This window comes from Kitasatospora sp. NEAU-69 (genome assembly GCF_057158765.1).
The window spans coordinates 200898-248934 of record NZ_JBWXUE010000002.1; the positions used below are offsets into that span (position 1 = coordinate 200898).

Annotated in this window: 44 protein-coding genes and 1 pseudogene (1 of these 45 running past the window's edge); 14 read left to right on the forward strand and 31 right to left on the reverse strand. The window is 73.1% G+C overall.

The window, feature by feature from the left end; all coding sequences use genetic code 11:
- Positions 1 to 150: the start of a GntR family transcriptional regulator gene (locus AC060L_RS02995; protein ID WP_483796799.1), read on the reverse strand. 624 nt of this gene lie to the left of the window's left edge; the window shows 150 of its 774 coding nt (coding positions 1–150); its start codon is at positions 148 to 150; its stop codon lies beyond the left edge, outside the window.
- A gap of 100 nt (positions 151 to 250) precedes the next feature.
- Positions 251 to 1048, reverse strand: coding sequence for a carbon-nitrogen family hydrolase (locus tag AC060L_RS03000; protein WP_483796800.1), 798 nt, complete (start codon positions 1046 to 1048; stop codon positions 251 to 253).
- Between the two features lie 171 nt (positions 1049 to 1219).
- Between AC060L_RS03000 and AC060L_RS03005 the strand changes: the two genes are divergently transcribed.
- Positions 1220 to 2056, forward strand: a complete 837-nt coding sequence (locus AC060L_RS03005; RefSeq protein WP_483796801.1) for a maleylpyruvate isomerase family mycothiol-dependent enzyme — start codon at positions 1220 to 1222, stop codon at positions 2054 to 2056.
- Here AC060L_RS03005 and AC060L_RS03010 read toward each other — a convergent pair.
- From AC060L_RS03010 to pdhA, 6 genes are all read right to left on the reverse strand, one after another.
- Positions 2046 to 3416, reverse strand: a complete 1371-nt coding sequence (locus AC060L_RS03010) for an MFS transporter (RefSeq protein WP_483796802.1) — start codon at positions 3414 to 3416, stop codon at positions 2046 to 2048. The two genes, AC060L_RS03005 and AC060L_RS03010, sit on opposite strands and share 11 nt — an antisense overlap.
- Positions 3417 to 3440: 24 nt before the next feature.
- Positions 3441 to 4685, reverse strand: coding sequence for a M64 family metallopeptidase (locus AC060L_RS03015; RefSeq protein WP_483796803.1), 1245 nt, complete (start codon positions 4683 to 4685; stop codon positions 3441 to 3443).
- 162 nt (positions 4686 to 4847) lie between these two features.
- Positions 4848 to 6092: a benzoate/H(+) symporter BenE family transporter gene (locus tag AC060L_RS03020; RefSeq protein WP_483796804.1), complete on the reverse strand. Its 1245-nt coding sequence runs from the start codon at positions 6090 to 6092 to the stop codon at positions 4848 to 4850.
- A gap of 77 nt (positions 6093 to 6169) precedes the next feature.
- On the reverse strand, positions 6170 to 7639 hold the full coding sequence (locus AC060L_RS03025) for a dihydrolipoamide acetyltransferase family protein (protein ID WP_483796805.1): 1470 nt from the start codon (positions 7637 to 7639) through the stop codon (positions 6170 to 6172).
- Between the two features lie 12 nt (positions 7640 to 7651).
- Positions 7652 to 8623, reverse strand: coding sequence for an alpha-ketoacid dehydrogenase subunit beta (locus AC060L_RS03030; RefSeq protein ID WP_483796806.1), 972 nt, complete (start codon positions 8621 to 8623; stop codon positions 7652 to 7654).
- A 7-nt stretch (positions 8624 to 8630) separates the two neighbouring features.
- On the reverse strand, positions 8631 to 9776 hold the full coding sequence (gene pdhA, locus AC060L_RS03035; protein WP_483796807.1) for a pyruvate dehydrogenase (acetyl-transferring) E1 component subunit alpha: 1146 nt from the start codon (positions 9774 to 9776) through the stop codon (positions 8631 to 8633).
- Between the two features lie 361 nt (positions 9777 to 10137).
- Here pdhA and AC060L_RS03040 point away from each other — a divergent pair, with 361 nt between their 5' ends.
- Both AC060L_RS03040 and AC060L_RS03045 read left to right on the forward strand, forming a co-directional pair.
- Entirely contained in the window at positions 10138 to 10791 is a 654-nt protein-coding gene (locus tag AC060L_RS03040; RefSeq protein WP_483796808.1) for a response regulator, read from the forward strand.
- Positions 10792 to 11023: 232 nt separating this feature from the next.
- Positions 11024 to 12049 carry a phosphotransferase enzyme family protein gene (locus AC060L_RS03045; protein WP_483797054.1) on the forward strand — a complete coding sequence of 342 codons (1026 nt, stop codon included), beginning with the start codon at positions 11024 to 11026 and terminating at the stop codon, positions 12047 to 12049.
- A gap of 125 nt (positions 12050 to 12174) precedes the next feature.
- Here the strand turns inward: AC060L_RS03045 and AC060L_RS03050 are convergent, their stop codons facing one another.
- The 6 genes from AC060L_RS03050 to AC060L_RS03075 form a co-directional block, all read right to left on the reverse strand.
- Positions 12175 to 14055, reverse strand: coding sequence for a protein kinase domain-containing protein (locus tag AC060L_RS03050; protein ID WP_483796809.1), 1881 nt, complete (start codon positions 14053 to 14055; stop codon positions 12175 to 12177).
- 147 nt (positions 14056 to 14202) lie between these two features.
- Positions 14203 to 15717 carry a protein kinase domain-containing protein gene (locus tag AC060L_RS03055; protein ID WP_483796810.1) on the reverse strand — a complete coding sequence of 505 codons (1515 nt, stop codon included), beginning with the start codon at positions 15715 to 15717 and terminating at the stop codon, positions 14203 to 14205.
- Positions 15718 to 15980: 263 nt separating this feature from the next.
- A complete protein-coding gene (locus tag AC060L_RS03060) occupies positions 15981 to 16613 on the reverse strand; it encodes a bacterial proteasome activator family protein (RefSeq protein WP_483796811.1) in 633 nt (210 codons plus the stop codon).
- A gap of 61 nt (positions 16614 to 16674) precedes the next feature.
- Positions 16675 to 17763: a hypothetical protein gene (locus AC060L_RS03065; RefSeq protein ID WP_483796812.1), complete on the reverse strand. Its 1089-nt coding sequence runs from the start codon at positions 17761 to 17763 to the stop codon at positions 16675 to 16677.
- A 151-nt stretch (positions 17764 to 17914) separates the two neighbouring features.
- On the reverse strand, positions 17915 to 18583 hold the full coding sequence (locus AC060L_RS03070; protein ID WP_483796813.1) for a GNAT family N-acetyltransferase: 669 nt from the start codon (positions 18581 to 18583) through the stop codon (positions 17915 to 17917).
- A gap of 205 nt (positions 18584 to 18788) precedes the next feature.
- Positions 18789 to 19307, reverse strand: a complete 519-nt coding sequence (locus tag AC060L_RS03075) for a MarR family transcriptional regulator (protein ID WP_483796814.1) — start codon at positions 19305 to 19307, stop codon at positions 18789 to 18791.
- Between the two features lie 100 nt (positions 19308 to 19407).
- Between AC060L_RS03075 and AC060L_RS03080 the strand changes: the two genes are divergently transcribed.
- Together AC060L_RS03080 and AC060L_RS03085 are read left to right on the forward strand one after the other, a co-directional pair.
- On the forward strand, positions 19408 to 20658 hold the full coding sequence (locus tag AC060L_RS03080; RefSeq protein ID WP_483796815.1) for an alpha/beta hydrolase: 1251 nt from the start codon (positions 19408 to 19410) through the stop codon (positions 20656 to 20658).
- 90 nt (positions 20659 to 20748) lie between these two features.
- On the forward strand, positions 20749 to 21120 hold the full coding sequence (locus tag AC060L_RS03085; protein ID WP_483796816.1) for a hypothetical protein: 372 nt from the start codon (positions 20749 to 20751) through the stop codon (positions 21118 to 21120).
- A gap of 44 nt (positions 21121 to 21164) precedes the next feature.
- Here the strand turns inward: AC060L_RS03085 and AC060L_RS03090 are convergent, their stop codons facing one another.
- From AC060L_RS03090 to AC060L_RS03100, 3 genes are all read right to left on the reverse strand, one after another.
- Entirely contained in the window at positions 21165 to 24011 is a 2847-nt protein-coding gene (locus AC060L_RS03090) for a type 2 lanthipeptide synthetase LanM family protein (RefSeq protein ID WP_483796817.1), read from the reverse strand.
- 74 nt (positions 24012 to 24085) lie between these two features.
- Positions 24086 to 24289, reverse strand: a complete 204-nt coding sequence (locus AC060L_RS03095) for a DUF6229 family protein (protein WP_483796818.1) — start codon at positions 24287 to 24289, stop codon at positions 24086 to 24088.
- 616 nt (positions 24290 to 24905) lie between these two features.
- The gene (locus AC060L_RS03100) at positions 24906 to 25883 is read right to left on the reverse strand and encodes an NAD(P)H-quinone oxidoreductase (RefSeq protein ID WP_483796819.1); all 978 of its coding nucleotides are present in this window, start codon (positions 25881 to 25883) and stop codon (positions 24906 to 24908) included.
- A gap of 243 nt (positions 25884 to 26126) precedes the next feature.
- Here AC060L_RS03100 and AC060L_RS03105 point away from each other — a divergent pair, with 243 nt between their 5' ends.
- Together AC060L_RS03105 and AC060L_RS03110 are read left to right on the forward strand one after the other, a co-directional pair.
- Positions 26127 to 26747, forward strand: coding sequence for a cyclodeaminase/cyclohydrolase family protein (locus tag AC060L_RS03105; protein ID WP_483796820.1), 621 nt, complete (start codon positions 26127 to 26129; stop codon positions 26745 to 26747).
- The gene (locus tag AC060L_RS03110; RefSeq protein ID WP_483796821.1) at positions 26744 to 27622 is read left to right on the forward strand and encodes a bifunctional 5,10-methylenetetrahydrofolate dehydrogenase/5,10-methenyltetrahydrofolate cyclohydrolase; all 879 of its coding nucleotides are present in this window, start codon (positions 26744 to 26746) and stop codon (positions 27620 to 27622) included. The genes AC060L_RS03105 and AC060L_RS03110 overlap by 4 nt, the downstream gene beginning before the upstream one ends.
- A 36-nt stretch (positions 27623 to 27658) precedes the next feature.
- On the opposite strand, the gene AC060L_RS03115 is transcribed toward AC060L_RS03110, so the two are convergent.
- The 6 genes and pseudogenes from AC060L_RS03115 to AC060L_RS03140 all read right to left on the reverse strand — a co-directional run bounded on the left by AC060L_RS03115 (position 27659) and on the right by AC060L_RS03140 (position 33070).
- A complete protein-coding gene (locus AC060L_RS03115) occupies positions 27659 to 28738 on the reverse strand; it encodes a potassium channel family protein (RefSeq protein ID WP_483796822.1) in 1080 nt (359 codons plus the stop codon).
- 52 nt (positions 28739 to 28790) lie between these two features.
- Complete coding sequence (locus tag AC060L_RS03120) at positions 28791 to 30047, reverse strand: molybdopterin molybdotransferase MoeA (protein WP_483796823.1); 1257 nt, start codon at positions 30045 to 30047, stop codon at positions 28791 to 28793.
- Positions 30044 to 30376 (reverse strand): annotated as a pseudogene (locus tag AC060L_RS03125) (DUF6457 domain-containing protein); the annotation flags it as partial. The pseudogene AC060L_RS03125 and the gene AC060L_RS03120, both read right to left, overlap by 4 nt.
- A 98-nt stretch (positions 30377 to 30474) precedes the next feature.
- On the reverse strand, positions 30475 to 31122 hold the full coding sequence (mobA, locus tag AC060L_RS03130; RefSeq protein WP_483796824.1) for a molybdenum cofactor guanylyltransferase: 648 nt from the start codon (positions 31120 to 31122) through the stop codon (positions 30475 to 30477).
- 12 nt (positions 31123 to 31134) lie between these two features.
- The gene (locus tag AC060L_RS03135) at positions 31135 to 32313 is read right to left on the reverse strand and encodes an MBL fold metallo-hydrolase (RefSeq protein WP_483796825.1); all 1179 of its coding nucleotides are present in this window, start codon (positions 32311 to 32313) and stop codon (positions 31135 to 31137) included.
- Between the two features lie 100 nt (positions 32314 to 32413).
- Positions 32414 to 33070 carry an FMN-dependent NADH-azoreductase gene (locus AC060L_RS03140; RefSeq protein WP_483796826.1) on the reverse strand — a complete coding sequence of 219 codons (657 nt, stop codon included), beginning with the start codon at positions 33068 to 33070 and terminating at the stop codon, positions 32414 to 32416.
- A 106-nt stretch (positions 33071 to 33176) separates the two neighbouring features.
- On the opposite strand from AC060L_RS03140, the gene AC060L_RS03145 reads away from it, so the two are divergent.
- Positions 33177 to 33602 carry a winged helix-turn-helix transcriptional regulator gene (locus tag AC060L_RS03145; protein WP_483796827.1) on the forward strand — a complete coding sequence of 142 codons (426 nt, stop codon included), beginning with the start codon at positions 33177 to 33179 and terminating at the stop codon, positions 33600 to 33602.
- 105 nt (positions 33603 to 33707) lie between these two features.
- On the opposite strand, the gene AC060L_RS03150 is transcribed toward AC060L_RS03145, so the two are convergent.
- Complete coding sequence (locus AC060L_RS03150; protein WP_483796828.1) at positions 33708 to 35072, reverse strand: HAD-IA family hydrolase; 1365 nt, start codon at positions 35070 to 35072, stop codon at positions 33708 to 33710.
- Between the two features lie 222 nt (positions 35073 to 35294).
- Here AC060L_RS03150 and AC060L_RS03155 point away from each other — a divergent pair, with 222 nt between their 5' ends.
- Both AC060L_RS03155 and AC060L_RS03160 read left to right on the forward strand, forming a co-directional pair.
- On the forward strand, positions 35295 to 35624 hold the full coding sequence (locus tag AC060L_RS03155) for a DUF1330 domain-containing protein (RefSeq protein ID WP_483796829.1): 330 nt from the start codon (positions 35295 to 35297) through the stop codon (positions 35622 to 35624).
- Positions 35625 to 35906: 282 nt separating this feature from the next.
- Positions 35907 to 37163 (forward strand): TolB family protein, encoded by a 1257-nt coding sequence (locus AC060L_RS03160; protein ID WP_483796830.1) that lies wholly within the window; start codon positions 35907 to 35909, stop codon positions 37161 to 37163.
- Between the two features lie 68 nt (positions 37164 to 37231).
- On the opposite strand, the gene AC060L_RS03165 is transcribed toward AC060L_RS03160, so the two are convergent.
- Entirely contained in the window at positions 37232 to 37819 is a 588-nt protein-coding gene (locus AC060L_RS03165; RefSeq protein WP_483796831.1) for a hypothetical protein, read from the reverse strand.
- Positions 37820 to 37856: 37 nt separating this feature from the next.
- Entirely contained in the window at positions 37857 to 39431 is a 1575-nt protein-coding gene (gene dnaB, locus AC060L_RS03170) for a replicative DNA helicase (RefSeq protein WP_483796832.1), read from the reverse strand.
- Between the two features lie 432 nt (positions 39432 to 39863).
- On the opposite strand from dnaB, the gene AC060L_RS03175 reads away from it, so the two are divergent.
- A complete protein-coding gene (locus AC060L_RS03175) occupies positions 39864 to 41192 on the forward strand; it encodes an MATE family efflux transporter (protein WP_483796833.1) in 1329 nt (442 codons plus the stop codon).
- Between the two features lie 86 nt (positions 41193 to 41278).
- On the opposite strand, the gene rplI is transcribed toward AC060L_RS03175, so the two are convergent.
- From rplI to rpsF, 4 genes are all read right to left on the reverse strand, one after another.
- Positions 41279 to 41725 (reverse strand): 50S ribosomal protein L9, encoded by a 447-nt coding sequence (gene rplI, locus AC060L_RS03180; protein WP_483796834.1) that lies wholly within the window; start codon positions 41723 to 41725, stop codon positions 41279 to 41281.
- A 17-nt stretch (positions 41726 to 41742) separates the two neighbouring features.
- Entirely contained in the window at positions 41743 to 41979 is a 237-nt protein-coding gene (gene rpsR, locus AC060L_RS03185; protein WP_030304537.1) for a 30S ribosomal protein S18, read from the reverse strand.
- Positions 41980 to 42055: 76 nt separating this feature from the next.
- Positions 42056 to 42673, reverse strand: coding sequence for a single-stranded DNA-binding protein (locus tag AC060L_RS03190; protein WP_483796835.1), 618 nt, complete (start codon positions 42671 to 42673; stop codon positions 42056 to 42058).
- A gap of 100 nt (positions 42674 to 42773) precedes the next feature.
- Complete coding sequence (gene rpsF, locus AC060L_RS03195; protein ID WP_483796836.1) at positions 42774 to 43064, reverse strand: 30S ribosomal protein S6; 291 nt, start codon at positions 43062 to 43064, stop codon at positions 42774 to 42776.
- Between the two features lie 322 nt (positions 43065 to 43386).
- Here rpsF and AC060L_RS03200 point away from each other — a divergent pair, with 322 nt between their 5' ends.
- The 3 genes from AC060L_RS03200 to AC060L_RS03210 all read left to right on the forward strand — a co-directional run bounded on the left by AC060L_RS03200 (position 43387) and on the right by AC060L_RS03210 (position 46276).
- A complete protein-coding gene (locus AC060L_RS03200) occupies positions 43387 to 43695 on the forward strand; it encodes a hypothetical protein (protein ID WP_483796837.1) in 309 nt (102 codons plus the stop codon).
- A gap of 281 nt (positions 43696 to 43976) precedes the next feature.
- Complete coding sequence (locus tag AC060L_RS03205) at positions 43977 to 45095, forward strand: lipid II:glycine glycyltransferase FemX (protein ID WP_483796838.1); 1119 nt, start codon at positions 43977 to 43979, stop codon at positions 45093 to 45095.
- Positions 45096 to 45187: 92 nt separating this feature from the next.
- Entirely contained in the window at positions 45188 to 46276 is a 1089-nt protein-coding gene (locus AC060L_RS03210; RefSeq protein ID WP_483796839.1) for an alanine racemase, read from the forward strand.
- Between the two features lie 30 nt (positions 46277 to 46306).
- Here the strand turns inward: AC060L_RS03210 and AC060L_RS03215 are convergent, their stop codons facing one another.
- Complete coding sequence (locus AC060L_RS03215) at positions 46307 to 47917, reverse strand: glycosyltransferase family 87 protein (protein WP_483796840.1); 1611 nt, start codon at positions 47915 to 47917, stop codon at positions 46307 to 46309.
- Between the last annotated feature and the right edge of the window lie 120 nt (positions 47918 to 48037).

The following is a 48037-nucleotide window of genomic DNA, read 5'->3' on the forward strand; positions in this document are numbered from 1 at the left end:
GACCCCGTACAGCTCGGCGATCTCCTTGACGGTGAAGTTGCTGCCGGCCGCCAGGCGGCCGGCCATCAGCTCCTCCCGCAGCGCCCCGGCGATCTGCTCCCGCAGGCTGTTGCGCTGGATCGGCAGCCGCCCCTGACCGTGGAGCACCACGGGCACACCCTCCTCTGACGCAATACCGGCACGGACCGAGGGGTCATCCTCTCAAAATCCACGCACCCCGCGCACAAACGGACGGGTCGGCTCCCGGAAGTCAGCGCTGCACGGGCGCCGGGATCCCGAGCAGCCGGTCGCGCAGCACCGGGAACTCGGTGCGGGTGCGGGCCACCTCGGCCGGGTCGAAGTCCACCGTCAGCACCTCCTCGCCGCTGCCCGCCTCGGCCAGCACCTTGCCCCACGGATCGACGACCAGGCTGTGCCCGGCCTGCTCGACGCCGCCGTGCGTACCCCCCGTGTTGCAGGCCAGCACGAACGCCTGCTCCTCCACCGCCCTGGCCCGGGCCAGCAGCGTCCAGTGCTCGCGCCGGCCCGCGGGCCAGGCCGCCGGGACCACCAGCAGCTCGGCGCCGGCGTCCAGCAGCGCCCGGAACAGCTCCGGGAACCGCAGGTCGTAGCAGGTGGCCAGGCCGAGCACGCCGAAGTCGGTGGCAGCCGTGACGATCTCCTGTCCGGCCCCCATCGCGACCGCCTCGCCGCTGTCGAAGCCGAACCGGTGGATCTTGCGGTACGTGTGCATCAGGTCGCCGCGCGGCGAGAAGAGCAGCGAGGTGTTGTAGATCGGGCCGTCCGGATCGCGCTCGACGATCGAGCCGGCGTGCAGCCAGACGCCCGCCGCCCGGGCGGCCGCTGACATCACCTCAGCCGTCGGGCCGTCGAGCGGCTCGGCGCCGTCCGACCAGGCGTCAGTGGCGAAGCCGCCGAGCGGCCAGAGCTCCGGCAGGACCACCAGGTCGGCGCCCTCCTGGGCACGGACCAGCGCGGCCGCGCGGGACCGCCGCTCGGCCACCGGCTCGGCGTCTGAGACCGAGAGTTGGATCAATGAGGCGCGCACACTACCACCGTCCACGACAAGAGACCTACGATCGTCACCCGAAAGCGCTGCCGGCTCCCACCCGGCAGCGTAACGTGCGGTTAGCGCGTGCGCCCGGAAGCCGGGATTCCTGTCCCCGGCCGGCGGAGTGCGTGGGGGAAGATGCCGACGGATGGCCGGAGAAAGAGTTCTGTGACCGACAATCAGACCGTGCAGGCCTATGTCGAAGCCTGGACGCAATCCATCGAGTCCATAGCCGAGTTGATGGCCTCGCTGCCGACCGACTCGTGGAACCGGCCGACCGAGTGCCCGGGCTGGTCGGTGCGCGACGTCGTCTCGCACGTGATCGGCGTCGAGTCCGAGCTGCTCGGCGACCCGCGGCCGATCCACTCGCTGCCCAGCGACCTGCGGCACATCAAGGACGACCTGTCGCGCTACCTCGAACTCCCGGTGGACAAGCGCCGCTGCCACACCGCGCCCGAGATGACCTCGGAGCTGGAGTACGTGATCATCCGCCGCTCCCGGGCGCTGCGCAACGCCACCACCGGGCCGGCCGACCTGGTCCGGTTCCCGGGCGGGCCGGCCGCCTACGACCTGCCGTACGAGCGGCTGCTGGCCATGCGGGTGCTGGACGTCTGGACGCACGAGCAGGACCTGCGCCGGGCGGTCGGCCGGCCCGGCAACCTGGACTCGCCCGCCGCGCAGATCACCCGCGACCAGCTGCTGCTCGGCCTGCCGAAGGTGGTCGCGAAGCTGGCCGGCGCCCCGGCCGGCTCGACGGTCGCGTTCGACGTCACCGGCCCGCTGGAGTTCCTGCGCACGGTCCGGGTGGACACCGCGGGCCGCGGTTCGATCGACGGCCAGATCACCCTCGGCCCGGACGTCCAGTTCACCCTGGACTGGCAGACCTACCTGCGCCTGGCCGCCGGCCGGGTGCGGCCCGAGGGGCTGGCCCCGGGCGCGCTCATGATCGACGGGGACGCCGAGCTGGCCGCGCGGATCCTGGCCAACTTCTCGATCATGCCCTGATCTGGCGGCGCAGCCTGAGGATCATCAGCGTGCCGAGCGCCAGCGGCACGTACATCCAGCAGAACGCCTCGCGGTACGCCTGCGCCGAGTAGCTCGCCGAGCCGCTCGGCGACACGGCGTCCAGCAGTACGCCGATCCCGAGCAGCGTGATCATGGTGGCGATGAAGCCGCCCATGTTCGCGATGCCGGAGGCGGTGCCCAACCGGTGCACCGGGTTGTGCGACCGGGCGTAGTCCAGGCCGACCAGCGAGGCCGAGCCGTTGCTGCCCATCACGATCAGCACCAGGATCAGCAGCCAGAGCGGCGGGTGGCCGCCCGGCCAGCTGAGCGCGAGAGCCCAGCCGAGGCCCGTCGCGCCGATCACGCTCAGCACGATCGGCATCCGGGCGGCCGGGCCGCGGGAGAGCAGCCGGCCGAAGAGCAGGCCGAAGAACATGTTGCTGAAGACCAGCAGCGTGAGCAGCCCGCCGGCCTGCGCCCGGCTCATCCCCTGGCCCTCGACCAGGTACGGCAGGCCCCAGAGCAGCGCGAACGCGTTGCCGGGGAACTGCGTGGTGAAGTGCACCCAGAGGCCGAGCCGGGTGCCGGGCTCGCGCCAGGAGTCCCGGATCTGGGTGCGCACCGGCAGCCGCTCGACGGCCGGCGCGGCCGCGCTCGGCGCACTGCCGCGAGCGCTGCCACGAACGCTGCCCGGCGCCTCCTGCAGCAGCAGCGCGACCAGCGCGAACACCCCGATGCCGAGCAGCGCGGTGGCGCCGAAGGTGGCCTGCCAGCCCTCGGTGTGCAGCGCCTGCGCGAGCACCACCGTGGTGACCAGGTTGCCGCCCATTCCGGCCAGCCCGGTGAGCTGGGCGACCAGCGGGTTGCGCGCGGCCGGGAACCAGCGGGCGGAGACCCGCAGCACGCTGATGAAGGTCATCGCGTCGCCGCAGCCGAGCACCGCGCGCGCGGCCAGGGCCGGCCCGAAGGAGCTGCTCAGCGCGAACGCGAGCTGGCCGGCGCTGAGCAGCACGACGCCGAGCAGCAGCACCCGGCGCGGGCCGAACCGGTCCACCAGCAGACCGACCGGGATCTGCATCGCGGCGTAGACCAGCACCTGGACGATCGAGAAGGTGGAGAGCTCGGAGGCGCCGATGTGGAAGCGCTGGGCGGCGTCGAGACCGGCCACGCCGAGGCTGGTGCGGTGGATCACCGCCAGCACGTAGACGCTGACCGCGACGCCCCAGGCCAGCCAGGCGGCGCCGCCACCGGGCGGGACGGTGGGGTCGGCGGCGGCCCGGAGGTCGGTGCCGGAGGGGTCGGGTGCCCGGGGACCAGGGACGGCGGAGGAGCGAACGGCGCTGGCGGGGTCCACGGTCATAATGCGAACAGACTAGTCATCCCATCATCCGGTCAGAACCCAGCTGACCGACTTGGTCATGTGCTGGTCACGGAAGACCTCGTCCCGCACCCAGTCCGTGGTGTCCCGCACGGTCGCCGTCACGGTCACCCGCTGACCGGACAGCAGGTGCAGCCCGGCCGGGTCGTACCAGCTGCGGTCGGGCGCCTGCGGCTGCACCGGGTGGCCGTCCACCTGCCAGTCCACCTGGAGCCGTCGGTCCCCGGCCAGTGCCAGCGGACGCACCGTCAGCCGGGGGCGCCCCAGCACCCGCCCCGGCGCCGGCTCGGCGCCGTCCAGCGGGCTGACCCGCCGGTAGAGCTGCTCGATGATCGCCTCCCGGGAGGGGAGGTTGTAGGCGCCACCCAGCGTGCGCATCACCGAGTCGGCGGTCGGCCGGTAGACGCCGTTGGCGCTGCGGTACGCGCCGACCACGCCGCCGCCGTCCGGTGACTCGGCGCCCAGCCAGCGCCACCACTTCACGTGGTCACGGCGCATCACGTCGGCGCTCTGGTCGGAGAGGTTGGGGTAGTCGGCGTCCTTGGGGGCGCTGTCGTACTCGTCGCCGAGGTCGCCGACGGTGTGGCCGATCTCGTGCTGGATGATCCGCCCGGCGTCCGGGCTGCCGCCGGAGAGCGTGGTCACACCGGTGCCGCCGGCCCCGCCGTACTCGGTGGAGTTGGCCAGCGCGATCAGGTACTGCGGGCCCTCGCCGTCCCCCGCGTAGCGGGCCGTGGCGGCCTCGTCGGCGCAGAGCAGCCGGGCGGTGCCCTCGCACCAGAAGTGCATGCCGAGCGGTGTGCTCAGCCGGCGGCCCTTGCTGTCCGCCTCGGCTATCCCGGGGGTCGGCGAGACCACCTCGACCCGCCGTATGTTGAAGAAGCCCTGGTAGCTGCGGAACGGCTCGATGTCCAGCAGCGAGCGCCAGGCCTGGTCGGCCTGCTGGCGGAACAGCTCCTGCTGGTTCGCGGTGTAGCCGTCGCCGAGCAGCACGAGGGTGATCCGGTTCGCCGGATCACCCGTGCGGCGTATGTCGAAGGTCGGCGCCGAGCCGCCGGCCCGCAGCCGGGCCTGCAACGGGCCGGCGCTGCGCGGCGGCAGCGCCCGGTCGGTGGCGGCGCCGGTGGCCGGGCCGATCACGGCGAACGGAGCCGGACCGACCAGCTCCAGGCCGGCGGGCAGCACGGCCGCTCCCAGCAGGGCGAGTGCGGCCAGACTCCGGATGAGACGGCCAGGGTTGCCAGGCGTCATACGGACGGTCCTCGGTGCTCCGGTCACCCGGCGGGCGCTCGGGTGGGGGTCGCCAAGACGTACCCAGGCAGAACCGATGATCCGACTTTCCGAAGAACATCTCACCTGACCAGAGCAGTGACCTTGCGTGACCGTCAGTCAGGGCCGGGCCCGCCCGGGCGGTCAGGTGCGCCGGCGGGCGTTCAGCACCAGGTGTGTCGCGATGCCGAACAGCAGCCCCCAGAACGCCGCCCCGATCCCACCCAGCGTCATCCCCGAGGCAGTGGCCAGGAACGCCACCACCGCCGCCTCCCGCCCCTGCTCCTCGGCCACCGCCGCCGCCAGGCTGCTCTGGATCGCACCGAACAGCGCGACCCCGCCGACCACCGCGACCAGCGCCGTCGGCAGCCCGGTGAAGAGGCTCACCAGCATCCCGCCGCAGCAGCCCACCACCAGGTAGCAGAAGCCGATCGACATCCCGGCCACGTACCGCCGCCGCGGGTCCGGGTGGCTCTGCGGGCCGGCGCAGATCGCCGCGGTGATCGCGGCGAGGTTGACCCCGGGGCCGCCGAACGGCGCGAGCAGCGTCGAGACCGCGCCGGTCGCGCCGACCAGCAGCCGGTCGTCCGGGCGGTAGCCGAACGAGCGCAGCACGCCGAGCCCCGGCGCGTTCTGCGAGGCCAGCGCGACCAGCGTGAGCGGCAGCGCGAGCCCGACCAGCGCGGCCCAGTCGAAGACCGGGGCGGTGAGCACCGGCCGGGTCAGCCCGCCGTGCCCCAGGTGCAGTGACAGACCGCCGGCCAGCGCGGCGGCCACCGCACCGGCCAGCAGCGCGGCCGGCACCGCGTAGCGCGGCAGCAGCCGGCGGGCCGCCAGGTACGCGGCCAGCGCGCCCAGCACGACCGCCGGCCCGGTGTGCAGCGCCTTGAAGACCCCGGTACCGAACTCGAAGAGGATGCCCGCCAGCATCGCGTTCACCACCCCGGTCGGGATCGCCCGGACCAGCCGGCCGAACAGCCCGGTGAACCCGAGGACGGTCACCAGCACGCCACTGACCAGGAACGCGCCGACCGCCGCCGGCCAGGAGTACGAGCCGAGGCTGCCGACCAGCAGCGCCGCGCCCGGTGTCGACCAGGCGGTCACCACCGGCTGCCGGGTGTACCAGCTGAGCAGCAGCGAGGTCAGCCCGCTGCCGATCGATATCGCCCAGATCCAGGACGCCGTGTGCGCCTGGTCGAGCCGCCCGGCCGCGGCCGCCGCGAGCACCACCACCAGCGGCCCGGAGTAGCAGACCACCACCGCGACCAGACCGGCCACCAGCGCCGAGAACGAGACGTCCCGGCGCAGCGCGTACCGCGGTGGCGGCTCGGCCTCCCGGGCCTCGACGGTGCGGGGGGTCCTCGCCGTGGTGCCGCCGTCCGTGGTCATCCGTGCAGTATTCAGTGACGGCCGAGGGCCCCGCACCCGGGTTACCGGTTGCGGAGCCCTCGGCCGTCGGGGCGGTGTCAGCCCCAGGTGATCAGGCGCTTCGGGTACTCCAGGATGGCCGCGGTGTCGGCCAGCACCTTGGAGCCGAGCTCGCCGTCGACCAGGCGGTGGTCGAAGGAGAGCGCCAGCGTGGTGACCTGGCGGGGCACCACCTTGCCCTTGTGCACCCAGGGCAGCTCCCGAACCGCGCCGAAGGCCAGGATGGCGGCCTCGCCCGGGTTGAGGATCGGGGTGCCCGTGTCGACGCCGAAGACGCCGACGTTGGTGATCGTGATGCTGCCGCCGGACATGTCGGCCGGCGAGGTCTTGCCCTGCCGCGCGGTGTCGATCAGCGAGCCGAGCTCCACCGCGAGGCCGGAGAGCGTGAGCGCACCGGCGTTCTTGATGTTCGGCACGATCAGGCCGCGCGGCGTGGCGGCCGCGATGCCCAGGTTGACCTGGCCCTTGACCACGATCTCCTGGTTGGCCTCGTCCCAGGCGGCGTTGATCTCCGGGTAGCGGCGCACCGCGGTGAGCAGCGCCCGCGCGACCAGCAGCAGCGGGCTGACCCGCACACCCTGGCCGAGCTCGCCGCTGTCCTTGAGCGACCGCACCAGCTTCATCGTCCGGGTGACGTCGACCTGGACGAACTCGGTGACGTGCGGCGCCGTGAAGGCGGACGCGACCATCGCCTGCGCGGTGGCCTTGCGGACGCCCTTGACCGGGATCCGCACGTCCAGGCCGCTGCCGAGCACCGGCGCGGCGGCCGGCTGCTCGGGCGCCGCGGTGAAGTCCGCGACGGCCACGGCGGCCGGGGCCGCGGCGGGTGCCGGGACGGCTGCGACCGGAGCGGGCGCAGCCGCGGCGTGCACGTCCTCGCGGGTGATGATGCCGTCCTGGCCGGTCGGCACCACGGTGCGCAGGTCCACACCGAGGTCCTTGGCCAGCTTGCGGACCGGCGGCTTGGCGAGCGGCCGGTCGGCGACCAGCGGCTGGGCCGCCGGCTGGGCGACCGGCGCGGCGACCGCGACCGGGGCGACGGCCGGAGCCGGCGCCACGGGAGCCGCAGCGGCCACAGCAGCCACCGGAGCCGCAGCGGCCGCACCGCGCCGGGCCCGGCGCTGGGTGCCGCCGGTGCGCGGCCCGTAGCCGACCAGCACCTCGCGCCGCTCCGGCTCGGCCTCGACGGCCGGCTCGGCCGCGACTGCCGCGGCGGCGACGGGGGCCGCGGCGGGCGCCTCGGCCGGTGCGGCGCCGGCCACCGCGATCGCGATGATCGAGGTGCCCACGTCGACCGTGGTCCCCTCGGGGAAGTGCAGCGCCTCGACGATCCCGTTGAACGGGATCGGCAGCTCGACGGCGGCCTTGGCGGTCTCCACCTCACAGACGACCTGACCGTCGGTGACGGTGTCACCCGGCTGCACGTACCACTTGAGGATCTCGGCCTCGGTCAGGCCCTCGCCCACGTCGGGCATCTTGAACTCACGCAGTGAGCTGACAGTAGTCATCGGGCTGCCCTCTCAGAACGCCAGCGCGCGGTCGACCGCGTCCAGCACCCGGTCCAGGTCGGGCAGGAACTGCTCCTCGACGCGGGACGGCGGGTACGGCGCGTGGTAGCCGCCGACCCGCAGGACCGGCGCCTCCAGGTGGTAGAAGCACTTCTCGGTGAGGCGGGCCGCCAGCTCGGCGCCCATGCCCATGAAGACCGGCGCCTCGTGCACCACGACGGCGCGACCGGTCCGCTTGACCGAGGCCTCCAGGGTGGCGAAGTCGACCGGGGAGAGCGAGCGGAGGTCGACGACCTCGATCTTGCGGCCGTCCTCCTCGGCGGCCGCGGCGGCCTCCAGGCAGACCTTGACCATCGGGCCGTAGGCCAGCAGCGTCAGGTCGGTGCCGGGGCGGACCACCTTGGCCGCGTGCAGGTCCAGCACGGGGGCCGCGCTGATCTCGGCCTTGTCCCAGTAGCGGGCCTTCGGCTCCAGGAAGATCACCGGGTCGTCGGACTCCACCGACTGCCGGAGCATCCAGTACGCGTCGTCCGGGTTGGACGGGGTGACCACCCGCAGACCGGCGGTGTGCGCGAAGTACGCCTCGTGCGACTCGCTGTGGTGCTCCACGGCACCGATGCCGCCCGCATAGGGGATACGGATGGTGACCGGCATCTTGACGTGGCCCAGCGCGCGGGCGTGCATCTTGGCGAGCTGGGTGACGATCTGGTCGAAGGCCGGGTAGACGAAGCCGTCGAACTGGATCTCCACGATCGGCCGGTAGCCGCGCAGCGCGAGGCCGATCGCGGTACCGACGATGCCGGACTCGGCGAGCGGGGTGTCGATCACCCGGCCCTCGCCGAAGTCCTTCTGCAGGCCGTCGGTGACCCGGAAGACGCCGCCGAGCTTGCCGACGTCCTCGCCCATGATCAGGGTCTTCGGGTCGGTCTCCAGGCAGGTGCGAAGGGCCTCGTTGATGGCCTTCGACATGGTGAGCTTGGACATGATCTGACTACTCCCCGCCCTCGAAGGACTCCGCATACGCGACGTACTCGGCGCGCTCCTCGGCCACCAGGGCGTGCGGTTCGGCGTACACATGGTCGAAGATCAGGGTCGGGTCCGGGTCCGGCATCGACCGGACGCCCTCGCGCACCCGCAGGCCGAGCGTCTCGCTCTCGGCCTCGACCGAGGCGAAGAACTCCTCGTCCGCCAGGCCCTCGCGCTCCAGGTGCGCCTTGAGCCGGGAGATCGGGTCCTTGGCCTTCCAGGCCTCGGTCTCCTCGGCGTCGCGGTAGCGACTCGGGTCGTCGGAGGTGGTGTGCGCGCCCATCCGGTACGTGAACGCCTCGATCAGCACCGGGCCGCTGCCGCTGCGGGCGCGGTCCAGCGCCCAGCGGGTGACCGCGAGGCAGGCCAGCACGTCGTTGCCGTCCACCCGCACGCCGGGGAAGCCGAAGCCGGCGGCGCGGCGGTAGAGCGGGATCCGGGTCTGGGTGGTGGTCGGCTCGGAGATCGCCCACTGGTTGTTCTGGCAGAAGAAGACCACCGGCGCGTTGTAGACCGAGGCGAAGGTGAATGCCTCGTTGACGTCGCCCTGGCTGGAGGCGCCGTCGCCGAAGTAGGCGATCACGGCGTCGTCCGCGCTGTCCTTGGTGATGCCCATCGCGTAGCCGGTCGCGTGCAGCGTCTGCGAGCCGATCACGATGGTGTAGAGGTGGAAGTTCTTCTCGTTCGGGTCCCAGCCGCCGTGGTTCACGCCGCGGAACATCCCGAGCAGGTTGAGCGGGTCGACCCCGCGGCACCAGGCCACGCCGTGTTCACGGTAGGTCGGGAAGGCGTAGTCGTTCTCCCGCATGGCGCGGCCACTGCCGACCTGCGCGGCCTCCTGGCCGAGCAGCGAGGCCCACAGGCCCAGCTCGCCCTGGCGCTGCAGGGAGGTCGCCTCGGCGTCGAACCGGCGCACCAGCACCAGGTCCCGGTAGAGCGAGCGAAGCTCCTCCGGGGTGACGGTCAGCGGGTACTCCGGGTGCTCGACCCGTTCACCTTCCGGGGTGAGCAGTTGTACGAGCTCGGCAGGGGCGTCCTTCCCCGTGCTGAGGCTGTCAGGGACGCCGGGGGCTGCCTTCTTGCGCGCCCTCGCCGTGCTTTTGACGGTCACGTTCACTCCTCGGTCTGTCCGGCCGCCCGGGGTCGCCGGTGACCGGTCCGGTCACCTCCTCGCACAGCGCGCGGGGTGTGCGCACCGAATACGCGGCAGGTGGTGATCCTTTTCCGACGGCGTCCTCACGAGAACGTTACCCAGCAGGCGCTCTTGGCGCGCCTGCGCTAGGACGTCCTACTTGTTCCGACCTGGGTGGGGGTCGAGCCGTGCTCGAAGCTCGCTCGGCGAGTGCCGTCAGGACACCCGCGCACGCTATCCGGGCAGGGCGTCCTCGCGTAAGGGGGTAACTCGGACGGATTGTGCGACGAGGCGGTGCGGGCGATAGATCACGGATGAGCCGCTATGGGAGAATTTAGCGGTGACTGAAAACGGACATATCAGGGTTTTCCTCCTCGATGATCACGAGGTGGTCCGGCGCGGCGTGCACGAGCTGCTCTCGGTCGAGGCGGACATCGAGGTGGTCGGCGAGGCCGGGACGGCCGCCGAGGCGCTCGCCCGGATCCCGGCGGTCGACCCGGACGTCGCGGTGCTGGACGTCCGACTGCCGGACGGCAACGGCGTCGAGGTCTGCCGCGAGATCCGCTCGCAGCGGCCGCAGACCAGGTGCCTGATGTTGACCTCGTTCTCGGACGACGAGGCGCTCTTCGACGCGATCATGGCCGGCGCCTCCGGCTACGTGCTGAAGGCGATCCGCGGCAGCGACCTGCTCTCCGCGGTGCGCGACGTGGCGGCCGGCAAGTCACTGCTCGACCCACTGGCGACCAGCCGGGTGCTGGAGCGGCTGCGCGCGGGCGGCGAGAAGGAGGACGAGAAGCTCGCTCAGCTCACCAAGCAGGAGCGACGGATCCTCGACCTGATCGGCGAGGGGATGACCAACCGGCAGATCGGCAACGAACTGCACCTGGCCGAAAAGACGGTGAAGAACTACGTCTCCAGCCTGCTGGCCAAGATGGGCATGGAACGGCGCACCCAGGCGGCGGCGTACGTGGCCAGGCTCGGCAACGAGCAGTAGGACTGAATCAACCTGGGTGAATCACCAGCGGTGAATACAGCGTCACAGCCGTGCACAGCAGTAACACCGTTCACTCGGGCATCGAGCACTACCGGCCAAATTCGGCCATCCGGCCCGTGATCGGCGTGCATCGGTACGATCGCAGAGTGTGACAGACAGTCAGACTCTCGCCACACCAACGCTCCTGACGAGCGGCCTGCCGACGGACGGCCCGGACGCCGCCGCCCCGCCGGTGGGCACGCTCAGCCCACCGGTCTCCCGCTTCGTGCTCGCCCGGGTGCTGCGCGGCTACCGGGTCGGGCGGCTGCTCCAGGCGGAGCCGGTGGCGGAGGGCCTGCTCAACCGTGGGTACCGGGTGACCACCGGCAGCGGCCGCTACTTCCTCAAGTGCTACGTGGACCGGGCCACCGCCACGCACGCCGCGATCAGCGCCCAGCACCGGGCCACCGCGGCGCTGCACGCGCGCGGACTGCCGGTCGCGCCCCCGGTCACCGCCCGCGACGGACGCACCGTCACCGACTGCGACGGGCGCCGCTTCGCGCTCTACCCCTGGGTGGTCGGCGGGCACCGCACCGGCGCCGAGCTGACGCTGCGGCAGTGCGGCGAACTCGGCGCGCTGCTCGGCCGGCTGCACAGCGCACTCGGCGAGATCTGCGCCCCCGTCAGCCGGCCGGCCGGGCTGCCCAGCGCCGATCCGGAGGACACCGCCGCGCTGATCGACCAGTTGCGCGAGCTCGCCCGCCAGCGCCGCCCGTTCGGGCCGTTCGACCAGCTGGCCGACCGGCGGCTCGCCGAGCGGGCCGAGCTGCTGGCCGCGCACCGGCACCGGCGGCCGGCCGAGACGGCGGTCGGGCCGTGCGGCTGGGTGCACGGCGACTTCCACGGCCTCAACCTGCTCTACCGCGGCGCCCTGGTCGCCGCGGTGCTGGACTGGGACCGGCTGCGGGTGCGCCCGCGTGCCGAGGAGGCGGTCCGGGCGGCCACGCTGGTCTTCAACGACCGGGTCACCGGCGAGCTGGACCTGGCCAGGGTCCGGCAGTACACCCGGGGCTACCGCGCGACGGCCGGCGCCGGCGCCGAGGAGCTCGCGCTCGCGGTGCACCGGGTCTGGTGGGAGCGGCTGAACGACTTCTGGATGCTGCAGTGGCGCTACCAGCGCGCCGACCCGCGGGCCGACCCGCTCTTCCCCGCGGCCGCCGCGCAGACGGTGTGGTGGTGCCAGGAGTACGAGCAGGTGCTGGACGCGTTCGCGAACTGAGCCGACCGGGCCCGGCTGAGCCCACTCCCCCGCCCGCAACGGCCGACGGGCCGCCGGCTCCGGGCTGTTGCCCGGGCCGGCGGCCCGTCGGGTCGGTCAGGTCAGTACCGCGTCACTGCACCGCGTCACTGCGCGGGCGCCGAGGCGCCGCCGGTGGCCGGGGCCGAGGCGTGGCCGGCCGTGGTCGGCGGCACCGGGGCCAGGCTGGTCGGCGGCGGCGGGGCCGTGGTGGTGGTCGGCAGGCTCCCCGTGGTCGCGCTCCCGGTCGGCGGCACGGAGGCGCTCGACGAGGAGGAGGCCGAGGAGGACGCCGAACCGGACTCCGAGGCGGTGGCCGCGGAGGTCGGCGGGTACGACGGCGTGTAGCCGTGCGTGCGCGTCGTGGACGGCGGATAGGTCATCTGCTGCGAGTTGTCCGTCGGCTGGTAGCTCGGCGCCCGGGTGGTCCGGCTCGGGCTCGGCGACGGCGACGCCGACGGGCTGGTGGACGGCGAGTCGCTCGGCGAGTCGGAGGCCGAGGTGGAGGCCACCGGCGAGTCCGTCGACGTCACCGAGTTCGTCCCGCTGCCGGTGCCGCTGCCGGTCGACGCCACCGCGATCCCGATGCCGGCCGCCGCGAGCACGGCGAGCGAACCCGCCCAGATCAGCAGCTTGCGCCGCTTGCCCGGCCGCGGGCCGCCGTCGTCGTAGCCGCCGTTGCCGCCCTGGCCGGCGTTGCCACCGCCGTAACCGCCCTGGCCACCGCCGTAACCGCCGCCGTAGCCGCCCTGGCCGCCGGTGCCCGCGCCACCGCCGCGCGGCAGCATGGTCGTCTTGTCGCCGCCGGCCGCGCCGAAGGCCGCCGTGACCGCGGTGCCCTGGCCCGGCGTGCCGTCGTACGGCGGGTAGCCGCTCGGCAGCCCCATGGTGACCGCGCCGGTCGGGAACGAGCCCGCCCCACCGTGCATCTCGCGCAGCGCGTGCTGCACGTGCGCGCGGAACTCGTCGGCGCTCTGGAACCGGTCGTCCGGGTCCTTGGCGAGCGAGCGCAGCACCAGCTCGTCGAGCTGCCACGGCACCCGGCCGTTGACCTCCGAGGGCGGCACCGGCGCGTCCTGGACGTGCTGGTAGACCACCGAGAGCGGGGTGTCGCCGGTGAAGGGCGGGCGCAGCGTCAGCAGCTCGTAGAGCATGCAGCCGGCCGCGTAGAGGTCCGAGCGGTGGTCCACCGGCTTGCCGAGCGCCTGCTCGGGCGACAGGTACTGCGGGGTGCCCATCACCATGCCGGTCTGGGTCATGGTGTTCGCGGCGCCGGTGAGTGCGCGGGCGATGCCGAAGTCCATCACCTTGACCGCGCCGGCCAGCGTGATGATGACGTTCGCGGGCTTGATGTCACGGTGCACGATGCCGTGCCGGTGGCTGTAGTCCAGCGCCTCCAGCACGCCGGCGATGATGATCAGCGCCTGGTCGACCGGCGGCTCCTGCTCGTCCACCAGCAGCTCGCGGACGGTCCGGCCCTCGACCAGCTCCATCACGATGTACGGGGTGGACTCGCCGCCGATGAACTCCTCGCCGGTGTCGTAGACCGCGACGATCGAGTGGTGGTTCAGCGAGGCGACCGAGTGTGCCTCGCGCGTGAAGCGCAGCCGGGCCACCTCGTCCTGGGCCAGCTCCGAGCGGAGCAGCTTGACCGCGACCTGGCGGCCGAGCCGGACGTCCTGCGCGGCCAGCACCTCGGCCATGCCGCCGCGGCCCAGCTTGTGGGTCAGCCGGTACCGGCCGTCGCCGAGCGTGCCGAGCGCCGCGGCGGTGCCGCGACCCGGCGTGGCCGGGCCGTACGGCGAGCCCGGCGGCTGACCGGCCGCGCGGGCGGCGGTGGTCTCCTCCGGGTCGGCGGCCGACTGGGACCACGAGGGCCGTCCGGTCTCGCGGGTCATGTCGTCCTGGGCGGAGCCGGGCCCGTGGCCGGGGCCCGGGCCGGGAGTGAAATCTCCCTCGCCGTCGCCCGGCTGCTGCGTCTGTGCCATTACTCCTCGCCCCGGGCCGACGCTCTCATCGCGGTCGCCCTTTCGATTCACTTCCCCAGAACGCTACCGCCTCGGGCCTGCGCACGGGGAATGCGTCAGAACGGCATCAAACGGACGGCGAACCCGTGCTCGGGGCCCGGCCTGGGGTCACCGGCCCGTGCTCTGCCCCAGGTCAGACACGATCCGGGCGGCCACCACGGCGGGCCGCGGCGCACCCGAGGAGCCGGTCGTGGAGGCCTTCTGCGCGACGATCGAGATGATGATCGCAATCAGCACGATCAGGCCGATCACCACACCGGCCACCACCAGCGCGGTCGAACAGCCGCTGGTGCCGGCCGGCACCGGCTGCGGCGGCCACGGCCCGGCCTGCGGGCCGGACTGCGGGGCGGCCATCCGCTGCTGCTGCGGCACCTGCTGCTGGAAGGCCTGCGGCGGCTGGTACGGCTGCGGCGCGGGCGTCTGGTACTGCTGCTGCGGGGGCGGCGTCTGGTACGGCTGCTGCGGCGCCGGGGTCTGGTAGGGCTGCTGCGCCTGCGGGAACGGCTGCGGAGTGTTCGGACCGTACGGCTGCGGCGCCGGGGTCTGGTACGGCTGCTGCACCTGCGAGCCGTACGGCGAGGGGGTCGGGTTCGGCTGGTACAGCTGCTGCACCTGCGGGCCCGGCGTGTGGATGTCGCCGCCGACCGGCGGGAAGTTCGTCAGCGAGCCGGACGCGTGCACGGCCGGCGGGCCCTGGCTGATCACCAGCGGAGTGCCGGCGCCGGGCCGCTCGCCGGACGCCACCCGCTCGACCTCCTCGCGCATGGTCTCGGCGGTCGGGAACCGGTGGCTCGGGTCCTTGCGCATCGCGCGGGCCACCAGCGCGTCGACCGCCGGGGTGACCGCACGGTTCAGGCTGGACGGCGCGGGCGGCTCCTCCTGCACGTGCTTGTACGCGATCGAGAACGGCGAGTCGCCGTCGAACGGCAGCTGTCCGGTGAGCAGCTCGAAGAGCATGCAGCCGACCGAGTAGAGGTCGGAGCGGGCGTCCACGCTCTTGCCCAGCGCCTGCTCGGGCGAGAGGTACTGCGGGGTGCCGACCACCATGCCGGTCTGGGTCATCGAGGTGACCCCCGACTGCATGGCCCGGGCGATGCCGAAGTCCATCACCTTGACCACGCCCTTGGTGTTCACCATGACGTTGCCCGGCTTGATGTCGCGGTGCACCAGGCCCTGGTCGTGCGAGGCGTCCAGGGCGGCGAGCACCGCGGCGGTGATCTTCAGCGCCTGTTCGGTCGGCATCGCGCCCTGCTGGGCGACCGCCTGGTTCAGCACGTCGCGCAGCGAGTGGCCCTCGACGTACTCCATGACGATGTACGGCATGGTCGAGCCGTCCGGGCCGAGCTCCTCGCCGCTGTCGAACACGGCCACGATGTTCGTGTGCTGGAGCCGGGCGACGGCCTGCGCCTCGCGGCGGAACCGCTCGCGGAACGAGGACTCCCGGCCGAGGTCGGTGTGCAGCGTCTTCACCGCGACCTGGCGGTCCAGCACCGTGTCGTACGCCAGGTGGACCGAGGCCATGCCGCCCTGGCCCAGCAGGCGCTGGAGCACGTACCTGCCGTTGCTCAGCGAGTGCGGCTGGGCGTAGGCCTGCTCCGGTCCGGTGCTGCCGTCCTCGCGCATGGTCCTCTGCTTCCCCCTAGGCGGGCCGTCGACAGGGGTCAGCGTATAGGCAGCGCGCCCCTGCGGATTTTGCAGGGGCGCGGCGCCACCTTCTTCGAATACCTACTGATTTCCGGTATCCGCGGATACCGCGATTTGCCGCTCCGGCCGGCCGTCCGGCTGGCCATCCGGCCGGCCTCCAGGGCCCGGGGACACGGCCTGCGGGTACGGCCTGCGGGTACGGCCTGCGGGTACGGCCTGCGGGCAGGGCCTACGCGTGCGGCCTACAGGTACGGTCCCGCGCGCAGGCCGCGGCCCTCGGCCGGATCGTCGAAATCGTGGTCGGCCGGCTGGCTGCCCGGTGGCAGCGCCCGGCGCATCTGCTCCAGCTGGGCCCGGGCGGCCATCTGCTGCGCGAAGAGCGCGGTCTGGATGCCGTGGAAGAGCCCCTCCAGCCAGCCGACCAACTGGGCCTGGGCGATCCGCAGCTCGGCCTCGGTCGGAATGCCGTCGTCCTTGAACGGCAGCGAGAGCCGCTCCAGCTCCTCCACCAGCTCGGGCGCCAGCCCGAGTTCCAGCTCCTTGATCGAGCTGGCGTGGATGTCCTTCAGCCGGGCCCGGCTGGCCTCGTCGAGGGGAGCGGCCCGCACCTCCTCCAGCAGCTGCTTGATCATGCTGCCGATGCGCATCACCTTGGCGGGCTGCTCGACCATCTCGGTCACCGGCAGCTCGCGCGGTTCGCCGCCTTCGTCCTGGCGGCCGAAGGCCCGTCCGCCGGCGCCCGGCGCGCTGCCGACCGCCATCCCGTCCGGACCGACGATCAGCACCTGCTGCGGCCCGTCGTCGGACGACCCGTCCGATCGCTTCGATCCCTGGTACGGCTCGTGCTCGGGCCGTTCGTTCACCGGCTTCGTCATAGCTCCTTCATATGCTTCGGCCCTCCGGAGGGTCAACCGACCTGCGCTGTTCACACAATGCTCACCCGCGGCGCAGCCGCAGGCCGACGAGCCCCAGTCCACAGCCGATCAGCACCAGACCGGCGCCGAGCGGCAGCACCAGAGTGGCCGGATCACGCCAGCCGACGGCGCTCTGCTGGGCCGCGGCGGACAGCGCCGGGAGCACCGGGAGCGCTGCGGCCGCGGGCGGCGTGTCGGCGACCGAGGGCGCCGGGTCGCCCGGCCCGGCGGCTGCGGCCGCGGCGGTCGGCAGGCCCAGTGCGCCCGGTGCTCCTGGTACGGCTGTGCTCAGGGGTGCCCCGGCCGGCGGCACGGCGGCCACGCTGCCATCGTCGCCCGGCGGTGCGACCGCCTCGGCAACCGGCGGGCCGGCCGGGACGGTCCGGCCGGTGAGCGGCTCCACCAGCGTGGACGGCCGGTCGGAGGGCTGATCGGACGGCGGGGCCGAGGCGGCCGGGCCGCTCGGCGGCGCACCGGCGCTCTGCCGGCCGCTCGGGGTCGCACTCGCGCTCGCGCCTGTGCTCGCGTTCGTGCTCGGGGTGGCGGAGGGGGTGGCAGACGGGGAGCCCGGGCGGCTCGGTGCCGGGCTCGCGGTGCCGGTGGGGCCAGTGGTGCCCGTGGGACGGGCGGAGCCGGTCGGGCCGGGACTCGCCGGGCTGCTCGAGCCGGCGCCGGGTCGGCCGGAGCCAGTAGCCGACGATGCGGTGGTCGGTGCGGTGGTCGGTACGGGCGCTGCCGAGGCCGCCGACTGGCCCGGGGTCGCTCCGCCATCGGAGGGGTGCGCCGCCGAACCGCCACCGGGGGGCGGTGCCGACGGCCGGAATATCGGCCCCGGCCTGGGCAGTCCGGTCTCCTCGGCGGCGGCGGTCGGCAGCACCACACTGCTCGGTGCCACCCCGACCGGGCCGTTGCCGCCATCGGCCGCCTGCGCGGTCGCGGGCAGCACCACGATGAGCAGAACCGGGGCGGTCAGCCCTGCTCCGGCGGCCAGGCGCCGGGCCAGCGCGGTCCGCACCGAGGTGCAGGTCCGGCCGGCGCGGCCGGGCGGCACGCAGGCAGGGGTGCTGGGCGGGATGTCGGGCGGGAGGGACGAGAGCGAGGTCGTTGCCACGGACGACGGTCCTTCCGACGGCCGACGGCCCGAGGGCGGCGCCGGCAGCGGGACAGCTCCGGGACCAAGCGTCACACAGACCGCCGGGGCGGGCATTCCGAACGCGGGAGTCCCTGCCAGGCGGGCCGCGGCGTGCCCTGGTGGTGCCTTCTCAGGCCGCGGGCTCGTACCAGAGGCTCGCCATCGGGGAGCGGGTGGTCCAGCCCAGCGAGGTGTAGAGCGCCTGCCCCTCGGGCGTGCCGACCAGCAGGCCGGTGCGCGCGCCGGACTCGTACGCGGCGTTCTGCAGCGTGCGCATCACCAGGCTGCCGAGGCCCTTGCGGCGGTGGTCGGCGGCGGTCTCGATCTGGTCGGCGACCGCGGTGGCGCCGGTCATGGCGATCTGGCCGCGGGCGGCGAAGTGCCCGTCGGGAGTGCGGACCAGCACCCGGGTGACGTCGGCCCGGGTCCAGCTGGTGAGCACGTAACCGGCCGGCACCTCGGGGCTGTCGGCCACCAGCGGACAGGTCATCAGGAAGCCCGGCTGGTCGATCTGCCAGCCGGGGCCGAGCCAGGGCAGGACCGTCTCGTCCTCGGCGAAGAGCTTCAGCCAGGTGCCCGGCGCGCTCGTCCCGGCGACGATCTTGCGGACGTCGGGCTCGGTGGGCTCGGGCAGCACGTGCCGCGAGACGTGCTTGGCCTGCCCGACGTCGATCGTCCAGCCCCACGGCTCCTCGATCGGCTCCGAGCCGCCGCGCGAGACGATCCAGCCGTCGATCCACTCGCGGACGAGCTCGCTGATCCTGGCATCCGGCATGGCCGCCTCCTGCGTTGTCGTCATAGGTACTTGTTGTAATAGGTGCTTGCTGTAATAGGTGCTTGCCGCAAGCACACCTTACCTATCTGCGGGATGCCTGACCAGAGCCGCGAGCGGGCGAGTCGGCGTCAGCCGCAGTCGCAGCTAACGCCACAGCCGGCGCCGACGGCCGCCGGCGCGCATGACCGCCTCCGCGCATGCCGCCGGAACGGACGGCTGACTGCGGCCGTCAGAGCCGGTCGTAGATCGCGGCCAGCTGGCGCAGCACGTCGGTCGCGGCGGCGAGCGCGGCGGCGTCGTGACCGGCCAGCGCGACTCCCAGCGACTCCACCAGCCCGGCCTGCCGCTCCTGATGGCGGGCCCGACCGGCCTCGGTGGGAGCGACCAGCACCGAGCGCTTGTCGCCCTCGGGACGTTCGCGGGTGACATAGCCGGCCGCGACGAGGCCGTTGACCAACTGCGTGGCCGCAGCGCCGGTGGTCTCGGTCGCGGCGGCCAACTGCCCGATCGGGAGCGGGCCGTGCTCGGCGAGCACGCGCAGCGCGCGGGCGTGCGTGAGGGAGAGCGCGCCCGGCGTGCGGGTCGCCCGGCCGCGCAGCCGGGCATCGGCGGCGCTGAGGCTGTAGGCGGCACGGGCGAGCTGATCGAGAGCCCGCTCCCGCCCGACCCCGGCCGCAGATTCAGGCGTGGAGTCAGCTGCGCGATCAGCTGCGGGCTCAGCGGCGGATTCAGCGGGCTGCGCTGGCATGGGCGGGCCTTCCGGCTCGGGGATCGACAGTTGACAGGCAGCTTAGCTTAAGTACTTAATATCTAAGTACTTAGCCAAACCGCTTTCGAGGAGGCACCCCATGACCGTTCGTTCGACCGGCCAGAGCTGGGCCCTGGACATCGCCCTCGCCCAGGGCGGCTTCGACGCCCTGCACCCCCAGGCCAAGGGCACCCTGGAGCAGCTCGGCCACGACCACACCGACTTCGACAAGGTCTTCGCCCTGGTGCAGAGCGGCGTGATGCTGCCCAAGGCGTGGGCCACCGTGGCCGGACAGGCCGAGGAGCGCGCGGCGCACCACGAGCGCGGCGGCTTCGCGCAGACCGCCGCCGACCTGTACGTGCGCGCCTCGGTGATGTGGGGCCGCGCCCAGTACTCGATCTTCGACGCCGCCGACCCGCGCAAGCTCGCCTTCCGCGAGCACGCCAACCACTGCGTGGCGCGGCTGGGCGCGCTGCGCGGCGGCCGGGTGCGCCGGGTCGAGCTGGACTTCGAGGGCCGGCGGATCTTCGCCCTGCTGCACCTGCCCGCCGGCGAGGTCCAGGGCGCCCCCGCGGTGATCCTCGGCCCGGGGATGGACATGATCAAGGAGGACTACATCTACGCGGCCGAGCGCTACTACACCTCGCGCGGCATCGTCGCCCTCTCCATCGAGGGCCCCGGCCAGGGCGAGTCCCGGGCGAAGGGCCTGACCGTCGACCTCACCAACTACGAGCGCGCGATCAGCCGCTACATCGACCACCTCGCCTCGCTCCCGGAGGTGGACCCGGCCCGGATCGGCATGTTCGGCATCTCGATGAGCGGCTACTGGGGCTCGCGCGCCGCCGCCACCGACCCCCGCCTGGCCGCGCTCGCCGCGTTCGAAGCCGTCACCGGCGATTTCACCACCATCTTCGAGCGCGCCCAGCCCACCTTCAAGAACAACTACATGTTCATGGCCGGGTACACCGACGAGGCCGCCTTCGACAACGACCTCGTCGCCCACATGCCGCTCGGCGACCTGGTCCGGGACATCACCTGCCCGGTCGTCTTCGGCATCGGCGAGTTCGACGAACTCACCCAGCTGGAGCAGGCCCTGGCGAACTACGAGCGGATCCGCGCCCCCAAGGAGATGCGCGTCTACGAGAACGAGTTCCACCCGCTGGGCGGCACCGCCGCCGAGGTCTTCCGCTTCGGCGCCGAATGGGTCGAGCGCGCGCTGAACGGCGAGTTCCGCGAGCCGGGCCGCGACGTGCGCCACTACGTCCACAGCGACGGGCGCACCACCGACGGCACCGCCAACCCCACCTGGTGGCTCGGCACCACACCGCCGCAGATCACCGCCGCCCGCTGACACCGCCCTCCTCACCCGGTCACGAACTCGGTCACGGGCCGACCGAAACGCCATCGCATACGAACGTACGTGCTGATAGATTCCCGGCCCGTGACCGCCAACCGCATCGCGCAGCTCGTCGTCGGCGCCGCCGCTGTCCTGCTGACCATCAGCAGCTGCGGGACCATCGCCCCGGCCGGCCCGGCCAAGCACACCACTGCCCAGGCCACCAAGACGCCGACCCGGGCGTCCACCACGCTGCCCACCAGCATCGCCGCGTCCGGTGACGGTTTCCGCCCCGACGACTGCGTGAAGTCGGCCGATCCGACGGCCTGCTCCTTCGGCCTGCCGCGGATCGACCCGACCACGCCCTGTGTGGACGACGGCCTCGGGATCGCCGGCTCCTCGTACTACCGCTGCTTCGGCGCCCGCTGGGTGGAGATCCACCGGTCCGACCTGCCGGTCGCCACGCCGACCCACTGACCGCCGACCCACCGGTCCACCAACCGCCGCCCGCCGACCGTCGACTACCGAGCCAGCGAGCCACCGGGCCCCGGCAGCAGCTCCTGCAACAGCGGCGAAGCCACCCGGTGCTCCGGATGCAGCCGCAGCATCGCGTTGACCACGCCCGCGAGCCCCGGCATCAACCCGGGCGCGAACGCCTCCTTCGCGATACCGCCCACCGGCCCGCGCTCCTCGATGCCGCTCAGCAGCTCGGCGTCCGCCCAGTCCAGCGCCGGTCCGCCGTACTCCGGCAGCGTGGTCGCCAGGACGCCCAGCAACTCCCGCAGGCCCAGGTCCCCGTGGCAGAGCGTGTGGCTCCAGCCGAAGCCCTCGCGCAGCGTGGCGGGCAGCGAGCGGCGCGCGGTCTCCAGCTGATCGGGGTGACCGGTGCGGCGGTAGAGGTCGGCGGCGGCCAGGCCGATCCCGGTGCCGCCGTGGCACCAGGCGGTCGGGAACTCGGTCTGGCTCCCGACCCGGGCATCCCGCCAGGCCGCCACCCGTCCGTCGAACAGTGAATGCTCGAACTCGAAGGCATGCCTGGCCAGTTCGCGCCAGCGCCGGCGATCCGCCGGGCCGCCGGCGGCCGAGCCTGCCAGCCGGCTGAGCGCCCAGCCGATCCCGGTCGCACCGTGCGCGAAACCGCCGATGCCCTCAGGTGCGAGCACGGTGGCCCAGCGGGCGCCGCGCCCGTTCAGCAACGCGGTCCGCTCCAGTTGCCGGCCGGCCTCCGCAGCCGTGGCCAACCAGCGCTCCGAGCCGGTCAGTTCGGCCAGGGCGAGGAGCGGAACGATCGCCCCGGCGGCGCCGCTCAGCAGATCCAGGTCGCGGTCGTCGGCGATCGCGGCCGGCGTGATCAGGGCTGCCCGCTCGCAGGCCCGGTCCAGCAGCCCCGGCTCGCCCAGCACCTGGTACAGCGCCGCCCAGGTCCACAGCTGCGAGGCGAGGCCGATGAAGCCGCCGATCTCCGCGGTCCTGGTCAGCTCCTCGGTCGCGGCCAGCACCCGCAGCGCACCGTCCAGCACCGCGTCCAGCCCGGGTACGCCGTCGAGCTCCGGCACGGCGTCCGCTCGCCCCGCCCGCTGCTCGGCCCGGTACTGGGCCAGTGCCAGCACGACTCCGCCCTGCCCGCTGTACAGGTCCGCGGTGAGTGGCCGGATCGCCCACCCGGCCCTGATCAGGACCGGGCTGACCCAGGTCGCCGTCCCGTCCGCGCCGACCACCGCGTGCTCGCACAGGCTCCGAACGGCCGTCGCGGCGATCGCCCGGCGCCGCCGGTCCACCGCGCCGCCGACCGGCGCGGTCGCCGGAACCTGTACCCGCGGCGGCAGTTGGCGCTCGTTCAGATACGCCCCGACCAGCGCGCTGCGGATCACATCCTCCTCCTGGGCGAGGTCGGCCGCATGCCAGTCGGCCAGCACGGCGGCCAGCACCTGCTCGTCCACCACGAACGTGAAGACCGGGATGTCGCCCGCGAGCAGGTCGGCGATCTCGCTGTCGATGGTGGCGAGATCGGTCGGCGCACCGGGCAGCGCGGCGCCGTTGCCGCTCAGGATCTCCCGGCCGCGGTGCCGCGCGGCGGCCGGATCGTGCAGCGAGGCCGGGTGCCAGAGCATCCGGCCGATCTCCACATAGCTCTGGGTAGGCCGGCGGAGCAGCCGCACCACGCTGCCGTGGAACCCCTGCAGGGCCGGCGCGAGCTCGCCGCGGTCGGCAAGCCCCCGCAGGCGCTCGGTCAACTCTCGGAACCCGATGACGACTTGGTCCCAGTAGCGGATCAGCACCGGCTGCGGGCTGGGGTGGTTGCGGCTCGGTGGCAGGTCCACCACGTCGATCGCCATCCGGGCCGCATCGGTGCCCCCGCCGGCGATCACCGGCACCCGGATCCGCGGCTGCTGCCCGGGCAGCGAACCGGCCGCGGAGATGTCGACACCGGCCAGCGAGTAGCCATCGGCGCGCAGCGGCAGGATCCCGGTGCGCAGCACCGTACGGCGGATCAGCCGGTAGGCCAGGTCAACGGCCTCACCGCGACCGCTCGGCGAGGTCGGCGGGTCGGGAGTGAAGAGCGTCTCGGCGTCCACCACCACCGGGTCGGGACCACAGGCGATCAGGTTCTCAGCATGCAGATCGGTGCCGCCGAGTAGCCGCATGACGGCCAGCAGGTGGCCCAACCGCCGGTAGAAAATGGCCAGTTCGGCATCATCGGCGCAGTACCGGTGCTCGATGTGGGCCGCCCAGCCGTAACCCGCGCGGACCAGCACCGGCGGCACCCGCAGCGCGCGGCCACCGTCCGACCCCGCGGGCTGCACCCGGTGCAGGAAATCCGCGAGCGCGGCGTCCACCTCGACCGGGCGCGGTTTGTAGACGAGCCGCCCGTGCTCGAACTCCAGCAGTGCCACCGCATGCCCGCCGCGGTGCGGGTCACCCGCGCCGAGCTCCACCGCGAGCAGCAGGCCGGGCGCCCCGCCGAGCAGCTCGGCGAAGCCGGTCCGGTCCGAGACCAGCCGGCGGGCCAGCACGAGCACGGCGTCCAGCTGCCGGAGCACGACCGTCTCGGCCCGCTCGTGCAGCACCGGGTAGCGGTCGGCCAGCTCGGCCAGGAAGTCGGGGGTACGGGCCAGTGCGACGAAGGCCAGCCAGCGCTCCTGCGGCTGCTCACCCGGCAACCGGCCCGCCAGCGAGGCCTGGTGGAGCTCCAGCAGGAAGACCCGGCTCAGCTTGACCTGGAGCAGGTCCAGCACGGCCCGCTCGGCAGCCGCCCTGATCACCCGCCGCTCCTCGGGGGCCAGTTCGACCAGCTGGGCGAGTTCCTTGTCGAAGCGGTCGAGCAGCGGAGCCGCCAGCGCCGCCATCGGCTCGGCAAACCAGTCCACCTTGTTCTCCCCTCTCGCGCGACGGTCGGCCGGGTGGGCCGCGCACCCACAGCGGGTGCGCGGCCCGGGGTGACTCAGCAGCAGTAGCTGTGCTGCGAACCGCTGGGGCTGGAACAGAACGCCATCAGCGCATCGGTGCTGTCGGTGAGCGCGGCCTGGGCAGCGGCGCCGCCGACGTAGAGCGGACCGGCCGGGTTCTCCAGACCGAACGCCGACTCGGCACCGCCGAGCCAGGCCGCCATGATCCGGCCGACCTGGCTGTCGAGAGTGGTGGGCACGTCAACCTCCTTGTGGGGTGGGACCGACCGACCGATGGGGGGGTGCGTGGGGAGCGCCGTCCGTGGGGCACCTCCCGGCCGAAGGCCGGGGGGAGAATCCGAGCGTCGCGACACCGCCCCCGCATGCCGGTCGGCCCTGGGGTGCTTGTGCTGGATGTGCAAAGGATCCAGCCGCCGACATCCACCGCCGCAGTGCAGAACCAGCCATGTTCGATGCGTGACGAGCCACCGCACCCCGCCCGCCGGGGAGGCCGCACCAACCTGAGTACGGGCAACACGCTGAGCACCCGAATACGGGCAGAGCGCTGAGCGCCTAAGTACGGGCAGAGCCCTCAGCGGCCACTCTTCAGCCGTCTGAACAGACGGATGATCAGACCTATCAGCATGGTGCAACTCCCTTGTCCATCACGGGCTTTCCCGGCGCCTCACCGAGCACTGCCAAGGTACGGCGCACCACTCGCCCGTGGCTTCGACCCCAGGGTGGAGCCAGGGTGGAGAAACAGGGTGGAGAAAACCGGGTGGAGAAGGGGGCGGAGAGGGCGGCGGAGACCCACCCGGACCCCGCCCCGCCGTGGCCGGCCGAGCGGGGTCCGGTGAGGTCAGCGACCGCGCCCGGTCACACCTGCAGCACGACCTTCCCCACCTGCTCCCCCGCCTCCAGCGCCCGGTGCGCCTCGGCCGCCTCGGTCATCGGCAGCACCCGGTCGATCACCGGCTTCACCACGCCCGACTCGATCAGCGGCCAGACGTGCTCGCGCACCGCCGCCACGATCGCGGCCTTCTCCGCCAGCGGCCGCGGCCGCAGCGAGGTCGCCACCACCGCCGCCCGCTTCGCGAGCAGCGTGGACAGGTCGATCTCGCCCTTCACCCCACCCTGCAGTCCGATGATCACCAGACGCCCCGAGACCGCCAGCGCGTCCACGTTCCGCGGCAGGTACTTGGCGCCCATGATGTCCAGGATCACGTCCGCGCCGTGCCCGCCGGTCGCCTCCTTCACCGCGGCCACGAAGTCCTGCTCGCGGTAGTTCACCAGCACGTCAGCGCCCAACTCCTTGCAGCGCGCCAGCTTCTTCGCGCTGCCGGCCGTGACGATCACCTTCGCGCCGACCGCCTTGCCCAGCTGCGTAGCCATCGTGCCGATGCCGCTCGCACCGCCGTGCAGCAGCACCGTCTCACCGGGGCGCAGGTGCGCGACGAGGAAGACGTTCGACCACACCGTGGCCGTCACCTCCGGCAGCGCGGCCGCCGCCACCAGGCCCAGCCCGCGCGGGATCGGCAGCAGCTGGCCGACCGGGACGGCCACCTTCTCCGCGTAGCCGCCGCCCGCCAGCAGCGCGCACACCTCGTCACCCTCGGCCCAGCCGGCGACGCCGGGGCCGAGCGCGACGATCCGGCCGGAGCACTCCAGGCCGGGGTACGGCGAGGCTCCCGGCGGCGGGTTGTAGTGGCCCTGACGCTGCAGCAGGTCGGCTCGGTTGACGGCGGTGGCCGCGACCTCGACCAGGACTTCGCCCTCGGCCGGCACCGGGTCGGGGACCTTGGTCCAGGTCAGCGCCTCGGGCCCGCCTGGCTGGGGAATCGTGAATGCGTACATGGGTCGAAGCTACTCGGCGCGCCCGGCAAACGGGCGTCAGACGCCCTCGGCCGAACCGATGACAGCCCCGCGCCCCGCGGACCGTCACGCTCCCCGTACGGCCGCGTCATCTGCCGACTCCCCACCGGATTCCCCCAGTTCACCGTGGTCGGAGCGGGCCGCGCGGGGCGCCCGGGAGACGGATCTGACACTTCGTCAGTTATGGCAGGATGCAGCCACCGCCCCTTCGAAGGAAGAGCCGCCGTGCGCGACGAGACGATCAGCGAATTCCTGGACCGACTGGCCGACCGGGTGCCCGCCCCCGGGGGTGGCGCGTCGGCCGCTCTGCACGCCGCGCAGGCGGCCGCACTGCTGGCGATGGTGGCCCGTTACAGCACCGGGGAGAAGTACGCCGCGCACCAGCCGGTGGTGGAGCGGATCATCCGCGAGGCCGACGCGCTGCGCGGGCAGGCGCTGACCCTCGCCGAGCAGGACGCGGCGGCGTTCACCGCGGTCTCCCGGGCGTACCAGCTGCCGAAGGCGAGCGAGGAGGAGACGGCGGCGCGGTCGGCCGCGATCGCGCAGGCCCTGGTCGGCGCCGCCCGCCCGCCGGCCGAGGTGATCACCGCCGCACTGGACGCGGTCGAGCTGGCCGAGGCACTGCTGCCGATCGGCAACCCGAACGTGATCACCGACGTCGCCGCCGCGGCCGAGGCCGCCCGGGCCGCCGCGGCCACCGCGCGGGTCAACGTGGAGATCAACCTGGGCGGGATCCGGGACGAGAAGGTGCGCAGCGGCCTGCTCGCCGAGACCGCCCGGGTGGACGAGATCGCCGCCCGCGCCGAGCGGATCACCGCCGCCGTCCGAGAGGAGATCGCCAAGTGAGCACCGACCCAGCGAGCACCGACCGAGCGAGCACCGAGCAGCTGACCGGCAGCCCGCTGGCCACCGCGATCCGGGCCGAGGCCGCCGAGCGGGCGGCCGAGCTGACCGCCGCGGGGCGCCCGCCGCAGCTCGCCGTGGTGACCGCGACCGCCGACGAGTCGAGCGCCTGGTACGTGCGCTCGATCGCCCGCGCGGCCGAGAAGACCGGGCTGCGCTGCACCGTCCACGACCTCGGGCCGGAGGCCTCGGCCGCCGCGATCCGCGAGCGGCTGGAGCAGCTCGGCGCCGACGACGCGGTGCACGGCATCATCCTGCAGACCCCGCTGCCGGGCGAGGCCGCGCGGGAGGACCTCGCCTCGGCGATCGCCGTCGAGAAGGACGTGGACGGCGCGAACCCGCTCTCGCTCGGCCGGCTCGCCAGCGGGCTGCCCGCCTTCGCACCGGCCACCGCCGAGGCCGTGGTGGCGCTGCTGGAGCACTACCGGATCCCGCTGGCCGGCCGTCAGGTCGCGGTGGTGGGGCGCTCCACGGTGGTCGGCAAGCCGGCCGCGCACCTGCTGCTCGACCGGGACGCCACGGTGACGGTCTGCCACTCGCGCACCGCCGACCTGGCCGCCGTCACGAGCAGGGCGGACGTCCTGGTGGCCGCCGTCGGCCGGGCCGGCCTGATCACGGCGGAGCACGTCAAGCCAGGCGCCGTGGTGATCGACGTCGGCACCAACCCGACGCCGGAGGGCGGGCTGACCGGCGACGTGGACGCCGCCGCGGTCGAGGGCCGGGCGGCCGCCCTCACCCCGGTGCCCGGCGGAGTCGGCCCGGTGACCACCGCACTGCTGCTGCGGCACACCGTCCGGGCGGCCGAGCGGGCCCGCTAGGGCCTGTCGGATACATCGGATACAGAGGAAGACGGCCTAGCGGGTCCGCTCGGCCGTCTCCGGCGCGGAGCGCTGGATGGTGATCACCCGGTCGGTCAGCTGAAGGGTCGCGGCCTCGGGGTCGGCGAAGTTGATGATCCGCCGCCCGCGCACCACCGCGACCACCAGGTCCGCGCAGTCACGCGGGCTGCGGCCCTCCTCGGCGCGGCTGACCGGGCGTTCGACCACGTTCAGCCCGCGCCCGTAGGTGAGCAGGTCCTCCATCACGGCCCCGGCGTTCGGGCTGAGCATCGACAGCCCGAGCAGCCGGCCGACCGAGCTGGAGCTGGTCACCACCACGTCCGCGCCGCTCTGCCGCAGCAGCGGGGCGTTCTCGTCCTCCCGGACGGCGGCGACCACGGTGGCGAACTTGTTCAGCTGACGAGCCGTCAATGTGATCAGCACAGCGGTGTCATCGCGCTCGGGTGCCACCACGATCTGCGCGGCCCTGGGCAGCTCGGCGCGGATCAGCGTCTCCGTCCTGGTCGCATCGCCGACGACGCCGACCAGCCCGTCCTGGGTGGCCTGCTCGATCACCCGGCGCTGCGGATCGACCACCACGATGGACTCCTTGGGCACCCCCTGCCCGAGCAGCGTCTGCACGGCGCTGCGCCCCTTGGTGCCGTAGCCGACGATCACGGCGTGCTCGTGCACGGAGGACCTCCATCGTCCGACCCGCCACTGCTGGCGGGTGCGTTCGGCGAGCACCTCCAGCGTGGTGCCGACCAGGATGATCAGGAAGACCACGCGCAGCGGCGTGATCACCAGGATGTTGGTCAGCCGCGCGCCGGAGCTGACCGGGGTGATGTCGCCGTAGCCGGTGGTGGAGAGCGTGACGGTCGCGTAGTACGCGGCGTCCAGCAGGTCGAGGCTGCCGCCGGCGCTGTCCCGGTAACCGGACCGGTCGAGCCAGACGATCAGCGTGGTGGCGAGCAGCACCGCCAGCGCCACCGCGAGCCGCAGCCCGACCTGGCGCAGCGGCGGCGCGCTGCCCCGGGCCGGCAGCGCGATCCGGGCGTCCCCCTCGGCATCCGCCTGCCGCCGGGCCGGCCGGACGCGACGCTGACGGCTCCTCATGCGATCAAGCATGCGGGGCTCCCGGGCCCGTGTCGCGCCGACCAGCCCCTGCCTACCCCGGTGTCTGCACCAGTTCCACCCGCTCCCCCGCCCGCACCCCACCGGGCGGCAGCACGGCGAGTGCGTCCGCGAGCGCCAGGCCGCGCAGCATGGCCGGCCCGTCGAAGGCCAGCGGCAGCGCCCCGCGCTCGGTCAGCCGGACCGGCAGCAGCCGGGTGTCCGCGGGGTGCCCGGCCAGGGCCACGGCGGCGAGCACGAACCGCCCGTCGGCGGCCGGCCGCCCGGCCAGCCCACGCAGCAGCGGCAGCGCGAGCGTGACGGCCCCGGCGACGGCGGCCAGCGGGTTGCCGGGCAGGCCGACCAGATGGCGCGCCACCCCACCGGGCGTGGCGGGCGGCAGCTCGGCGAGCAGCATCGGGTGGCCAGGACGGACCGAGACACCGTCCACCAGCAGCCGCCCACCGGTCTCCGCGAGCGCCGCGTGCAGGAAGTCGACCGGCCCGGCCGCCGTTCCCCCGGTGGTGACCACCAGCTCGGCCGGCGAGTGCCGGATCGCGTCCCGGAGCAGCCCGAAGTCGTCCCGCACGGTGCGCCGGCCGAGCAGCTCGGCACCGGCCGCCACCAGCCACGGCTGCAGCAGCGGACCGAGCGCGTCGCGGACCAGCCCGGGAGCGGGCAGGCCGAACTGCAGCAGCTCGTCACCGAGCACCAGCAGCTCGACGGTCGGCGCGCGACGGACCGACAGCCGGTCGTAGCCGCAGGCCGCGGCGAGGCCGAGGACGGCCGCGGTGACGGCGGTACCGGCAGGCAGCAGCTCCTCGCCGCGCCGGCACTCCTGGGCACGCGGACGCACGTCCTGACCGGGCACCGGGGTGCCGGGGACGGTCGGCCGCAGCATCCCCTCGTGCACGGCCGAGGGCTCGACCTCCCCGTGCTCGCGGCGCAGCACGGCGGTCGCGCCGGGCGGCAGCTGCGCGCCGGTGGCGATGCCGGTCGCCCAGCCGTCGGCCAGCGGCGGCGGGGTCCGGCCGGCCAGCACCTGACCGGCGAGCCGCCACGGGCCGGGGCCGGAGACCGCCCAGCCGTCCATCGCCGAGGTGTCGAAGGCGGGCAGGTCGGTGAGCGCGGTCAGCGGTACGGCGAGCGTGCGGCCGGCCGCGGCGGCGAGCTCGCACTCCACCGGGGGCAGCGGCGCGCGGGCGGCCCGGTGCGCCACGGCCCGGGCCTGCGACCAGGCGGCGTCGCGCGGAGCCGACGCGAGCGGGAAGTCCGCGCCGGGCTCCCCGAGCCGGGAGGCGGCGGCGCTCACGGCTGACGGTCCGCCGGGCCGGCGGCGCCCGGCTCAACGGGTGCCGCCGGATCGGCAGCCGCCGCCGTCCAGCGCTCGGCGAGCGCGGCCATCTGCCGGGAGGCCTCGGCCACCGCCGCCGGGCCACCGCCCCGCGCCGCCGCCGCGTAACCGACCAGGAAGGCCGTCAGCGGCGCCGCCGGCCGCTCCACCCCGTGCGCGACGACCCGGGTCAGGTCGAGCAATCCACGGATGTCAACGTCGAGGTCGATCCCCAGTTCGGTCGCGGCCTCGGCCATCCAGTCGTCCAGCGTGCGTTCCATGGACGTCAATGCTGCCTGATCGAGCGCACTGTGCTGTGTTCCGGTGGTGAGCAATGTGCGTCATTTCGCTCACCACGCCTTCCGGACCTCGTGAAGCGCCACGGCCGGACAGCGCCGGACAGGGCCTAGGTCAGGTCGGTCCGCCGCCGGGCCTCGGCGAGCTCCTCCCAGGTGTCGCAGTCGAACGAGACGTCGCCCGGGTCCGCCAGCCGGACGGTGTGCAGCCCGCCGACCAGCCGGCGCAGCGGCCGGCCGGCCGGCGCGCCCAGCTCCGCGAGCGCCGCCCGCAGCGCGGTGCCACGGTAAGCGGCCGCGAGCGGCTGGTCCCGGCCGGCCGCATCGACCAGCATCGCCGCCTCCACCTCGCCCCGGACGGCGGCCACCAGCGCCAGGACCGTCCCGGAGTCCAGGAACGGCAGGTCGGCCGCGAGCAGCAGCACCAGCTCCGCACTGATCCGCTGGTCCGCCAGCCCGGCCGCCACCGCGGCCACCGGCCCGCCACCCGGCGGGTCCTCCCTGGTCCAGCCGACCCCGCTGAACGGCCGGCCGGCGCCGGTCGCGGCTCCGGCATCGGCGGCCGCTCCGGCACCGGCATCGGCATTCGCGAGCGGCAGCACCGGCCCGACCACGACCGTGCTGCGGGCGCCGGCACAGGCCGTGAGCACCCGCTCCAGCAGCGTGCGGCCGCCGACCGTCAGCGCGGGCTTGTGCGCGCCACCGAGCCGACGGGCAGCGCCGCCGGCCAGCACGATCGCGTCGAACTCAGGAGTCATACCCCCACGGTCTCACTCCCCCCGCGCTTCCCCGCCCGTCTCCCCGTCCATCTGCCCGTCCATCTGCCGACCCGTCGCCTCGCCCGTCGCCTCGCCCGCCTCCCCGTACGCGGCCGAGTCCCGCCGTTCGGTGTTCGCGACCGCCCCCGCCTGCAGGATGGCCGGCAGCGTCAGCCCTCCGTACCGCTCGTTGACGGCGGCGACCAGGCCGTCGGCGTCCCCGGGGTGCCGGGCGAGCAGCCGGTCGAAGTCCTGCAGGTACTCACCCGTGAAGGCGAGCACCCGGACGGCGTCGTCGTTCTGCTCCGGGGCCCGGTGCCCGGCGATCACCCGCTGGGCGCCCAGTTCGGCGATCCGGCCGAGGTTGCGGGTCCAGGTCACCCGCTGCTCGGGCGTGGTCTCGGCGGTCCACACATGGGTGCCGTTGTAGACGCAGTCCCCCGCGATCACCGTGCTCGCGGTCGGCACGTGCACCACGCAGCTGTCCGCACAGTCGCCCTGGCCGAGGTAGAGCACCCGGATCAGCTGACGGTCGATCATCAGCGGCTGCGGCAGCAGCGCGCGCGGCAGCACCGGCGCGTCCGGGATGTCATCGCCGTGGACCGGCCGCCACTGGTGCACCTTGTCGGCGGCGGTGCGGGCGATCTCGTGCACCACCTGCGGCGCGGCCAGCAGATGGGCCTGCGGGAAGAGCCGGAGCACCTCCTCGACGCCGAAGTAGTGGTCGGGGTGCGGGTGGGTGATCACCACCGCGAGCAGGTTGCGGCCCTTGCCGGCGATCCACTCGGCCAGCTCCCGGCCGGCGCTGCGGGTGAACTGGGCGTCGACCAGGATCGCGTCCCGGGCACCCATGATCAGACTGGACGTCACGAAGAACGCCGACTCCGGGCCGGTGAAGACCTCGACCTCCAGCGGTGGGGCCGGCGGCCCGGCGGCCGTGGCACCGCCCCCGGCCTGCGGCCCGTGGGGCCCCCAGGGCGGCACTCGGCGCAGTCCGGCGGCCCCGTCGGCACCGCCGTTCGCTTCGACGTTCCGTTCGGACGGCGACGGCGTCACTGGTGCTCCCTGGTCCACGGTGGTGCCCGCGCCCGACCGGACGTGGGCGCTGGTCGGCACCAGCATGGAAGCCACCACCCCCGCCTGCCCGGCAGGCGCGCCCGGGCGGGTGAGCGGCAGGGGCAGCACCGTCACCGCCCGTGGATGGTGCGATGACGGATGGTCAGCCGACGCACCGTCACCTAATCTGCGCCGCACGCCCCGTCGTCACGGCGCGGCTGTCCCGGGCCGGCCGTCAGGCCGCGGCGCCCGCGAACCGCTCGGCCAGTGCCTTCGCCCTGGCGGCGGCCTCCTGGTGCGCCTGCGCCTTCGAGGCGTCGGCGTGCTCGACGAACTCCGCGAGCGCCGGGTTGAGCCGGGCCATGGTGAACTCGGGGACCACGAAGTCCACCTCCACGCCGAGGAACCCGCCGAGCGCCTTGTCCAGGAAGTTCGTGACGAACTCGAAGTCCTCACGCGGGCTGCCGGGACCGTACGAGCCGCCACGCGGCGCGACCACGGTCACCGGCTTGCCGACGACCGAGCCGCCCTCACCCGCGGTACGGCCCATCTTGATCACCTGGTCCAGCCATGCCTTCAGCACGGACGGGACGCTGAAGTTGTACATCGGCGCGCCGATCACCACCGCGTCGGCCGTCTCCAGCTCGCGGATCAGCTCCTCGCGCAGTTCGTCGGCGGCCCGCTGCTCCTCGGAGAGCTGATCGGCCGGAGTGAAGGCGGCGGTGATGGCGGCCTCGCTCAGGTGTGGCACCGGCGCGGCCGCCAGGTCGCGGTAGATCACGGTGCCGCCCGGGTGCGCGGCCTCCCACTCGGCACGGAAGGTCGCGGTGACCTCGCGGGAGATGGAGCCCTGGGCGAGGGACGAGGAGTCGATGTGCAGCAGCATGGGCATGGCGAACCTCCGAAAATGTGAGTAGCTGCTGTTTCCCCGGCAGCTGTCATTACCGTAGCAGCTTACTTTTCTGCAGTCACTAGCGCGCGGCGCGTACCCTTGACCCATGGCAGAGCTGGAGATGGACCCCTCGGTGCACGGCACAGCGACTGGGATCTCGGTGGGGGCAGCCGATGCGTCGGACCCCTGCACCGTCACGCCCACCGCGTGCCAGGCCGTCGACCTCGGGCTGACCAGGGTCTTCGCGCTGCTCGGCAAGCGCTGGTCCGGGCTGGTGATCGCGGTGCTGAGCAATGGCCCGGCCTACTTCTCCGAGCTGCGCCGGGCCATCCCCGGGATCAGCGAGCGCATGCTCTCCGACCGGCTCACCGAGCTGGCCGAGGCGGGCCTGGTGCTCCGCGAGGTCGACGAGGGCCCGCCGCTGCGGGTCAGCTACCGGCTGACCGGGGCCGGGCAGGGACTCACCCCGGCCCTGAACGAGCTGCGGCGCTGGGCCGGCGATCACCTGCCGGAGGGCGGGCCGGCCTGCTGACGGCTCCCGGCCGGCGCCTGCGCTCGTACCTGCGCTCCTACCTTCGTTCCTCCCTGCCTACGTTCCTCCCTGCCCTCCGTTCCCGCCCACCTGCCTCGGCTCCGCTCACGCCTCCCGGACGAACGCGAGCTCGGTCCACTGCACGCCGGCCCGCCCGTGCAGGTCCCCGCGCTCGTGCTGATGCACCAGCCGCAGGCCGGCCGCCGCGGCCTGGCCACGGACCTCCGCCGCCGGTACCTCGAACATCCGGCGGCCGGCCGGAACGGGCCCGCTGCGCACCGTCATCAGCAGCGTGCCGCCAGGCGCGAGCAGCGCCGCCACCACCGGCATCGCGGCCGCGCGCTCGGCGGCATCCAGGTGCATCCAGACGGCGGTCAGCAGGATCAGCTCGTACCGCTCCCCGGCGGCGGTGAGCCGGGGCAGCCCGGGCAGCGCGTCGTCCACCCAGGAGAGCGCGGTGTCGGCGTGCAACTGCGCGCCGAGCGCCCGTAGTTCGGCGGTCGGCTCGGCGGCGGTGACGGTGTGGCCGCGGCGGGCCAGCGCGGCGGCGTCCCGTCCGCTGCCGGCGCCGAGGTCGAGCACCCGGACCGGCGCGCCGGGCATCAGGTGCAGCGCGTGCGCGTGCACCTGCTCGAAGCTGACGCTCTCGTACTGCTCGGCCAGCGCCTGCGCATCCGCCGCGTACCCGGCCGTCCCGGGTACCGGTACGCCCGCTGCGACGCTCCCCCTGGCCTCGTTCTCCGGGGCCTCGCTCTCCAGAGCCTCGGCGCCCAGCTCCGCCAGGAGCCTCGGCAGCTCCCGCATCTCCTCGAAGACCCGCGCGCCCTCGTCCGCCAGCCACTGCCCCGGCGTCAGACCGCCCGCGTAGCCGAGCACCCGCATCCCCGCCGCCCGCGCGGCCCGCACCCCGTACTTGCTGTCCTCCACCACCACGCAGGCCTCGGGGCGCACCCCCATCCGCCGCGCCGCGTGCAGGAACAGGTCCGGAGCGGGCTTGCCCCGGCTGACCTCGGTGGCGCTGAAGATCCGACCGTCGAAGTAGTCGTACAGCCCGGTGCGCCCGAGCGTGTGACGCATCTTCTGGTGGCTGCCGCTGGACGCGACGCAGCTCGGCAGCCGCAGCTCCGCCAGTGCCTCGGGTATCCCGTCCACCGCGGTCAACTCCCGGTCCACCAGCTCGCGGTGCAGTTCGTCGAACCGCTCGCCCCAGCGCTGCGCCGCCTCGGCGCCCAGCCGCTCGGCGATCTGCTCGCCGATCGAGGCACCGGAACGGCCGACGAAGCGGTCCAGCACCTCCTCCTCGGTCAGCGGCCAGCCGAGCTCGGCGCCGACCCTGGCCTGCACCCGGACCGCGATCCGCTCGCTGTCCACCAGCACCCCGTCACAGTCGAAGACGACCAGCTCCACCGTGCCACCGCTGTCCATCGAATCCCCCGTACGTCGCTGCACGCCGTTCATCACTCCGGTCATCCACACATTCTGGCCAGCGCACCAGGACACCGGGGCAACAGGGCAACAGGGCAACCGGGCAACCGGGCAACAGGGCAACAGGGCAACAGGCACTCGGTCGGCCAGCGGGCACAGCACAGCGATCGGCCGCTGCCCGACTGATGGCTGACTGATTCGCCGCCCGACCGGCCCCCGTAGCGTCATGGATGTCAGAGAGCGCAGCCCCACGAACCGGAGGAAGCCATGACCGCCTACGCCATCGCCAACCTGCGCGAGGTCCAGTTCGGCCCCGCGATCATCGAGTACCTGGAGCGCGTCGACGCGACCCTCGACCCCTTCGGTGGCCGCTTCCTGGTCCACGGCAACCCGATCGACCTGCGCGAAGGCAGCTGGACCGGCGATCTGATCATCATCGAGTTCCCGGACCTCCCCCAGGCCCAGGCCTGGTACGACTCCCCCGCCTACCGGGAGATCCTGCCGCTGCGCACCGACCACGCGGTCGGCGAGGTCCTGCTGGTCGGCGGCGTCGCCCCGGGCTACCGGGGTGCGGACACGCTGGCCAAGCTGCTCTGAGCCACCGGCTCCGACAGGGGCGGCCGACCCGGCGTCGGCCAGGTCGGCGGCAGCAGGGGCAGCAGCGCCCGAAGCCCTGTTGCCCGTTGCCCTGTTGCCCCGTCGTGACAGTAGACGAACAGCACGCGGATTATCGGCTGACAAGCTTCTCTCATCGCAGAGAGCAAGCAGGCGCTGACACGGAAACGCAGGTCCGGGGGGACGGCAGGTCCGGGGGACGACAGGGCGGCTCAAGCGCGATCGCCAATCGCATCAGGGAACAGCCATCCCAGGGGGAACACCGTGGCAATTCGCCGCCGCAACACCGCTACCGCCATCGCGCTCACCGTCGCGCTGACCACCGGCTCCGCACTGCTGCTCACCGCCTGTGGCCCGGACGCCCCGAGCGCCCCGGCCGCCGCCGGCTCGGCGGCTCCGTCCAAGGCCCCGGTCACCGCCGTCAGCACCACCCCGGCCACCACGCCGCCGGCCGCCACGCAGCCGTCCACCGCTCCCAGCACCGCCGCCACGCCGACCGAGGCCCCGAGCGCCGCACCCACCGCCGCTGCCGGCGCACCGACGACCGCGGTCACCCAGCCGGCCGACGTGCCCGGCACGCCCGCTGCCAAGCCGCTCACCCCGTCCGTCCCGACGGTCCCGACCGTCTCGGCCAGGCCCGGTAGCGCGTCCACCGGCAAGTCCGTGCCGCCCGCCGCGCCCGTCCCGACCACTGCCCCCGCATCCGTGCCCGTGAACGGCACCGGGCACAGCTCACTGACCATCAGCAACGGCACCCAGTACGTCCTCATGAACGGCACCTCGGTCAACTTCGGCACCACCGTCCGCGACCTGACCTGGTCGCCGGACGGGAGCAAGGCCGCGTTCATCGACGGCTCCGGCAACCTCGACCTCACCAACCCGAACGGCAGCGGCCGGGTGACGGTGGCCAAGAACCCCGGTGGCCAGACCTGGTCGCACCCGACCTGGCAGGTCGCACCGGCCGTCGCGGGGGCCGGTGCGGCCAAGAACAACCTCGTCTTCACGGCCGGCCAGGGCGGCGCCGCCCGCCTGATGGTCGTGCCGGCCGGCGCCGTGGACGCAAGCCCGACCCAGCTGACGCTGGGCAACTACCCGGGCACGCAGCCGAACCCGACCACCGGCAACTCCTGGGCCAACGGCGGCGGCGAGGGCACCTACGGGGCGACCGTCTACCAGAACACCGACGGCAACGTCTACCTGCGCGACGACTACACCCGCCAGGTGGGCGGGGTGCTGACCCCGGGCTCCGAGCCCGCTCTGTCGCCCGACGGCGGCGAGGTCGTCTTCGTCCGCTCCACCGGCGGTCACGACCACCTCTTCGAGCGCAACCTGAACGCTCCGGGGGCCGCCAAGGACCTCACCCCGCACGCGACCACGGACTACACCGAGCCGGCCTGGTCGCCGGACGGCAAGACCATCGCCGCCCGGACCCCGCACGGCATCTCGACCCTGCCGGCCGACGGCTCCGCCGCGCCGACCCAGGTCTCGACCTACCCCGGCCTGCCCGCCTACCGGGGCTGAGACACCCCGCCACACCGCATCCCCGCAACCACTGCAACCCGGCTCGGCCGGGCGCTCCTGGACCTGGGTCAGCCGACCGGCCCGCCGAGCGCCCCGCCGAGCCGGTCCAGTTCGGCCCGCAGCTCGTCCAGGTGGGCGTCGGCCGTGTCGTGCGGCAGGAACTCCACCACGTCCACGAAGCGGAACAGCACCTGCGTGGTGGTGACCGCGAACTCGTAGTCCGCGAATCCCACCACCGCACCCATCGCCCCGCGCACCGCGCCACGGGCGACGTGCGCGGTCAGCTCGTCCTCCGGCCGCACGGCCGCCAGGCCGCGGCGGGCGTTCGGCCGGGCCAGGTAGGGGCACACCATCGAGGCGTAGAGCATGCACGCCCGGTGCCCCGGGCCCTCCAGGGTCGGCGCGAGGTTGCGGTAGGGGCGCCCGGCGGCCAGCGCGTCCGCTATTGCGGCGCTCTCGGCGGCGCCGACCACCCGCCAGACCGGGCCCTTGGGCATCAGCACGTTGCAGACCGAGCAGAGCCGGCCCCGGGCGCAGTCCGCGCTGCGCCCGTAGTCGGTCAGCGCGAACTGCGGTTCGTCGTGTTCCCACGGCGTGATCGCGGGCACGGGGTAGCCGCGCGGGTCGCGGGGCCTGCTCTGAACGGTCGTCGGCATCGGCACTGCATCGAATCGCACACCTATGCCTATCAGCTCAGTCCCGGGTCATGTCCACGAACCGCGAGTAATGGCCCTGGAAGGCCACCGTGATCGTGGCCGTCGGGCCGTTACGGTGCTTGGCCACGATCAGGTCGGCCTCGCCGGCCCGGGGCGACTCCTTCTCGTAGGCGTCCTCGCGGTGCAGCAGGATGACCATGTCGGCGTCCTGCTCGATCGAGCCGGACTCACGCAGGTCGGAGACCATCGGCTTCTTGTCGGTGCGCTGCTCCGGACCACGGTTCAGCTGGGACAACGCGATCACCGGGACCTCCAGCTCCTTGGCCAGCAGCTTGAGGTTCCGGGACATGTCCGAGACCTCCTGCTGGCGGCTCTCGGCCCGCCGCGAGCCGCCGGACTGCATCAGCTGGAGGTAGTCGATGACCACCAGCTTGAGGTCCTGGCGCTGCTTCAGGCGCCGGCACTTGGCCCGGATCTCCATCATCGACAGGTTCGGCGAGTCGTCGATGTAGAGCGGGGCGGCGGTGACGTCCGGCATCCGCCGCGCCACCCGGGTCCAGTCGTCGTCCGTCATGTTGCCGGAGCGCATGTGGTGCAGCGCGACCCGCGCCTCGGCGGAGAGCAGGCGCATGGCGATCTCGTTGCGCCCCATTTCGAGCGAGAAGATCACGCTCGGCAGGCCGTTGGTGATCGAGCAGGCGCGGGAGAAGTCCAGTGCGAGCGTCGACTTTCCCATCGCGGGGCGGGCCGCGATGACGATCATCTGACCGGGGTGCAGGCCGTTCGTCAGCGCGTCCAGGTCGGCGAAGCCGGTCGGCACGCCCGACATCTGGCCGGCCCGGGAGCCGATCGCCTCGATCTCGTCGAGCGCGCCCTCCATGATGTCGGCGAGCGGGGCGTAGTCCTCGCTGGTGCGCTGCTCGGTGACGGCGTAGATCTCGGCCTGGGCGGCGTTGACGATCTCGTCGACGTCGCCCTCGGCGGCGTAGCCCATGCCGGCGATCCGGGTGCCGGCCTCGACCAGGCGGCGCAGCACGGCCCGCTCGTGGACGATCTCGGCGTAGTACTCGGCGTTGGCGGCGGTCGGGACCGAGTTGACCAGGGTGTGCAGGTAGCCGGGACCGCCGACCCGGCTGAGCTCGCCGCGCTTGGTGAGCTCGCTGGCGACGGTGATCGGGTCGGCCGGCTCGCCGCGCGCGTAGAGGTCGAGGATCGCGCTGTGGACCAGCTCGTGGGCCGGCCGGTAGTAGTCGATCGGCTTGAGCACCTCGACCACGTCGGCGATGGCGTCCTTGGAGAGCATCATGCCGCCGAGCACGGACTGCTCGGCGGGGATGTCCTGCGGCGGGACCCGCTCGAAGCCCTCGACACCGCCGGAGCGGTCGCCGTCCCGGTCACCACCACGGTCGCCGTCGCGCTTGCGGAAGTCGCCCTTGCCGCCGCCGCCCTTGCCACCCTTGCCGCCCGCGGAGCCGTCGGAGCGGCTGCGGGAGACCGGGAGCCGGTCGCTGGGGCTGTCGGCCGGGAACGCGCCGAACGCGTCGTCGGACGGCTGCCAGTCGTCCTCCGGCGGCGGCGGGACGTCGTGGTCGTCGTACTGGGGGCCGGTCACGCGTCTTCCCCGATCAGCGAGTGGTGCGAGTGGTGCGGGTGCTGCGAGTACCGCCGGTGAGGCGAGTGCTGTGAACGGTCGGGACGGGCGGACGCGGCCATCACCGGGTCCACCTCCTTCTTACGCCAGGTTGCCGACAAGCCGGGGCCGGTGGCGGTGCGGCGCGTCGGATGAGCGACCACGCTAAAGGTCGGGCGGGCCTGACACCAAAGAAATCGGGGCCGGTTATCCACAGGCTGTGTGGACGAACACGCCTTCGCTGTGGACAACTGCCCGAAACCTGTGCACAAGCTTGTGGAAGATCCTGTGGATAACCACACGATCGACCCAGTGTCAACTCGCTGACCTGCAACAACACTTTCCACCGGCTGTGCATGAGAAATTTTTCACACCCTGCGGACGGCCCACCTGTGGATGGTTACGGTGGCCCCCATGACCTCGACCCGCACCGAACGCCGCCGCCAGGACCGGGACATCCTCGCACTCGCGGTACCGGCCTTCGGCGCACTGGTCGCCGAACCGCTCTTCCTGCTCGCCGACTCCGCGATCGTCGGCCACCTCGGCACCGCCCAACTGGCCGGCCTCGGCGTGGCCGGCACCGCGCTCGCCACGCTCACCGGGGTCTTCGTCTTCCTCGCGTACGCGACCACCGCCGCGGTCGCCCGCCGGATCGGCGCCGGGGACCGCCGTGCGGCCGTCCAGCAGGGCATCGACGGCGTCTGGCTGGCGCTGCTGCTCTCCCTCCCCGTGGTGCTGCTGGCGCTGCTGCTGGCGCCCGCCGTGGCCGATCTGCTCGGCGCCTCGGCCACCGCCGCGCCGTACGCCGTGACGTACCTGCGGATCAGCGCGCTGGGCATCCCGGCGATGCTGGTCGTGCTGGCCGCGACCGGTGTGCTGCGCGGACTGCAGGACACCCGCACCCCGCTCGCGGTCGCCGTCGGCGGCTTCTCCGCGAACATCGCGCTCAACCTCGGCCTGGTCTACGGCGCCGGCCTCGGCGTGGCCGGCTCGGCCTGGGGCACGGTGCTGGCGCAGAACGCGATGGCCGCCGTCTACCTGACCGTGGTGGTCCGCGGCGCCCGCCGGGAGCGGGCCGGCCTGCGCCCGGACCCGGCCGGGATCCGGGCCTGCGCACGGGCCGGCGGGCCGCTGGTGGTCCGCACCCTGAGCCTGCGCGCGGTGCTCGTGCTGGCCACCGCGGTGGCCGCCCGGCTCGGCGACCAGCAGGTCGCGGCGCACCAGATCGCGATGTCGCTGTGGGGCTTCCTGGCGTACGCGCTGGATGCGATAGCCATCGCCGGGCAGGCGATCATCGGCCGCCACCTGGGTGCCGGGGACCGGGCGGGGGCCCGGGCGGCGACCCGGCGGATGGTCGAGTGGGGCATCGGCTCCGGCGTCCTGCTCGGCGTGCTGCTGCTGGCCGCCCGGCCGCTGTACGTGCCGCTCTTCACGCCGGATCCGGACGTGCGCCGGCAGCTCGCCGCGGTGCTGCTGCTGGTCGCGCTGACCCAGCCGGTGGCCGGGCTGGTCTTCGTGCTGGACGGCGTGCTGATGGGCGCCGGTGACGGCCCCTACCTGGCCTGGGCGATGCTCGCGACCTTCGCGGTCTTCGCGCCGGTCGCGCTGGCGGTCCCGGCGGCGGGCTGGGGGCTGGCCGGGCTCTGGTGGGCGATGAACCTGGTGATGCTGGTCCGCGGCGGCTTCCTGCTCGGCCGGGTGCGCACCGGCCGCTGGCTGGTGACCGGCGCCGTCCGGGCCTGAAGCCCACGAGCCGGAGAGAGCCGAAAACCCGAGGACCGGGCCCTCCCCGAAGGGAGGACCCGGCCCTCAGTGACCGACTACCGCGTTCAGGCGGAGACGACGGCGACGTTCAGGTCGGCCGTGACATCGGCGTGCAGCTTGACCGAGACCTTGTGGGTGCCCACGGTCTTGATCGGCGAAGCGATCGTGACAGCGCGCTTGTCCACAGCCGGGCCACCGGCGGCCTTGACGGCCTCGACGACGTCAGCCTGGGTCACCGAGCCGAACAGGCGGCCGGCCTCGCCGGAGCGAACGGCCAGCTTGACCTGCAGACCCTCGAGCTTGCCCTTGAACTCGTTGGCAGCCTCGATGGTCTGGATCTCGTGGATCTTGCGGGCGCGACGGATCGCGTCAACGTCCTTCTGGCCGCCCTTGGTCCAGCGGATGGCAAAGCCACGCGGAACCAGGAAGTTGCGGGCGTAGCCGTCCTTGACCTCGACGACCTCGCCGGCGCCACCCAGGCCAGAGACCTCGTGCGTGAGGATGATCTTCATTCTTCGGTCACCCTCTCTTAGCGCGCGGTGCTGGTGTAGGGCAGCAGCGCCATCTCACGGCTGTTCTTCACGGCCGTGGCGACGTCACGCTGGTGCTGGGTGCAGTTGCCGGTCACCCGGCGGGCACGGATCTTCCCGCGGTCGGAGATGAACTTCCGAAGCAGGTTCGTGTCCTTGTAGTCAACGTAGTTGACCTTGTCCTTGCAGAAGACGCAAACCTTCTTCTTCGGCTTGCGAGCAGGCGGCTTCGCCATGGTGTGCTCCAAATGAGGATCACGATCCGAGGCCGTACCGAGTACGGGCCCCGGGTCGCACGAAATCTTTCAGCTCTTAGAACGGAGGCTCTTCCGAGAAGCCGCCACCGGACGGGGCACCCCAGCCGCCGCCACCCTGGTTTCCACCAGAGGGAGCGCTGGACGCCCAGGGGTCGTCGGCCGGGCCGGACTGGCCGCCGGCACCGGAGTTTCCACCCCAGTTGCCGCCGCCCTGCTGGCCGCCACCGCCGCCCCAGCCGCCACCCTGGCCGCCGCCACCCTGCTGCTGGCCGCCGCCGAAGCCGCCGCCACCACCAGGACCGCCGGCCCGGTTGGCCCGGGTCACCTTCGCGGTCGCCGAGCGCAGGCTCGGGCCCACCTCGTCGACCTCGACCTCGAAGACCGTCCGCTTCTCGCCTTCCTTGGTCTCGTAAGACCGCTGGCGCAGTCGGCCCTGCACGATGACGCGCATGCCGCGCTGCAGCGATTCGGCCACGTTCTCCGCCGGCTGACGCCAGACGTTGCACGTGAGGAAGAGGCTCTCGCCGTCCTTCCACTCGTTCGTCTGACGGTCAAAGGTGCGGGGAGTGGACGCGATGCGGAACTTCGCGACCGCCGCACCCGAGGGGGTGAAGCGCAGCTCGGGGTCGTCGACGAGATTGCCGACGAGGGTGATGACGGTCTCGCCTGCCATGGCGTGCTGACCTCTCGGGAGGAGGAGTTCCGTTCAGCGATGTTTCACGTGAAACATCGGACGCGAGCCACCAAGACCCACGGGGGGTCTCAGCAGTGACTCAGTGGGTGTCCGGGCGCAGGACCTTGGTCCGCAGAACCGACTCGCTCAGAGACATCTGGCGGTCCAGCTCCTTGACGACCTCGGGCGTGGCCTTCAGGTCGATGACCGTGTAGATGCCCTCGGGCTGCTTCTTGATCTCGTACGACAGGCGACGACGGCCCCAGGTGTCGACCTTCTCAACAGTGCCGCCGCCGTTGCGGACGACATTGAGGAAGTTCTCGATCAGGGGGGAGACAGCGCGCTCCTCGACCGAGGGGTCGAGGATGACCATCACCTCGTAGTGACGCATGGGTAACCCACCTCCTTTGGACTCAGCGGCCACGGTCTCTCCGTGGCAGGAGGGTTGTGCAGCGTCGGCACTGGTGCTCAATGCCGGGCCCGGTTCCACCGTAGTGGTCGGCGCCGACAATGCGGCCTGTTCAACCCCTCGCGGGGCGGCCGCCCGCAAACGGACAGCAAGAGGCACAAGTACACCAGTGCAGACCGCACAGCCTACCTGCACCCGGACGGCCGAACAAAACGCCCATCGATTGCCCCCGGGTCTCAGACGGCGCAATCTGGGCAGAACGGGTAGCACGCGCAACTCTCGCCCTCCGCAGGAGGTGGGTTCCATGGCACAGACCATCCGCCGATTCCCCGCTCTCACCCTCAACACCGACGGCCACGCACACCCCAGGGAGAACACCCTGGTCGGGCTGACCGTGATCCTCGGCCTGGTGGCCTTCAGCACCTCGTTCGTGCACAGCTGGCACTTGCTGAGCTCGTGGACCGGCCTCGCCGGGATCATCACCGGGCTGTGGGCGCAGTTCATCTCGGTCACCACGGCCGAGCGGTTCGTGATCGTGATCGCCCTCGCGATGGCAACCTTCGGATTCGGCGTCGGCCTGGCGCACGGCGGCCTCTTCGGCGGGGTCTCCTGACCGGCCCGGCTCCCCGTGGACGGCGCTCGCCCACCGGGCGGGCGCCGTCCGTCGCACCGGGCGCCCGGCAGGCCCGCAGCCCGGGCGCCGCACGCCCTAGGGTTCCGTCGACGGCGCCGAGTCCGAGCAGGGCCGAAAACGGACCATTCGGACGATAGGGTCAGACCAGTCGAAGTCATCAGGAAGTCCCCCCAGCGAATCACCCCGGCGAGTCACCCGCAGCAAGCCACCCGAGCACCAGCCGAAGCACCGCCAAGCGACAGCCAAGGAGCACCCCGAGCATGAGCCTGCGTCTGAGGACGATCACCCGCGAGGAGCACCTCGCCTTCGTTCGGAGCCTGCCGTCGGCCAGCCACATGCAGCTGCCGTCCTGGGGAGAGCTGAAGTCCGAGTGGCGCAGCGAGTCGATCGGCTGGGTGGACGCCTCGGGCACAGTGGTCGGGGTCGGGCTGGTGCTGTACCGGCAGCTGCCGAAGCTGAAGCGCTACCTGGCGTACCTGCCGGAGGGCCCGGTGATCGACTGGTTCGACCCGGACCTCGACCGGTGGCTGCAGCCGATGCTCGCGCACCTGAAGGCGCAGGGCGCGTTCTCGGTGAAGATGGGCCCGCCGGTGGTGATCCGCCGCTGGGAGGCGGCCACCATCAAGGAGGCGATCGCCGGCAAGCACGCCAAGCGGCTGCGCGACATCGATCCCGACTGGTACGAACCGCGGGCCTTCGAGGCGGCCGACCGGCTGCGGCGTTCGGGCTGGCTGCAGGGCGACGACGGCGGCGCAGGCTTCGGCGACGTGCAGCCGCGCTACGTCTTCCAGGTGCCGCTGGCGAACCGCTCGCTGGACGACCTGCAGCGCGGCTTCAACCAGCTGTGGCGGCGCAACATCAAGAAGGCCGAGAAGAGCGGCGTCGAGGTGGTCCAGGGCGGCTACGACGACCTGCCCGTCTTCCACCGGCTGTACGTGGTCACCGCCGAGCGGGACCGCTTCACCCCCCGCCCGCTCTCCTACTTCCAGCGCATGTGGACCACGCTGACCGCCGAGGACCCCAACCGGATGCGGCTCTACCTGGCCTACCACGAGGGCGAGCCGCTGGCCGGGACCACGATGCTGACCGTCGGCGAGCACGTCTGGTACTCCTACGGCGCCTCGGCCGACCACAAGCGCGAGGTCAAGCCGTCCAACGCGGTGCAGTGGCGGATGATGCGCGACGCGTACGCGCTCGGCGCGGCGCGCTACGACCTGCGCGGGATCAGCGACACCCTGGACGAGGACGACCCGCTCTACGGACTGATCCAGTTCAAGCTGGGCACCGGCGGCCAGGCGGCCGAGTACCTGGGCGAGTGGGACTTCCCGCTGAACAAGCTGCTGCACAGGGCACTGGATCTCTACATGTCACGCCGCTGACCGACCCGCAGAACCGCTTCACCCCGCGACACCGCTCCACCTCGCACCGCCTCCCCCGGCCCGCCGGCCGGGGGGACTTCCAGGAGAGCTCGATGACCCTTTCGCTGTCCGTGGACACCGACCGCTGGCGGACCCATCAGCGTGCGCTGCTGGCCGAGTTCCCGGGGCTGGTCCCGGTGGCCAAGGGCAACGGCTACGGCCTGGGCAACCACCAGCTGGCCCAGGAGGCCGAGCTGCTGGGCAGCGGCCTGCTGGCGGTCGGCACCGTCGACGAGGCCGCCGAGGCGCTCGACGCCTTTGCGCGCGACGTGCTCGTGCTGACCCCGCACCGCCCCGGCCAGGACGCTCCCGAGCTGCCCGCCACGGGGGCACCCCCGGCCGAAGGCTGGGGGAGGATCATCCGCACCGCCGCAAGCATCGACGCGCTGACGGCGCTGGCCGGAACCGCCGGCTCCGCCGGCGTGGGCAGCGCGCGGGTCGTGGTGGAGTGCATGACGAGCATGCGCCGGCACGGCATCGGCGTCGCCGAGCTGGCGCACCTCGGTGCGGCACTCGGCGACCTGCGTTTCGAGGGCTTCGCGCTGCACCTGCCGCTGGACCGCCCCGACGGCAGCGACTCGGTCGAGGAGGTCGCCGGCTGGCTCACCGCGATCGCGAACGCCGGGCTGCCGACCGACACCGTCTACCTCAGCCACCTGGGCGCGGCCGGGGTCGCCACGCTCGAACAGCGCTACCCGGGGACCACCTTCCGGTCCCGGATCGGCACCCGGCTCTGGCTCGGCGACATCGGCGCGCTCCAGGCCCGGGCGACCGTGCTGGACGTCACCCCGGTCGCACGCGGCGAGCGCTACGGCTACCGCCAGCACAAGGCGCCGTCCGACGGGCACCTGCTGGTGCTGGCCGGCGGCACCGCGCACGGCATCGGCCTGGAGGCCCCGAAATACGTGCACGGGTTGCTCCCGCGCGCGAAGGGCATCGCCCGGGCCGGCTTGGCGAGCGTCAACCGCACGCTCTCGCCGTACCAGTGGGAGGGCCGTCAGCTCTGGTTCGCCGAGCCACCGCACATGCAGGTCAGCATTCTCTTCCTGCCCGGCGGCAGCAAGCCGCCGGTGGTCGGCGACGAACTGTCCGTCAACGTCCGGCACACCACGACGCACTTCGACCGGGTGACGGACCGCTAGGTGTTCTGACCCGACGCGCCGCGGGGCCGGTCAGCCCTGCAGCGCGTCCGGCGCGTCGGGCACGTCCGGCACGTCCTCGGCACCCAGCGGCCGCTCGTCGGCCAGCCACTCCCCGGCGGCCGGGGCGTAGGCCGCGTACGTCGCCTCCTCGCGCAGCCGGCGGGCCGCACCGAGCACGAAGACGTCCGGCGCCAGGTCGAGCACGCCGCCCGACGGGTCGTCACTGCCGTCCCAGCGGACCGGGTCGCGATCCGGCCGCAGGATGTCGCGGACCACCATGGCGCACAGGTAGAGCGTGCCGACCAGGTGCAGGATCACCGCGAAGTGGTACCAGTCCTGGCCGATGCCGTGCTGCTTGGAGTCGCCGCTGTAGGCCAGGTAGGACCAGATGCCGAGGAAGTACAGCACCTCGCAGGCCTGCCAGATCAGGAAGTCCCGCCAGCGCGGGCGGGCCAGCACCGCGAGCGGAATCAGCCAGAGCACGTACTGCGGCGAGTAGACCTTGTTGGTGACCACGAACGCGGCCACCACCAGGAAGACCAGCTGCGCGTAGCGCGGCCGGCGCGGAGCAGCCAGCGCGAGCCAGCCGACGGCCAGGCAGCTGGCCACCAGCAGCGCGGCGATCCAGGTGTTGAGGCTGGCCAGCGAGGCGTTGCGGTCCTGCATCAGGATCATCCAGAAGGACCCGAAGTCCTCCTTGCGGGTCTGGCTGAAGGTGTAGAACGTCGCCCAGCCGTCGAAGCTGGCGATCATGATGGGCACGTTCACCAGCAGCCAGGCACCGGCGGCGCCGCCGGTCGCCTGCCAGAAGGCCCGCCAGCGGCCGGCCCGCCAGCAGAGCACCACCAGTGGGCCGAGCAGCAGCAGCGGGTAGAGCTTCGCCGCGGTGGCCAGACCGATGAACACACCGGCCCAGACCGGCCGGCTCTTCGACCAGTACGCCATCGCGACCGCGGTCAGCGCGACCGCGAGCAGGTCCCAGTTGATCGTGGAGTCCAGCGCCAGGCAGGGGGCCAGCGCGAAGAGCAGCGCGTCCCACGGACGGCGGCGGTGGGTGCGGGTGAGCGCGATCACGGTGACCACCGCGCAGATCATCAGCATTCCGGCGTTGATCATCCAGAACCACCGCTCGCGGTCCTGGATCAGCCCGCCGGTGGGGGTCAGCCAGCCGGCGATCTGCATGAACAGACCCGTCAGCACCGGGTACTCCAGGAACTTCATGTCCGGAGTGGGCATCGGGATCTGGTCGAGATACGGGTGCAGACCGGCCGCGAAGCCGCGCGCCGAGTACAGGTGCGGGATGTCGCTGTAGCAGGCGTGGGTGTACTGCGCGGTCGCGCCGAAGAACCAGCCGCTGGTGTAGCAGGGCAGCTTCTGCACCATGCCGAGCACCGAGGTGACGATGGTGACCAGCGCCAGGAACCGGGCCGGGACCCACCACGAGACACCGAGCAGCGCCCGGCGCCCGGGCGGGCCGCCCATGAACTCGCTGCCGGCCGCCGCGACCGGGTCCTCGTCCGCGGGGACGACCACGGTGTTGGGCTGCGGGCCCTCGGCCACGGCCACCGGGGCCCCGGCTCCGGGCTCGCCGGCGGGCCGGTCCTCGGTCCCGGTGGATTCGTCACGCGCGCTCGACGTCATGGCGCACATACTGCCGCACCGGGACCGGTCGAACGAGGACTACCCCGGGAACGGCCGTGGGGGGGGGGGGGGGGGGGTGGGGGGTGGTGTAATGGGTTGTTTTCGTGGTGTTTCCGTTTT

Bases quoted from the DNA above. Each gene is read 5' to 3' on its own strand.
- AC060L_RS03010 (WP_483796802.1), bottom strand. From the start codon at position 3,416: ATGACCGTGGACCCCGCCAGCGCCGTTCGCTCCTCCGCCGTCCCTGGT.
- AC060L_RS03015 (WP_483796803.1), bottom strand. From the start codon at position 4,685: ATGACGCCTGGCAACCCTGGCCGTCTCATCCGGAGTCTGGCCGCACTC.
- AC060L_RS03020 (WP_483796804.1), bottom strand. From the start codon at position 6,092: ATGACCACGGACGGCGGCACCACGGCGAGGACCCCCCGCACCGTCGAG.
- AC060L_RS03025 (WP_483796805.1), bottom strand. From the start codon at position 7,639: ATGACTACTGTCAGCTCACTGCGTGAGTTCAAGATGCCCGACGTGGGC.
- AC060L_RS03030 (WP_483796806.1), bottom strand. From the start codon at position 8,623: ATGTCCAAGCTCACCATGTCGAAGGCCATCAACGAGGCCCTTCGCACC.
- AC060L_RS03050 (WP_483796809.1), bottom strand. From the start codon at position 14,055: ATGGCACAGACGCAGCAGCCGGGCGACGGCGAGGGAGATTTCACTCCC.
- AC060L_RS03055 (WP_483796810.1), bottom strand. From the start codon at position 15,717: ATGCGCGAGGACGGCAGCACCGGACCGGAGCAGGCCTACGCCCAGCCG.
- AC060L_RS03060 (WP_483796811.1), bottom strand. From the start codon at position 16,613: ATGACGAAGCCGGTGAACGAACGGCCCGAGCACGAGCCGTACCAGGGA.
- AC060L_RS03070 (WP_483796813.1), bottom strand. From the start codon at position 18,583: ATGACGACAACGCAGGAGGCGGCCATGCCGGATGCCAGGATCAGCGAG.
- AC060L_RS03075 (WP_483796814.1), bottom strand. From the start codon at position 19,307: ATGCCAGCGCAGCCCGCTGAATCCGCCGCTGAGCCCGCAGCTGATCGC.
- AC060L_RS03080 (WP_483796815.1), top strand. From the start codon at position 19,408: ATGACCGTTCGTTCGACCGGCCAGAGCTGGGCCCTGGACATCGCCCTC.
- AC060L_RS03100 (WP_483796819.1), bottom strand. From the start codon at position 25,883: ATGTACGCATTCACGATTCCCCAGCCAGGCGGGCCCGAGGCGCTGACC.
- AC060L_RS03115 (WP_483796822.1), bottom strand. From the start codon at position 28,738: ATGAGGAGCCGTCAGCGTCGCGTCCGGCCGGCCCGGCGGCAGGCGGAT.
- mobA (WP_483796824.1), bottom strand. From the start codon at position 31,122: ATGACTCCTGAGTTCGACGCGATCGTGCTGGCCGGCGGCGCTGCCCGT.
- AC060L_RS03140 (WP_483796826.1), bottom strand. From the start codon at position 33,070: ATGCCCATGCTGCTGCACATCGACTCCTCGTCCCTCGCCCAGGGCTCC.
- AC060L_RS03145 (WP_483796827.1), top strand. From the start codon at position 33,177: ATGGCAGAGCTGGAGATGGACCCCTCGGTGCACGGCACAGCGACTGGG.
- AC060L_RS03150 (WP_483796828.1), bottom strand. From the start codon at position 35,072: ATGACCGGAGTGATGAACGGCGTGCAGCGACGTACGGGGGATTCGATG.
- AC060L_RS03155 (WP_483796829.1), top strand. From the start codon at position 35,295: ATGACCGCCTACGCCATCGCCAACCTGCGCGAGGTCCAGTTCGGCCCC.
- AC060L_RS03165 (WP_483796831.1), bottom strand. From the start codon at position 37,819: ATGCCGACGACCGTTCAGAGCAGGCCCCGCGACCCGCGCGGCTACCCC.
- AC060L_RS03175 (WP_483796833.1), top strand. From the start codon at position 39,864: ATGACCTCGACCCGCACCGAACGCCGCCGCCAGGACCGGGACATCCTC.
- rplI (WP_483796834.1), bottom strand. From the start codon at position 41,725: ATGAAGATCATCCTCACGCACGAGGTCTCTGGCCTGGGTGGCGCCGGC.
- rpsR (WP_030304537.1), bottom strand. From the start codon at position 41,979: ATGGCGAAGCCGCCTGCTCGCAAGCCGAAGAAGAAGGTTTGCGTCTTC.
- AC060L_RS03190 (WP_483796835.1), bottom strand. From the start codon at position 42,673: ATGGCAGGCGAGACCGTCATCACCCTCGTCGGCAATCTCGTCGACGAC.
- rpsF (WP_483796836.1), bottom strand. From the start codon at position 43,064: ATGCGTCACTACGAGGTGATGGTCATCCTCGACCCCTCGGTCGAGGAG.
- AC060L_RS03200 (WP_483796837.1), top strand. From the start codon at position 43,387: ATGGCACAGACCATCCGCCGATTCCCCGCTCTCACCCTCAACACCGAC.
- AC060L_RS03205 (WP_483796838.1), top strand. From the start codon at position 43,977: ATGAGCCTGCGTCTGAGGACGATCACCCGCGAGGAGCACCTCGCCTTC.
- AC060L_RS03210 (WP_483796839.1), top strand. From the start codon at position 45,188: ATGACCCTTTCGCTGTCCGTGGACACCGACCGCTGGCGGACCCATCAG.
- AC060L_RS03215 (WP_483796840.1), bottom strand. From the start codon at position 47,917: ATGACGTCGAGCGCGCGTGACGAATCCACCGGGACCGAGGACCGGCCC.